Here is a 57,671-nt window from a genome sequence, read left to right as displayed (position 1 = left end):
TGATAGACGCACTGTTGGTGGCAAACGTAATATCACCCGGCATAATGAGGCGCAGGTTATCCCCTTCCCGAACTACCTGTACGCCGGTGTCAGCCAGTTGCTCGCGCATTTCTTCTTCCTGGCGATCCATATAGTTACCAATCGCACCACCGGCAATAGCACCGACCACAGCACCCCAGGCATAACGGCTTTTGTCGTTATCCCCGGTCGCTTTACCCAACAGTGCACCGACGACAGCGCCGATCCCTGCACCTTTTTGCGTATTGTTAGGGCTTGTTGCACAACCACCCGCGATTAAAGAAGCGGTGATGAGTCCGACTGCGAAGACTTTCTTCATGATATCCCTCTTAAGATAATTACAACTGTACCGGTCAGGACAGCAAGACCTGTTCCATCATCCGGTTTAACGCCAAAATACGCGCCGGCAAATGAATACAAGCTGAATGGCCTTATCCGCAGGGGATAAACGGGAAGTTAATTGCGATGATTGCACACACCGGCGGGTAAAATGTTCCCGGTGATGTATGTAATTAAAGACAAATCAGGGAGAGACGTTCTGCGCAAAAAACTGGTTGAAGTTAATTTTGTAGTCACTGGCTTTTACCGCTTTTTCAATTTTTACCCGCTTATCATGGGCAAGGTCGATATCCCGCGGGGTAACATAATGATTACCGGTCAGTGAATAGAATACTTTAACAACCGGTGTCAGCGGAGAGTCATTCTGTGACAACACCATAGCCAGTTTATCGTTAGACAGAAGCACCAGACTGCCTACGGGATAGACGCCCATACATTTGATAAATTGCTGAACAAGTGCCTGGTCAAGCTTATGAGGACATTCCCCGATAAGGATCTGGAAAGCCCGCTGGCTCGGCATACCGGCTTTGTAACAACGGTCAGCAGTAAGCGCATCGTACATATCTGCAACTGCCAGCATACGCCCTGCGGTGCTGATGTTGTCACCTTTTGTTCCTGCCGGATAACCATATCCGTCAAGACGCTCATGATGTTCACTGACGGTTCTGACGAGGTCCGGGTTCAGATTTACCTCATGCAAGGCATCTACGCCATATTCGACATGCTTCTTCATCACGTCCATTTCTTCATCAGTGAGTCTGCCTGGTTTATGCAGGATCTCATCCGGCACACGAATTTTGCCCATATCATGAAGGAATCCGGCAAAAGCCAGTTCCTGTACCTGGTCATCAGACATTCCCATATGACGCGCAAAGTTAGCGAGAATAATAGCTACGTTTAACGAATGCTCCAGCAGGTAATCATCTTTTTCACGGATGCGGGTAAGGCAAAGCAGTGCGTCAGGATTGCGCTCGACTGATGCCACAAGGTTCTGTGAAAACTCACTGGGAATGCGATCGTCGAAAGGTAGACCCTGCTGAACAGCTTTAAGTAAGGTTCTTTGAATTTCCTTACCCTGTTTATATAAATTTTCTGCCCGGACCAGTTCGGACGTCAGGCTCATACGGGGCTTTTTCTTCGCCGGAACCGGCTCCTCTGCCGGCACAGGCACAGCGGCTTCTTCATCAGGTTCGAATTGCTTCGATAAATCGATAACGAGTTTGAGGACGCCACGTTTTCGTAAAGATTCCACCACAGCCTTACGGGCAACGCGCCCCTGGCTTTTGATTTTCACTTTTCCTGACTGCTCAATGATTTCATTGACGTACATGCCGGGCGCTAATTCGTCTATAGTAATCGTTTTAAATACGCTGTCGGTCACTTGCTATCACACCATGGAATAAATGAGTCTGTACACTGAAGTTTAAAGATTAGCGGTAGCTCTGTGGCCACATTCAGTACTTCAGTGTATAGAGTATAGTTACCATATCAGGTTGCCACTGACAATTTCGCAGTTTCACCCGATTATCTTTCACCATGATTCCTTCGGCCATAAGCAATTCTCTTTGCTCCTTCGCTTTTTCAGAGCCGGGCGGAAAGGCTATTTTCCCGTCAGCCCGTAAAATACGATGCCAGGGAACCGGTTCTCCATTGAAATCAGCACGCAATGAACGACCTGCCAGCCGCGCTCTGCCGGGCAGACCGGCAAGATCCGCAATCTGCCCGTAGGTAGCAACCGACCCTTCCGGCACGGCCATAACGGTTTGCAGTATTTGCTTCACTTTGTCGTTGTTGCCAGTATCGGCCATAATGCGCTTTTATTTTCCAATAGAGTGTTCGAATGCGTCCATATTGCTCAGTTTGCCGCTATCCGCAAAAAACCTGTGTATGCAGTGCAGTGACGCAGATTTGTACACCTGTTCAGTTTCTCATCATTCAGCATGATAAAGAAGCCATTCACGCAAAAAATACCGCTAAATTAGTACAGCTGTGTTTACCTGATACACCCATACTTTCCGCAGGCGCTGATGAGGCGGAAATGGCCGTGGCAGATGCTCTTGATAATGCGGGATCTCCGGCGGTGATTTATCCGTCTCCGGAAAGCGCTTCTTTAGAAAAGACACCACAATCAGACACACACGATCTCTTCATTCTGCTGGATGGAAGCTGGCGTCAGGCTTACGGATTATGGCAACGCTTTACACAACTACACCCGCTCCCACAGTATCATTTCAGTCATGCCGGCCCGAGTGATTACCGTATCAGGCACACCCGTGCAGAATCAGGATTATCTACGCTTGAAGCTGTTGCGCATGTGATAAAGGTAACGACAGAGACAGATCCGGTGCCGTTATACCGGTTACAACAGTTTATGCAGGCGCAATGGCAGGGACCTGCGGCACACCTGCGTCGCAAGTAAAGAAGGTTCAGCCGGCTTTCATCGGCGTGTAGCCTTTGTGATCTTCAACCAGTTTCAGCCAGTTATTCACCGCCGGATAGGCTGTCAGATCGAATCCGCCTTCGTGGGCCACATGGGTATAAGCGTATAAACTGATATCAGCCAGTGACAGTTGTGACCCGGTCAGAAAAGGGGTGCGTGAAAGTTGATCTTCCATGACTGCCAGTGCTTTGTGCCCGCCAGCCTGTTTAGCTTCGTATTCAGCTTTACGTTCTTCCGGCAACCCCAGATATAAATTAATGAACCGGGCTACTGCAATATAGGGCTCATGGCTGTATTGCTCAAAGAACTGCCACTGCAGCATCTTAGCCAGATCGAAAGATGAACGGGGAATAAGCGCGGAACCTTCGGCAAGGAAGTTTAAGATAGCATTTGATTCGGACAGCGTGCGGCCATCCTCCATTTCCAATAGCGGGATTTTGCCGTTCGGGTTCTTCTGCAAAAACGCGGGGGTTTGCGTTGCCCCTTTTAAAATATCGACTTCTTCCCAGTCGACTTGTTTACCCAGTATGGAAAGTAATAATTGAATTTTATAGCAGTTTCCGGAACGGCTATCTCCATAAACCAGCATGACCAACTCCTTTTTATCTACAGCACTCCAGCTTACTGACGTTTCTATCAGGTCACAAGATGTTCAATATAAATTAATGTCATCCAGGAAGCAGGGATTAGAAAGACGACGCTCAGCATGCGTTTACACTGTTCAAACGTAACCGGTGTAGCAGTAATGTTTTCCACTTCTTCGATTTCCTGCTGAATCGCGTTGCGCCGTTCGTGATTGATGCGATCACTTTCGTCTTCACAGTAAATGGACGTCAGCCCGCGGGTCAGTTGATCCATTATCTTTTGCTTTTTTGCGCCGATAAGCCGGTACACCTTTACAGCAGGCATGATGAGATACACTGTCAAAGACGATAAAAACAGGGTCACTATGGCAAGATCGATTGCCGGTATATCTTTTTTAAACCAGAAAACGGGAATGATGATCAACGCAGTGATACTGAACAGGGCATTCTCTATCGACAGTAGCGACAGTCTTTTCAATGCTTTCAGTTCGCTGCTGGTGGCAATATTAATATGAATGAAATGCTTCAACATGTAGTGAGTGGAATAGATCATCTGAAACAGGAAAAGCCAGAAAAAGAACCAGAAAGGTACTGCAATCAAATCAAGCACCAGAACCTGCATGTTCATATCGAAGGCAACCAGTTCTTCACTCATGATATAGACAGCCGTCATAGAAATAGCGAGGGTGGCGGAAGTCAGAATGTGATGGCGCAGTTTCACCGCCAGCCGGGCACGATGCTGTGCAAATAAACTCAGGGCGTTTTTATCCAGCAAATAACTCATGATGGCACCAGCCATTTGCTGTTGCTGAATGCGCAGGCTGATCCAGAAAAAGGTCGTCAGCAAGGGCATGCCTAAGGCAGCATTGAAGTCGCGTTGGGCCCGGAAATCATTGATAAGCTGGTAATCCAGCGCACCGGTGAAGTAATTCGCTATACAGCACACTACAAAATAAAGAACCGGCATGTGCCAGAAAGAAGCAGCAGAAGTTGAGGGATAATTAAATTCAGTCGTCATACGGCCTTCACGATAATACTCAGTAAAGTCCTTCCCACTGTTGTTCAAATTTTGTTTTTATTATGCCGCTAGTTTAATCATCCGCAGGCGCAATGCAACCTCTGCAATGCCGCAATTGCGCCTTTGTTTGTATCACTCTTGCTGATAGCAGTCAGACCATGCTGCAAATTCACTTCCGCCCGGTTCGGTAAAATGAAACCGGTGACCGCCTGGAAAAGCAAAAACAGGCTGAGTAATAATTCCACCCGCACCAACAATTTCAGCTTCAAGGCTGGTCAGATCGTCACTGTAAAACACGGTGAGAGCTGCACCTCGGGACGTAGTGCTGATTTCTTCACTGGCATAAAAGCCGCCGTCCACATTATCCAGAGAAAAAGCACAGTAAGCCTCACCGTAATCTGTGAAGGACCAGCCAAACACAGAAGCGAAAAACGCCCTGGTCTTTTCCAGTGATGCTGAAGGGTACTCCAGATAATTTAATGATTTATTTTTCATCATCGCCTCCCTGTTGAAAAGCAGCCATGACTTCAGCGCCGGTCATTTTCCTGCTGGTGGGATGTAGTTCGTAGTAAGGCCCTTTTTCATCGACAAATATTTCAGTTCCCATGGAAAAGTTATCACCATCGAACAAACCGGCAGGCACGAAATACTCACCGCTTTCTTTGTAGAGATAAAATAAATGGGTACCGCAGCGGTGACAAAAGCCTCTGTCAGCCCACGGAGACGACGAGAAGCGGGTGATGGCATCTTCCCCTTTAAAGGTTACCGCAACACCACAGTGAGCACTGTAGAAGGGGCCTCCGCTCCATTTCCGGCACATGTCGCAGTGACATACACCGACTTGTTCTTCTGGCTGCGTTGCATGCACTTCCACTTCGCCACACAAACAACGCCCGGTTAATCCTTTATCTGACATCATTGTTCTCCGGTGAATAAAAACTGGATAAATACACAGTACACCGGTTTACAGCAAAACAGCAAGTAGCAGACACAAAAAACCCGGCATGTAGCCGGGTTTTTCAATTTTTTGCTGATGTATTACTTACGCAGTTTTTGTATCAGACGCAATTGAGCAATAGCTTCTGCTAACTCTTGTGCCGCTTCTGCATAGTTGAAATCAGCGCCCGGGTTGGCGATATGCTCTTCAGCACGACGTTTTGCTTCTTCTGCAGACTGCTCGTCCAGATCTTCTGCACGAACAGCAGTGTCAGCAAGAACAGTGACTATACCGGGTTGTACTTCAAGTACACCGCCGGCAACATAAATCATCTCTTCTTCACCGTGCTGCTTAACCAAACGCACCATACCAGGTTTAATTGCAGTAATAAGTGGCGCGTGACCAGGGTGGATACCCAGTTCACCTTCACTTCCTGTTACCTGTAATGTTTCAACCAGACCAGAGAAAATCTCTTTTTCTGCGCTTACTACATCCAGATGAACGGTCATAGCTGCCATTGTAAACTCCTTAGTAAGGAACGTGAATCAAGCACGGGCAGACGTTAAGGCCTGCCCGGCTTCACTCTTATTTCTTGGCTTTTTCCAACGCTTCGTCGATCGAACCAACCATGTAGAAGGCTTGCTCTGGCAGGTGATCATATTCACCTTCCAGGATGCCTTTAAAGCCACTGATAGTGTCTTTCAGAGAAACGTACTTACCAGGAGAACCGGTGAATACTTCTGCTACGAAGAATGGCTGAGACAGGAAACGCTGAATCTTACGAGCACGGGATACCACTTGCTTATCTTCATCAGACAGCTCGTCCATACCCAGGATCGCGATGATATCTTTCAGCTCTTTATAGCGCTGAAGTACAGTCTGTACGCCACGCGCTGTGTCGTAGTGTTCCTGACCGATTACCAGTGGATCCAGCTGACGTGAAGTTGAGTCCAGAGGGTCTACCGCAGGGTAGATACCTAAAGACGCGATATCACGGGACAGTACTACCGTTGCATCTAAGTGAGCAAAGGTGGTAGCTGGTGAAGGGTCAGTCAAGTCATCGGCTGGTACGTATACCGCCTGGATTGACGTGATTGAACCAGTCTTGGTTGATGCGATACGCTCCTGCAGAACACCCATCTCTTCAGCCAGGGTAGGCTGATAACCTACTGCTGAAGGCATACGACCTAACAGTGCTGATACCTCAGTACCTGCCAGGGTATAACGGTAGATGTTATCTACGAAGAACAGAACGTCACGCCCTTCGTCACGGAATTTCTCTGCCATAGTCAGACCAGTCAGAGCTACACGCAGACGGTTACCCGGTGGCTCGTTCATCTGACCGTATACCAGAGATACTTTGTCCAGTACGTTAGATTCGTTCATTTCGTGGTAGAAGTCGTTACCCTCACGAGTACGCTCACCAACACCTGCGAATACTGAGAAACCGCTGTGCTCGATTGCGATGTTACGGATAAGCTCCATCATGTTTACGGTTTTACCTACACCGGCACCACCGAACAGACCAACTTTACCACCTTTCGCAAACGGACATACCAGGTCGATAACCTTGATGCCGGTTTCCAGCAGTTCTACTGAACTTGACTGATCTTCGTAGCTGGGCGCTGCACGGTGAATAGACATACGCTCTTCTTCACCAATTGGGCCTGCTTCGTCGATTGGGTTACCCAGCACGTCCATGATACGGCCCAGAGTGGCTGTACCAACAGGAACCATGATAGGTGCTTGCGTGTTTTCTACTGCCAGGCCACGACGCAGACCGTCAGTGGTACCCAGAGCGATGGAACGAACTACACCACCGCCTAATTGCTGTTGCACTTCCAGGGTTAGCCCGGATAAGTCACCTTCGGTAACTTTCAGTGCGTCATATACTCTTGGTACCGCATCTTGTGGAAACTCGATGTCCACAACGGCGCCAATGATTTGGACGACCTTACCTTGACTCATAATTAGTCCTCGTTATCTCTTCTAAACCTTTGCCTACACCGCTGCGGCGCCGGATACAATCTCACTGATTTCCTGTGTGATTGCAGCCTGACGGGCCTTGTTGTATACCAGTTGCAGATCATCGATAAGGTTGCCGGCGTTATCTGTTGCCGCTTTCATTGCAACCATACGTGCTGCTTGTTCTGACGCTGCGTTTTCCACAACACCCTGATATACCTGGGATTCGATGTAACGAACCATTAAGGATTCCAGAATTTCTTTTGGATCCGGCTCGTAGATGTAATCCCAACGATGCTTCAGTGTCTCATCTTCTGACTTTGGCAAAGGCAATAATTGATTCATCACAGGCGTTTGCGACATGGTGTTAACGAAGTTGTTGTACACCAGATAAATCTTATCCAGTGTGCCTTCGTCGTAGGCGCGTAACATCACGCGTACCACACCCACTACATCGCTTACCGAAGGTGCATCACCTAAACCTGTTTCTGCGGCAAGTAGCTTACCACCAAAACGGTTAAAGAATGCACAAGCCTTCGAACCTAACGCTGCAAAATCTACTTCAACACCCTGATCGCGATACGCTTTCGCTTTCTGGGTTACCAGCTTGAACTCATTAGTGTTCAGGCCGCCGCATAATCCGCGGTCAGTAGAAATTACGATAAAGCCAACCCGTTTCACGTCACGCTCTTCAAGATAAGGGTGACGGTACTCAAGGTTACCGTTAGCAATGTGACCAATCACTTTTAGCATGCTTTGCGCGTATGGACGGCCATGAGCCATACGTTCCTGCGCCTTTTTCATTTTCGACGCAGCAACCATTTCCATCGCACTGGTAATCTTTTGAGTATTCTTGATACTCCCAATTTTACCTTTAATCTCTTTACCGCTGGCCATGATTATCTCTCCGATTACTCAACGAATTGTGCTGACCACGAAGGCCAGCACCATTGATTACCAAGTTTGAGTTGCTTTGAACTTCGTTAAAGCGTCTTTCAACTGAGAATCAATATCGTCGTTGTAGTTGCCGGTTGCATTGATAGACTTCATCAGCTCAGCGTGTTCGCTGTTCATGTAAGCGTGCAGGGCTGATTCAAAATCAAGGATTTTGCCCAGTTCTACATCTTTTAAGAAGCCTTTCTCAACGGCGTACAGAGACACACCCATATCAGCGATTGACAGAGGCGCATATTGCTTCTGCTTCATCAGTTCGGTTACACGCTCACCGTGTTCAAGCTGTGCACGTGTAGCTTCGTCAAGGTCAGATGCGAACTGAGAGAACGCAGCCAATTCACGATACTGTGCAAGCGCAAGACGGATACCACCACCCAATTTCTTAATGATCTTGGTCTGAGCAGCACCACCAACACGTGATACAGAGATACCGGCGTTAACAGCAGGACGGATACCTGCGTTAAACAGGTCAGTTTCCAGGAAGATCTGACCATCGGTGATTGAGATAACGTTAGTAGGTACGAACGCTGAAACGTCACCGGCCTGAGTTTCAATGATAGGCAGAGCCGTCAGTGAACCCGTTTGGCCTTTAACTTCACCGTTAGTGAAACGCTCTACGTACTTGTCGTTTACACGGGCAGCACGCTCCAGCAGACGGCTGTGGAGGTAGAAAACGTCACCAGGGTATGCTTCACGACCAGGAGGACGCTTCAGAAGCAGAGAGATCTGACGGTAAGCAACAGCTTGCTTAGACAGGTCATCATATACGATCAGTGCATCTTCACCACGGTCACGGAAGTACTCACCCATGGTACAACCAGAGTAAGGTGCCAGGTACTGCAGAGCAGCAGATTCAGAAGCAGAAGCCGCAACAACGATGGTGTGAGCCAGCGCGCCGTGTTCTTCCAGTTTGCGTACTACGTTAGCAATAGTAGAAGCCTTCTGGCCAACTGCTACGTAAACACACTTAATGCCTGAATTTTTCTGTTGAATGATGGCATCAACAGCCATCGCTGTTTTACCACACTGACGGTCACCGATGATAAGCTCACGCTGACCACGACCAACAGGAATCATCGCATCAACTGACTTGTAGCCAGTTTGTACTGGTTGATCAACCGATTGACGGTCGATTACGCCAGGTGCGATTTTTTCTACTGGCTCATAGCCTGCCGCTTCAACAGCGCCTTTACCATCAATAGGCTCACCCAGAGTGTTTACAACACGACCTAACAGGCCCGGGCCTACAGGTACTTCAAGGATACGACCGGTAGATTGTACTTTAGTGCCTTCTTGCAGGTCCGCATAAGGACCCATAACTACTGCACCTACAGAATCTCGTTCAAGGTTCAGTGCAATAGCGTAGCGACTACCAGGAAGCTCAATCATTTCACCTTGCATTACATCGGCCAGGCCGTGAATGCGGATAATACCGTCAGTTACGGCGACGATAGTCCCTTCGGTGCGAGCTTCACTGGTTACATTAAACTGTTCAATTCGCTTTTTGATCAGTTCTGCAATTTCAGTGGAATTAAGTTGCATACTCTTATCCCCGTTATGCTTGCAACGCGTCTGCGAGACGGTTCAATTTCGACTTCACGGAACCATCAATAACTGTATCACCGGCTTTGACTACAAAGCCTGCAACCAGGGCAGGGTCCACGTTACAATTAAGCTTCACTTTACGTGCCAAACGTTTTTCTAACGATGCACTGATTTCAGCAGTTTGCGCATCAGACAATGCAGAAGCAGAAGTCAGCTGGACTTCAATTTCTTTGTCGTAATCCGCTTTCAAAGCATTAAACAGCTCTGAAATTGCTGGCAGGGCAACTAAACGTTTATTCTCAGCCAGAACCTTAATAAAGTTCTGACCATGTTCGTCGATCTGTTCACCGCACACATTGATGAAAATCTCAGCGAGTTGGTCAGCGGCAACAGCACCAGTCATTAACTGATGCATGTCTTCGTTGTCAGCAACTTCGCCGGCAAACACCAGCATGTCCTGCCATTTGGCAACGGCGTTTTGTTCGACAGCAAAATCGAAAGCAGCTTTAGCGTAGGGACGAGCAACGGTTGTCAATTCAGACATGGCTCATCTCCCTCTTATAGCTCAGCGACAAGTTTTTCAACAATGTCGTTTTGTGCGTTTGCGTCGATTTCACGTTGAAGAATTTGTTCTGCACCAGCAACAGCTAAAGCTGCTACCTGAGCGCGTAATTCTTCCTTGGCACGATTGCGTTCAGCTTCAATTTCGGCATAACCAGAAGCAATGATTTTCTCACGCTCTGAGTAAGCTTTTTGCTTTTCACTTTCTTCAAGTTGACTAGCACGCTTTTTGGCTTGCTCGACAATTTCAGCTGCTTGCGCTTTCGCATCTTTCAACTGGTCAGTAGCTTTCTGCTGAGCCAGTTCCAGGTCTTTTTCAGCGCGTTCAGAAGCTTCAAGGCCATCGGCAATTTTCTTCTGACGCTCTTCAATCGCGCCCAGTAATGGTGGCCATACGTACTTCATGCAGAACCACACGAATACGATAAACGCGATTAATTGACCAATTAGAGTGGCGTTAATGTTCACGACCGCTCCTCCTCATATGTTCGCTAAAAAATGGGTTTAAAAAATTAAGCACCAACAGCGAACAGAAGGTATAGCGCGATACCAACACCGATCATTGCGATGGCGTCGATAAGACCCGCTACGATAAACATCTTAACTTGCAGTTGAGGAGCCAGTTCTGGTTGACGAGCAGCAGATTCTAAGAATTTACCACCCAGCAGACCGAAACCAATAGCGGTACCCAGGGCACCAAGACCGATCAGTAGTGCAACAGCGATGTATAACATGTACGTCTCCGATTTAAGTTAAATTTAAAGTTAAAGTGTAAAAGTAAAACAGTTTGAATCGTTTGCTTTCTTTTCCAGGGATTGCAAAAGATCCGGACTACATTAATGGTCTTCGTGAGCCAGGCTCAGATATACAATGGTCAACATCATAAAGATGAAGGCCTGAAGCACGATTACCAGAATATGGAATACCGCCCATGGGAAGTGCAGAGGCAACTGCCATACACCCAGGGTCGCAATAAGAATAAAGATCAATTCACCGGCATACAGGTTACCGAACAGTCGCAGCGCCAGTGAGAACGGACGTGCCAGCAGGGTAACAGATTCCAGAATGAAGTTAACCGGAATGAAAGCCCAGTGATTGAAAGGCTGGAATGTCAGCTCTTTCATGAAACCACCAATGCCTTTCACTTTGATGGAGTAGAAAATAATCAGGAAAAATACGCCCAGTGCCAGTGCCAGCGTCATGTTCAGGTCGGTGGTAGGTACCACTTTCATATACACATGGTGCGGGTCCACACCGGTGGCTGCGTTGGCAATCTGACCTGCAGCTGAAGGCAGGAAGTCTACCGGAATCAAGTCCATCAGGTTCATCAGGAACACCCAGACGAAGATGGTCAGTGACAGTGGCGCAATGAGATTATTTTTACCGTGGAAGGTGTCACGAACGTTGTCGTTTACGAACTCAACAACCAGCTCGATAAACGCCTGGGTTTTGCCCGGTACGCCGGAAGTAGCTGATTTAGCAACTCTACGGAATAACCACAGGAACAAAATACCCAGACCGATAGACCAGCCCATCGTATCGATGTTCCAAACCCAGAAACCCGCTTCAGCACATACTTCAGCGACATTATGCAGTTCTTCACCGTGACTAAATTTCACCCCGTCGTCTGTGACGCACATGGTGGCATTGGTCAAATGGTGGAGAATATACTCTTGTGTTGTAATCTCAGATGCCATGTTTCAACCTAAAAAAATTAAAGTGTAAAAACTTTCCGGCGTTTCGTCTGTAAGACCCTGGTCTTGCTACCAAGGTATCACTCTGTCTTTTTGTTATCGTTTTTGTTGACGAAACATTGCCAGCCAATAGCTGACAGTTGTGACGGCGAATGCTGCAAAAACCGCTTCGGGTATCGCATGCAAAAATTTAAAAGCCACCACAAATAAAATAACTGCTAAAACCAGGCGCAGTTTGGCTCCCTGGCTGAAGCTCCGTACTACCAGTTCATTTTTACTGGCACCGGAGTAACGAAATGCGAATAACGCAAAAATCGCGTTGGGCAGAATGCTGATTAACGCGCCGATAGCAGCTGATTTCGCTACTTCAACGGACATCGCCCAGGCGCTGATGATGACCAGCAGAGTCATGACAATTACCTGAATCAGCAAGGCATGTCTGGCAAGTTTTTTACCGGCCCCTGCCAAATCTCTGTTCACCATTGTTTTATGCTTATTTGAGCCCAAATAAAAAGCGTCAGAAGTATACTGTTTTACCGATAATTTTCAACCATACATCGCGTTTTGAAAGTTATTCTGAAAATTTTCTTATCGAATAACAGGACGAAACGCATTGTACGCGAAAAGTGCGGGAATAACGACCACCGTTAACATTTTGCTAACCATGGCCGTAAAGTGGATTAGTGTATTTTAGAAAGGATACCGTCCAGATGCTCTAAATCATTGAAGTTTATAGTAATTTTACCTTTTCCTTTGGCGTTATGGTCAATCACGACCGACGCACCAAGGTTATCAGACAGGCGGGTCATCAGACTTTGTACATCCGGATCGACGGTTTTTTCCGGTTTCGGCTTCGCCGGCTCCAGACATTTGCGTACTAATTTTTCTGTATCTCTTACCGTTAAACCTTTTCCGGATACGACCTGAGCCACTTCAGATTGCTGGCCGCCGGTGAGTCCGAGCAGTGCCCGGGCATGACCCATTTCAATATCGCCATGCTCAAGCAAGGTTTTGACATCATCATTGAGGTTATTCAGGCGCAGTAAATTTGTTACCGTCGCCCGGGATTTACCCACCGCCTCGGCGGTTTGTGCATGCGTAAGTTCAAACTCGTTCATTAAACGCTCAAGGGCCTGTGCCTCTTCCATGGCGTTTAAATCTTCACGCTGAATATTTTCAATCAATGCAATGGCCACAGCCGCTTCATCCGGCACGTCTTTGATGAGACAAGGCACAACGTCAAGTTGCGCAAGCTGGGCAGCCCGCCAGCGTCGTTCACCGGCAATAATTTCGTACTGGTCTTTGCCCAGTGTACGCACCACAATCGGTTGAATAACGCCCTGGGAACGGATAGAAGACGCCAGTTCTTCAAGCGCTTCGGGAGACATGTCTTTACGGGGCTGATATTTCCCCGGCTTCAAAAATTCGACCGGCAGCTTACTCAATTCACTTTGCGATGCCGCAGAGCTGTCAGTTTCCTGTTCACGACGGGCAACGGAAGACTGACTGGTCGCCAGCAATGCATCCAGGCCCCGACCGAGTCCTCTTTTCTTAGCAGACATATTTTCCTCAATGACTCAAGCGATTAAGACAAACAGATTTTTGGCTAGTTTAACAGATTAACTGGCTTTTGCGGGCTGTAATGTCTTCTCACGGCGGCGAAGAATTTCACCGGCCAGAGACAGGTACGCTTTAGCGCCTGCCGATGACTTATCATAGTACATGGCGGGCATGCTGAAACTGGGCGCTTCGGCCAGTCTCACGTTGCGGGGAATGACCGTGCGGTAAACCTGTTCGCCAAAATGACGTTTCAGTTGTTCAGACACATCATTGGCCAGACGGTTTCGGGGATCGTACATGGTGCGCAGTACACCCTCAATTTTCAATTCAGGGTTTACCACCGAAGCCAGTTTCTGAATAGTATCCATCAGCGCCGTTAAACCTTCAAGGGCATAGTATTCACACTGCATGGGTACCAGTACTGAATCAGCCGCAGCCAGCGCATTAACGGTAAGCTGGTTAAGTGAGGGCGGGCAGTCAATAAAAACGAAATCGTAATAATCCATCACTGGCTTGAGTGAATTACGCAGACGGACTTCACGGGCAAACATTTCCATCAGTTTGATTTCCGCTGCCGTGACATCACCGTTTGCGGCAATAAGATCGTATTTTCCTGACGTATCTTTGATGATGACTTCATCAACAGGCTTTTCTTCAATCAGTAATTCAAAACACGTGCATTCTGCTTCGTATTTATCAACACCGCTGGCCATGGTGGCATTGCCCTGAGGATCCAGATCGATAAGCAGCACTTTACGTTTGGTCGCAGCCATAGACGCCGCAACATTCACTGCTGTGGTTGTTTTGCCCACACCACCTTTTTGATTCGCTATTGCGATTACCTTCGCCACTGTGCACCCGTCAGACTTTTCGAATAGTTACTAAATGACGCTCTCCGGTCAGATCCGGCACGGATAACGCCTCTACGGACCCGATCTGGAAGTGATCACTTACTTCGTCTATCTCACTTAGAGGAAATTGTCCCTTCAGAGCAAAAAAGACTCCTGATGAATCTACCAGATGCTGGCACCAGTGCAACATATCTTTCAACGACGCAAAAGCACGGCTCAACACAATATCGTAAGGTTGTGCAGGTTCATGCTCTTCTACGCGACTGTGCACAGGAGTGACGTTTGTCAGACCAAGTTCGAACGCACATTGTTTCATAAACCGGACACGTTTGCCTAAACTATCCAGTAACGTGAATTCAATATCCGGCAACATAATTGCCAGAGGCATGCCGGGCAGGCCCGGTCCGGTGCCCACATCGATAACCCGCTTACCACTGACAAACCGGGTAACGGCCAGTGAGTCAAGAATATGTTTTACCATCATCTGCTCAGGATCGCGCACCGAGGTAAGGTTGTAGGCTTTATTCCATTTGTCGATACGCTGAACATATCCGGTGAGCTTGTCAGCCTGTTCAGTATTGATGTCCAGCGCTAACTTTTCGCAGCCCTGCAACAAAATTTCATTGAGTTTTACAGTATCGACGTTACTCACGCTGTCTTTAATTCCTGTTTACGTAACATGCCATGCTTTTTCAGATATACCAGTAACAACGAGATAGCCGCCGGCGTGATACCCGAGATCCGCGATGCCTTACCGATGGTTTCCGGTCTGGCTTCGGTAAGCTTGGCAACCACTTCGTTTGAAAGACCGGATATTTTACTGTAATCGAAGTCCATTGGCAGCAATGTATTTTCATGGCGTTGCGCTTTTGCGATCTCATCCAGCTGCCGGGCGATATAACCGGCATATTTGATTTGAATTTCCACTTGCTCAGCAGCAACAGGATCGTCAATACCCGGCCCGATACCGTCAATGTTCATCAGCGCGTTATACGTCATCTCCGGACGCCGGATAAGCTCTTCAAAGGAGTGTTCACGGCTCACGGGATTTTTAAGCAGCGTGTTGAGCTCCGGCACCGCTTTGTGATCAGGATGCACCCACTGGCCGCGCAGACGTTGCAGCTCGAGTTCAACGGCTTCCATCTTCGTGTTAAATGCTGCCCAGCGTGCGTCATCAACCAGTCCGATTTCACGGCCAAGTGCTGTCAGACGACTGTCAGCGTTATCTTCCCGTAACAGCAGACGATATTCAGCACGGCTGGTAAACATACGGTAAGGTTCTTTGGTTCCCATGGTCGCAAGATCGTCAACCAGTACACCCATGTAAGCCTGATCGCGACGTAAAATCATCGGATCTTTCTGTTGAACCTGCAGTGCTGCGTTAGCTCCCGCCATCAGTCCCTGTGCACCGGCTTCTTCGTAACCGGTAGTGCCGTTAATTTGTCCGGCAAAGAAAAGTCCGCCGATAAATTTAGTTTCCAGCGTTTGCTTCAGATCCCGCGGATCAAAAAAATCATATTCGATGGCATAACCGGGACGGATGATATGGGCATTTTCAAATCCACGGATCGAGTGAATAAGCGCCTGTTGAACATCAAAGGGCAGACTGGTTGAAATACCGTTAGGATATACCTCGATACTGTTAAGCCCTTCCGGCTCCACAAAGATCTGGTGCGAGTCCTTATCAGCAAAACGGGTGATCTTATCTTCAATACTCGGACAGTAACGCGGGCCAACACCTTCAATAACCCCGGTAAACATGGGTGAGCGATCCAGACCACCACGAATGATATCATGGGTTTTTTCGTTAGTATGGGTGATGTAGCAGCTGATCTGCTGCGGATGCATTTCACGGTTACCCATAAACGAGAATACCGGTACAGGGGTGTCGCCGGGTTGTGCCTGCATAACGCTGAAATCCAGCGTCCTGGCATCAAGACGGGCAGGGGTACCGGTTTTCAGGCGATCCACTCTGAAGGGTAATGCACGCAGACGTTCTGCCAGAGCCAGTGACGGCGGATCACCTGCACGGCCACCACGATAGTTCTCAAGACCAATGTGAATAGTGCCGCCAAGGAATGTGCCCACTGTCAGAACAACCGTTTTGGCTTTAAATTTAAGACCCATCTGGGTAACCACACCGGCCACGCGATCGTTCTCTACGATCAGGTCATCACAGCTTTGCTGGAAAACCGACAGGTTTGGCTGGTTTTCTACCACGTTACGGATAGCCTGACGGTACAGTGCCCGGTCAGCCTGGGCGCGGGTTGCACGCACAGCAGGGCCTTTACTTGAATTCAGAGTTCTGAACTGGATCCCGCCCTGATCAATTGCCAGTGCCATTGCACCACCTAAGGCATCGATCTCTTTAACCAGATGGCCTTTTCCGATCCCGCCGATAGCAGGATTACAGGACATTTGTCCGATGGTTTCCATGTTATGTGTCAATAACAGGGTTTTTGCACCCATACGGGCAGATGCTAATGCTGCTTCGGTGCCGGCATGACCACCACCCACAACGATGACATCGAATGCTTCCTGATAAAACATGTTGAACCTCACATAACACGGGGAATGTAGTTAATCGTATATTTCTTTGGCTTTACGGGCCGTCAGAAAAAGGGCGCGTATTTTAGCTGACTTATTGCCTGATTAAAATGGTTAAATTTTCTGCAATTCACTTTGGATCCGGAAAAGGCTTCCGGCTTATAGAATATAAGATCTCTTTTAAGATCTTTATTTTTATATTTATTAGGATCGCGAAGATCTGTGAGTAAGTGCTTTTTCGTTCTTTAGATCATGATCTTACAGAAAGAATAAGTTCGGTACAGAGCCGATCATAACCCACCCGGGATCATGTGCATAACCAGGTATATTATCCACAATCCAAATCTTGAGAAAAGTTATTCTTTTCGTGATCAGAGCTTATGCACAGTGGTTTACAGGATCCTATCCACAGGCGTGATCAAGATGTGATCCGATTGGGGATAACTTGTCGGCAACGATCACTTAATGATCGCATAAATCCCTGTTTTACGCGTGTTTGAAGGGTGATCTTCCTGTGATTAGATCTTTTCCACAAGATCACACACACTTTCAGGATCCTGTTTTCTGTATCGATTAGTAACCCGCAGGCAAAAAGAAATAAAAAAAGCGTCATTATGACGCTTTTCCTGCGGTCAGTTCGCCTCAGCGTACCTGATTGGGCTGATAACGCGTCTGCTGCGTCTCAGAAGGCTGTTCATCATTAACCAGACCATCACGGCGGCTGGGGCCGGAAAAACGCACCTTATAGGTGTCATACTCTTTAATTGACTCAAAACAGTACTTACCTAACGCCAGTTCGAGTTCTGTCAGATTGTGGTTGGTGATCAAAATACAGTTTTTCTTATTCACCAGACGTTGTCTGAGCAGATTACCGAGCCAGCTTTGCTGATTTTTCTTGAGCATACTTTCATTCACACAGACTTCATCAAGGATCAGCAAATCCACATCCAGCAATTCCTGGTGGGCTTCGCGGAAGCGCTGGCCTATATTATCCTGTGAACCGAAGTCGAAAGAGAAATGACGCATTTCCATCAGTGTGGACAACTGGCGGTATAACACCGTTATCTCGTACTGCTCAATGAGTTCGTGGGCAATAGCCCCGGCGATGTGTGATTTTCCGCGGCCATAGTCACCGTAAAATAACATCATGTGAGAACCGGCCTGACGCCACTCTCTGTCACTGTGCGCAGCAATAAATGACTGAGCGATACTGACCGCTTCAATCACGTCTTCACTGTCTTCAATCAAGTTTGTAAAGGTCCAGCGGGGATTCAGATCAGAGCGGCCGTGCAGATCTGTGATGCGTTGTTTTTTACTGTCCTGCTGTAACTGGCGGACTTCCTCATTCGCCTTACGCTCATACTCTTTTCTGAGCGTTTCGTATTCTGTAAAACCGTCTTTAACTTCCGGTTTGCCCATGGCGCGGGCTAACTGATTAAGCTTATCTTTTAACGATTGCATGACATTCAGCTCTTCTTTTGTGAGGCGTATTTTTCCACCAGCTTTCTGGCATTATCGTCTGCTTCTATGCCTGCTGCAACGGGTACACTCTGACTTCCCACTTTTTTGGTTGTGGTATGGCCGGTCGTCATCCGTTTTCTCTTGATGGCATAAGCAAATTTCTGTGTCCACTGGAAGTGGCTGAAAACGGCATCCGGCCGGCCCAGCCAGTAGGATACAAATTCACCGATATCTTCATCACCGAATTCACGATCGATAAGCCCGATAAGGTTTGCCATTTCTTCAAACAGCGCAGGATCAGGACGCCAGCGTCCGTGGATTGCTGTGTATTGTCTGTGAAGATGGGTGAAGTCATCCTGTGCGTGACGACACAGTGGCAACAACACGTGCTGGCCGCTCAGAGAAGTCTCAAAGGTTGCCTCTCCCTCAAGGGCGATAAGGCCGGCCTGATCCAGTTCGCTGAGCAGCGTATTGATTTGCTGGCCACGGGTATAGGCATCTTCCTGTTGATCGTTGCCGTTTAACAGGGTGATAAGAAACTTATAATTGAGGACATCTGAACGGGCGGCGTTCATATCGGCTGTCGGCTTCAGACCGAGGCAATATAACACTCTGCTGTCGTTAGAGAGCGGCGAGGTGAGGGCGTGATATTCTGCTTCGGTAAACATAAAACGTTATTGCTTTACTTGTTGTTCAAACCATTCTACCGCTACATCTTCAGGGATAGGATGGTTAAGTACATCAATATGCAAAGGCGGCGCGGTTAATTTTGCACCGGCGTCAGTTAAGCGCTTTTCCATTTCCATGGCACCATAACAGAAGGTGTCATAGCTGCTGTCGCCCAGCCCGACAACCCAGGCGTCAATACCACTCAGATCGGTTTCTTCCAGAGCCTTCGCAAAAGGCTGAATATTCTGTGGAAGCTCGCCGGCTCCATGTGTTGAGGTACAAATTAACCATGACCCCTTTTTTTCCAGTGCATTCAGATCCGGCTCGAACTGCAGTGTAGTAGTGAATCCGGCAGACTGCGCTACCTGCTCCAGGGCTTCAGCAACGTACTCAGATGCACCCAGTACAGATCCGACGATGATTGACAGATGTTTAGACATAATTATTTACCGATACAAAATGAAGAAAAAATACGACCCAGTAAGTCGTCTGAAGTGAATTCACCGGTAATTTCAGTGAGTGCCTGATGAGCAAGACGTAACTCTTCGGCCAGTAATTCTCCGGCCAGATGTGAGAGCAATTGTTGCTGGCCGTTATCCACATGTTCTGCTGCCTGCGCCAGTGCGTCAAGGTGACGGCGGCGGGCAATGAACTGTCCTTCTGTGGTGGTGTCCAGACCCATGGTATCGGCAAGGTGCTGACGCAGTAATTCCACACCCTCACCGGTGCTGGCAGACAGGCCGATCACGCTGACGTTGCCATGTTGTGTGGTGAGCTGCTGAATGCCCACAGTCTCTGCTGATAAATCGGCCTTATTGCGGATTACTGTCGTGGGTATGTTTTCAGGCAGTCGTGCCATGAACTCAGGCCAGATCTCATACGGGTCGATTACAGCGGTGTCTGTACTGTCGACGACAAATAACACGCGGTCTGCTTCCGCAATCGCTTTCCAGGCACGCTCAATACCGATCTGCTCAACTTTATCCGGACTTTCCCGTAAGCCGGCTGTATCGATGATATGCACCGGCATGCCGTTAATGTCGATATGTTCTTTTAAGACATCACGGGTAGTACCGGCGATATCTGTGACGATAGCACTTTCGCGACCCGCCAGCGCATTCAGTAAGCTTGATTTGCCTGCGTTAGGACGACCGGCAATAACCACCTGCATGCCTTCTCTTAAAAGCGAGCCTTGTCTGGCTTTTTGCTGTACCGCTGCAAGGGATTCAACAATATCAGCCAGATCCCCGGCGACTTTACCATCTGACAGAAAATCGATTTCTTCATCAGGGAAGTCGATAGCCGCTTCTACATACATGCGAAGATGAATGATTTGCTCAGATAAAGCGGTTATTGTGCGGGAGAACTCTCCCTGCAATGAGCGCAGAGCACTTTTCGCAGCCTGTTTAGAGCTGGCATCAATCAAGTCTGCTATGGCTTCGGCCTGAGCGAGATCCAGCTTATCATTCAAGAATGCCTGTTCACTAAATTCCCCGGGCCTTGCCAGGCGTACGTTCCCGCAGGCCAGGATAGCATCAATGAGCATATCCATGACGATTTGTCCGCCATGGCCCTGGAGTTCAAGCACATCCTCACCGGTAAAGGAATTCGGCCCTTTAAAATAAAGTGCTATTCCCTGATCGATCACATCGCCCTGTTGATCATGAAAAGGCGTATAAGTCGCTGAGCGCGGAGCCAGTGTGACAGGTACCAGTGCCTGCGCAATCTCCATTGCTGCGGGCCCTGATACACGCACAATGCCCACACCGCCACGGCCAGGGGCTGTAGCTTGTGCGACGATGGTATCTTGTGAGGAGGCAATAGGGTGCATATCAGTCTTTCATATTCTTAAATTGGAACGGCTGGCCTAAATCGGAGCTGCGCACCAGTGCAATAACCTGCTGTAAGTCATCACGCTTCTTACCGGTGACCCGAAGTTGATCACCCTGGATGGCTGTCTGCACTTTGATTTTATTGTCTTTGATAAGCTTTACAATTTTCTTGGCAGTATCCTGCTCGATACCTTCTTTGAACGTAATGACCTGGGTCACCGTTTTGCCGCGGTGATCGTAATCTTTTAAATCCAGAATACTGGTATCCAGATTGCGTTTGGAGCAGGCGTTACGGAACATTGACTCAAGCTGCTGAACCTGAAATTCACCCTCAGCTTTCATGGTCACGGCTTTTTCTTTAAATTCGATGCTGGCTTCTACGCCGCGAAAATCAAAACGGGTAGCCAGTTCCCGCTGGGTGTTTTCCGTTGCATTACGGACTTCTTCGATATTGATTTCAGATACGATGTCGAAAGATGGCATTGTTTGACCTCTCTTAGATGAATCAGCCCGCTATAGCGGGCTGATAATGACGGGATAGTTACTTAGATTTTAGCCCTTTCTTTTCCATTGCGGCATAAATCAGTTTTGCCTGGATGAGGGTGATTATATTACTGACTAACCAGTAAAGTACCAGACCGGCCGGGAACCACAGGAAGAACACACTCATGGCCACAGGCATGAACTGCATGATCTTCTGTTGCATTGGGTCGGTTACGGTTGTGGGTTGCAGCTTTTGCAGTAACCACATACTCGCACCGGTCAGTACCGGCAGCACGAAATACGGGTCTTTCACAGAAAGGTCTGTGATCCACAGGAAGAAATCTGCGTGACGCAATTCAACACTTTCCAGTAATACCCAGTAAAGCGCGAGGAAAATTGGCATCTGCAGGATGATTGGCAGACAACCGCCCATCGGGTTTACTTTCTCTTTGCGATACAGTTCCATCATCGCCTGAGACATTTTCTGACGATCATCACCAAAGCGATCTTTCAGTTGCTGCATCTTAGGTGCGAGATTTCGCATGCGGGCCATGGATTCATACTGTTTCTTCGTCAGCGGATACATAGCACCCTTAACGATAACAGTGATTAGAATAATGGCGACACCCCAGTTACCTACCAGGCTGTGCAGGAATTGAAGCAGTGCGAATAATGGCTGTGATAACCACCATAAAATGCCGTAGTCCACTGTCAGGTCCAGACCATTTGCCAGCTGCGCGAGGTTGTCCTGATCTTTAGGGCCCAGATACAGCTCTGCACCGATTGTCGCAGTTTCACCACTGGCTACATTTACCGGCGTACCGGTGAAACCGATAATGGCGTACTGATTCTGAACCAGTTTGGTGTAAAGGTTATTCACCTGAGAAGCAGGCGGGATCCAGGCTGAAACAAAGTAGTGTTCGAGCATACCGACCCATCCGGCTTCCGTTGACACTTTCAGATTTTTATCTTCAATGTCGTCGAATGTGTACTTTTCATAACGATCTTCCTCGCTACCGTATGCTGCACCACGGTAGGTTGGCATGAACATGTTTCCGCCATCAGGTACCTGTGTGGTTTGTTTAAGTTGTGCATACTGCTGGTAAGTTGTCGTATTACCTGAGTTATTCTCGATGGTATAGGTCAGTGCGATGTCGTGGCTGCCTTTAGTAAAATTAAAGGTTTTGATAATTTTCACGCCATCTGCATTTTGCCAGGTAAGAGGCACAGACAAGGTATCGCCCTGCATGACAAATTCTTGTTGTGAGGCATCATAACGCGGACGCCCTGAACGGTTTCCGTCAGGACCATCACGACCAACCAGACCGCTTTGTGCGATATACAAACCATCCTGAGGGCGCAGCAGGCTGTAGTTTTCTGATGATTCCTGAGTTAACGGAAATTTCACCAGGTTCGCTTTAACTACATCACCGCCGACTAAATCAATTTTCAGATCCAGCGTGTCAGTAAGTACGTGAACTGTACGTGCAGATTCAGGCTTAGCTTCCTGTACCATGCCGGGCACGTCGTCCTGAGAAGCAACCGGCACATCATCGCTGCCTGGCAGAGAGGACGGTACACCGTTACTACCGGCATTCGTGCTAGTTTGTTCAGATGCGGCGGGCTGAACAGGTTGCGGGCCATAATCTTGTTGCCATTGTTGCCATAGTAAGAAGCTCACAAGGGCAAGGCCGATTAACAGAAAACTACGTTGCGATTCCATAGAGGTCTCTTTATTCTGAGTGTTTATTATTCCGTGATTCCGGCACGGGGTCGTTTCCGCCCGGATTGAAAGGGTGGCATTTTAATATGCGTTTAATCGATAACCAACCGCCAATTAGCAATCCATGCGAATTTAATGCTTCAATTGCATAATATGAGCAAGTCGGGTGAAATCTGCACCGTTGTCCCAAAACCGGCGAAATGAACCACTGATAGCATTTAACCAGTAGCAGAGGAAGAGCGATGGTTATTTTGCGCAGCGTTTTGCTAACTTTTTCCATTGCTTATCCAACATAGAAAATATTTCGTCATTGGTGAGTTTATCTGCGCCGGATTTGCCAACCACAATAATGTCGACGGCAGGCAGTGCGTGACGACGGTGACGAAAACTTTCTCTGATGATACGTTTCAGTCTGTTGCGGTCATGGGCTTTTCGCACGCGTTTCTTAGCAATAGTAATCCCGACACGGGCATGTGCTAATTCGTTTTTGCGGGCAAGTAAAGTAAAAGCAGGGGATACAGCAGGAGTTGCGTCATTAAACACATGGGTAAAGTGGGAGGGAGTTAACAGACGTAACTCCCTGGAAAAATTATTTTCACCCACTTTTGGGTAGTACTCTTAAGCAGAAAGGCGAGCGCGACCTTTAGCACGGCGAGCTGCTAGTACTTTACGACCATTTTTAGTCGCCATACGAGCACGAAAACCGTGAGAACGCTTGCGCTTTAAGTTGCTCGGTTGAAATGTTCTTTTCATGACCAAAGTCTCACTTTTCTAGTTAAATATCAGACGTGCAAAATAGCAGTCTTACCAACAAAACATTGTGTCCGTTGATAAGCATGTTACGCCGCTCATCCAAAAAGGACGCTGAATTCTAGAGATCCCGGCACCTGATGTCAATCCAAAACGCCTTTATACTGCATATTTTTTATAAAATAGTGCAGAAATTTTGTTCAGCTTTGCGGAAAGATTTCAAACCATCATAATTTTGCTGTGAATAAATTGTCTGCAAATATAAATTTATCCACAAGTCAATAGATGATCGGTAAAGATCATGGCTTTTTTACCCGGATCGCACAGCCTGATCAAGCGTACAGTGTTTTAGTGATTATCTGTGATAGAGATATAGCGAAATAAAATAAGGGTTAAATTTCAATAGTTTAACCTTTGTATCCAGAAGATCGCACCAGATCGTGATTTACTTTACCCACAGAAGATCAGATAATCCACAGCGATCACAATTAGAATACAACATTCACCGCTGTTACCCAGAATAAATATTGCTTTTCCTTTTTCTCAATCAGGAATACGTATTCTCTTCGCCGTTTTTTGTCTTACTGGCGTCTGCAGCAGCTTTTGGAGCCTACATTATTATGTCTCTGTGGAATATGTGCCTTGAGCGCCTACGCCAGGAATTGCCGACCCAACAATATAGTATGTGGATACGTCCGCTTACTGCTCAGGAAGATGCAGACGTTCTGACGTTATTTGCCCCGAACCGTTTTGTTTTGGACTGGGTAAGAGATAAGTACAGAGATAAAATTACAGAGCTGTTCACCGAGTTTTGTGGGCAGGATTCACCACAACTTCATTTAGATGTTGCTACCCGAACAGGCCGACCTGCCAGCGGCATCCCGTCCGGTAGACCGGCTCCGGTTCAATCAGGTACTTTCAGCCGTTCTCAACCTCCTGCACAATTTTCATCCGCAGAGACAGGGATGAGCCGGCCTGAGGTGAATGCCCCCGCGCATGTTGCACATGAACAGCAAAATGACAACCTGTCTGCTCCGAACATCACCAAAGCCAGTTCCGGTGCCGGTGCATATCGCGAACCTGAACTTGTTCATCAGCAGACGGGGAGGACTAATACACCAGCAGGCCGTGGGCCAGCAGTTATCCCCATTCCTGAAGCGATGAAGCATAAAAGCAATATCAATCCGACCTATCAGTTTGATAATTTTGTTGAGGGTAAATCAAACCAGCTGGCCAGAGCGGCTGCGACTCAGGTTGCCAATAATCCAGGTGGTTCCTACAATCCGTTATTTATATACGGTGGTACCGGTTTGGGTAAAACCCACTTATTGCACGCAGTAGGTAATGGCATTATTGTAAACCGTCCGGGTGCTAAAATTGTGTATATGCATTCAGAGCGCTTTGTACAGGACATGGTAAAAGCACTTCAGAATAATGCTATTGAAGATTTTAAACGGTTTTACCGTTCTGTAGATGCATTGCTCATTGATGATATTCAGTTTTTTGCGAATAAAGAGCGCTCGCAGGAAGAGTTTTTCCACACCTTCAATGCATTGCTTGAAGGAAACCAGCAAATCATACTGACCTCAGACCGTTACCCTAAAGAGATTGACGGGGTAGAGGATCGCTTGAAATCCCGGTTTGGCTGGGGCCTGACCATAGCGATAGAACCCCCTGAACTTGAAACCAGGGTGGCCATTCTTATGCGTAAAGCGGCAGAAAACAAAATTCACCTGCCTGATGAAGTGGCGTTCTTTATTGCCAAGCGATTACGTTCAAATGTGCGTGAGCTGGAAGGCGCACTTAATCGTGTCATCGCTAATGCGAATTTTACCGGTCGGCCTATTACTATTGATTTCGTCCGTGAAGCATTACGTGACCTGTTAGCTCTACAGGAAAAACTCGTTACAGTCGATAACATCCAGAAAACTGTCGCAGATTATTATAAGATTAAGGTTGCTGACATTCTCTCTAAACGTCGTAGCCGCAGTGTGGCAAGACCAAGGCAGGTAGCTATGGCGCTTGCTAAGGAATTGACCAATCACAGTCTACCTGAATTGGGTAACGCTTTCGGTGGCAGAGACCATACTACGGTTCTGCACGCTTGCCGAAAAATAGAGCAGCTTAGAGAGGAAAGTCATGATATAAAAGAGGACTATAAAAACCTGATAAGAACCTTGTCCTCATAAATCTTTGACATTCCAGGCAGGAAAGTAAATCAATGAAATTTACCATCAGTCGAGAAAAGTTTCTTCAACCGTTACAGTTAGTTTCCGGTGCAGTAGAAAGAAGACACACATTACCTATTCTTTCTAACGTACTTATTAAAGTTAGTGAGGATGCACTCTGGCTAACCGGAACGGATCTCGAGGTAGAACTCATCGCCAGTACCCGTCTTGAAGGCGAGTATGAAGAAGGTGAAATTACAGTTCCTGCTAAGAAATTGTTTGATATTTGCCGTGGTATTGCTGACGGTACTGATATCCAGTTCAGCCTCGATGGAAGCAAAGCGCTTATCCGTGCAGGACGTGGTCGCTACACTTTATCCACGCTGTCTGCCAGCGATTATCCAAATCTTGAAGACTGGGAAGGTGAGGTTGAGTTCGAGCTTTCTTCAGTTGACATCAAACGCCTGATCAACAGTACCCATTTCTCCATGGCGCAACAGGATGTGCGTTATTATTTAAACGGTATGTCACTGGAAACCGAAGAACATATTATCCGTACCGTCGCTACTGATGGTCACCGCCTTGCTTTATGCAGGCTGGATTATGAAAGTGCATCCTTACCAGCGCGTCAGGTGATCATACCCCGTAAAGGTGTACTGGAAATTTCCCGCTTAATCGGAGATGACGATAAGTCTATTAAAGTACAAATAGGTGCTAACCATATTCGTCTTTTCTCTTCCGATTTTATTTTCACCAGTAAACTGGTTGACGGGCGGTTCCCTGATTATCGTCGTGTGCTACCGAAAGACGGGGATAAAACTATTCTTGCCAGTAAGGCAGTATTAAAAGATGCGTTTGCCCGTGCTGCAATTTTATCGAACGAGAAATTCCGCGGTGTAAGACTTAACCTTTCCAGTGGCGAGCTTAAAATCACAGCCAACAACCCTGAGCAGGAAGAAGCGGAAGAAATTGTTGATGTGAACTATGAAGGCGACGATTTAGAAATTGGTTTTAACGTCGCTTACTTAATTGACGTTCTTAATGCTCTGACGACAGAAGAAGTGCAACTAACTTTATCTGATTCTAACTCCAGTGCTCTTATCCAAAATGCCGGTGATGATGCTGCGTTATATGTCATCATGCCGATGCGTCTGTAGGCCATCTTTAAGCAGGGGCGAAGGCTTTGCTTTCGTCTCTCTGTTTTATACTTCCCCCGGGCAACGCCTATGAAACTGGACAAAGTCCAGCTGACTGATTTCCGAAATATTCAAAACGCTTCGTTTATCCCGTCCCGTTCTTTAACGCTGATAAGTGGTAAGAATGGCAGTGGTAAGTCATCTCTTATTGAAGCGCTTTACTATCTCGGTTATGGGCGTTCATTTCGCACAAACAAGCATGAGTCTGCTATTCGTCATGATGCAGACCGTTTCAGCATTTTCACCCGCTGTGCGGGGGATGATGGCAACGTAAAAAACATCGGATTACAGCGTAGCAGGCATGAGCAATTTGTTTGTTCAATAAACGGCAACCATTCACACCGTCTCGCTGACTTAGTTAGTCTTATACCGGTTCAATTATTTACACCTCAGAGTACTGACCTCATTATCGGGTCACCCGGAGAACGCCGTCGTTTCATCGATTGGGGATTGTTCCACGTGGAACATAAATTCAATTTGCTGTTTCAAACATTCCAAAAGTTGCTAAAAACACGCAATACATTACTTAAGAGACAAGCAAATCTGAGTGCGCCCGAGAACGCCTATTGGGAGCAACAATTCCAAACCGTAGGGGAACACCTTAGTGAGAAGAGAAAATACTATATAGGGCGGTTACAGCCAATATTTAATGCCATTTGTAGTGAATTTCTACCTGAGTTTTCTCTCGAAATCTCGTATTATAAGGGGTGGGATAAAGATGCTTCTTTGATCGAAAGCCTGACGCGAAAACGTGACTACGATACAAAGGTAGGTTACACAACTTCAGGGCCACACAAATCAGACTTACGATTTAAGGTGGATGGTTCTGCGGCGCAGGAAGTTCTTTCAAGAGGGCAACTTAGAATGGCTGTCGCTGCATTACAGTTGTCACAGACAACATTGTTTCAACAGGAAACATCAAGACGCAGTATTTTCTTACTTGATGATGTTGGAGCAGAACTTGATTTAGATAAGCGAGAGCGGTTTATAGACGGGTTAGTCGCGATGGACACGCAGCTTTTTGTGACTGCTATAGAGCGTGAACAACTTGAGTTTATAAGCAAATATAAAGACAAAAAAATGTTTCACGTGGAACATGGCCACGTGAACGAGGAGTAAAGGTTAGACTATGTCAGAGCAAAACAACTACGACTCGTCGAGTATTAAAGTCCTGAAAGGATTGGATGCCGTACGTAAACGCCCGGGTATGTATATTGGTGATACAGACGATGGAACCGGTTTGCACCACATGGTATTTGAGGTTGTAGATAACTCTATCGACGAGGCGCTGGCAGGCTATTGCTCTGAAATTGTGATTCAAATTCACTCTGACGGTTCAGTATCTGTTTCAGATAATGGTCGTGGTATTCCTACTGCCATGCACCCGGAGGAAGGTGTGTCAGCGGCGGAAGTCATCATGACGGTACTGCACGCCGGCGGTAAATTTGACGACAACTCTTATAAAGTGTCGGGCGGTCTTCACGGCGTAGGTGTTTCGGTTGTAAACGCGTTATCCAGCAAACTGAAATTGAAAATTCGTCGTGAAGGCAAAGTTCATGAGCAGGAATATCACCATGGCGTTCCACAAGAACCACTGGCGATAACCGGCGATACGGACAAAACCGGTACTTCTGTACGTTTCTGGCCAAGTTCCGATACCTTCACCGATACCTTATTCCACTATGAAATTTTGGCTAAACGTTTACGTGAACTGTCATTCCTGAACTCAGGTGTGTCCATTCGACTCAAAGATGAGCGTGACGGAAAAGAAGACCACTTCATGTACGAAGGTGGTATTCAGGCATTCGTACAGTACCTTAATCAAAATAAGACTCCGGTCCACCAGAAGGTCTTCCACTTCAGTACTGAGCGTGAAGACGGAATTTCTGTAGAAGTCGCAATGCAATGGAACGATGGCTTCCAGGAGAGCATATTCTGCTTTACGAATAACATTCCGCAGCGTGACGGTGGTACACACTTAGCCGGTTTCCGTGGTGCGCTTACCCGTACACTGAACAACTACATGGAAAAAGAAGGCCTGAATAAAAAGGCTAAGACTAATGCTAGTGGTGATGATGCCCGTGAAGGTTTGACGGCCGTTATTTCTGTTAAAGTACCTGATCCTAAGTTTTCATCACAGACAAAAGACAAACTGGTTTCTTCAGAAGTGAAGAATGCGGTTGAGTCAACGATGAACGAAAAGCTGGCTGACTTCCTGCTCGAGAACCCCAACGAAAGTAAAATCATTGCTTCGAAAATTATCGATGCAGCACGGGCTCGTGAAGCTGCTCGCAGGGCTCGTGAAATGACGCGTCGTAAAGGTGCATTGGACCTGGCTGGTCTTCCCGGTAAACTTGCTGATTGTCAGGAAAAAGATCCTGCACTATCTGAACTGTATATAGTGGAGGGTGACTCTGCAGGTGGTTCCGCCAAGCAGGGTCGTAACAGAAAAAATCAGGCTATTCTGCCATTGAAGGGTAAAATCCTTAACGTAGAAAAAGCCCGTTTTGACAAAATGTTGTCTTCTCAGGAAGTCGCTACCCTTATTACTGCATTAGGTTGTGGTATCGGTCGAGACGAATACGATCCTGAAAAACTGCGTTACCACAGCATTATTATCATGACCGATGCGGACGTGGATGGCTCGCACATCCGTACGTTGCTGCTCACATTCTTCTATCGTCAGATGCCTGAAATCATCGAACGTGGATACGTCTATATTGCTCAACCACCACTTTATAAAGTGAAAAAGGGTAAGCAGGAACAGTATCTGAAAGACGAAGATGCACTGACTAACTACCTGACAAATATTGCTATTGATGGTTCAGCACTGTTTACCAGTGAAGATGCACCGGGCATTTCCGGTGTTGCTCTTGAGAATCTTGTGAAGCAATACCAGTCTGTTGAGAAGATGATCAAGCGTCTTCACCGTCTAATGCCGCCGGCGATTCTGTACCGTTTAATATATTCTCCAACATTGAGACACGAAGATCTGAAGAGCGAGTCAACGCTTAGCGCCGTAGCAGAAAGTTTCGTAAACAGCCTCAATGAAAAAGAGAATGATGGCGCAACGTATCGTTACGACATCCTGCCAGAAGAAGAAGGTAGCGAATTCTTTATTCAGATCACCATGCGTATGCACGGTATCGACTACTTCTACAAACTGAACCAGGAGTTCATCGATTCTACTGACTACGCAAAAATTCGTGACCTGAATGAATCTATCAACGACATGATGAATGACTCAGCATACATTCAGCGTGGTGAGAAGAAACAGCCGGTAGAGTCATTTAAAGATGCCCTTGAATGGCTGATGGGTGAAGCTAAGCGCGGTCAGTATATTCAACGTTATAAAGGACTGGGTGAAATGAACCCTGATCAGTTGTGGGAAACAACGATGGACCCTGACAGCCGCCGTATGCTTCAGGTTACCGTTGAAGACGCCATCGCTTGTGACCAGTTATTCACTACATTGATGGGAGACCAGGTTGAGCCACGCAGAGCATTCATCGAGCAGAATGCACTGAAGGTAGAAAACCTCGACGTGTAGTTTACTGATAATCAATACAAGGGTGGCATTAGTCACCCTTTTTTATTGTAAATATAAAATGCCGTGTGCATTTAAGAAAGTTAGTGGATGCACACTCAGTTAGACGGCGTCCGGTAAAAATGAGTCATAACCAGAACAGGAAGCGTTGAGATACTGATGGAGCAGAATTTGAAACTACTTGATAGTAGGCAGGCAAAGAGAAAAACCGTCGTCTTTGACTTCGATAAAACCCTGTTCAATGGTGATTCCGGATATTTGTTTTACCGGTATCTGATATGCGCATCCAAAAGGAAGGTTGTTCTGTTTATTCTTTTATTCCCGCTGCTGCTTATTCTATTTGCGTTCAGAAAAACCAGATTGATGTCGTTGCACCTCGTATGCTGGTTGGCTACGTTGGGCGTGACAGGTAAGGATCTCAAATTGAGATTGAGTGAATACTATCAGCAACTATCTGAAAGGCAGGATGTACTGATTTACGAAAGTGCATTGGAGGAGATAGTAATAAGACAAAGGGAAGGCTACCGGATTGTTATCATTACCGGAGCCCCATCCTGGCTGGCAAGATATATCGCACGGCAATGCCGTATTCCTTTTGACAGGATCATCGGCTCGCGTCTCACACATGCATTCTATGGTCTGTTTACTTCAGAATACTGCTTTGGCAAAAATAAACTGACGATGGCTACACAGAAAAAAGAATGTTTTGAACAATGGGTGCACGGTTATACAGACAGCTTGTCTGACATGCCTGTTATGGATAAATGCACGGAAAGCATTACGCTTATCAATCCCTCTGAAAAGTTAAAAGGTCGGGCAGAGCAACTCGCCGGGGAGAAAGTCAGAGTAGCGGAGTGGGTGTAATTAAAGGTAAGAATGAGAGATAAAAAAACGGCTTCGTAATGAAGCCGTTTTTGTTTACGCTTTCGGTGTAACCAACAGCATAACCTCACCGCCACTGGCTGGGGTGAAGGTAAAACGATACACACCGGTTTTCTCGGGTGTGAACTGCAGGTTTTCAGATTCGGTGCCGCAGACCATATAAATGGAAGACTGCACCGTGACAACCTGACCTTTGTAGCGGGCACCACAAGTTTGATCCGGCGTCCAGAAACCGTCAGATAAACGGAAGTCATAGGGTTGACCATCAGCAATCAAATCAACATCCACGTACCAGCCTTGTGAACCTTCATTTAACTGATATTTGGCATTGGCTTCCCACCAGTTAAAAACACCACGCAGGTAAAGGTTCTCAAATTTAATTTCCGGCGGTTCCATGATGCCGGGTAAACTGACTACGCTCCGGCTGCTACACCCGGAAAGGAAGACAAACATTAATAAAAAAGCGAACTTTTTATTCACTGTGACTCCACTAAAAAAATGCCCGACATTGATGTAGCCGGGCATCGTTAATAATGCGATACCAGTTACTGTTTAGTCAGTAACGAAATATCAGCGGTTTCAAGGAACTGCTGTCTTAATACAGACAACAAGGCCAGCCGGTTGTTCCGTACGGATTCATCTTCAGCCATAACCATGACATTATCAAAGAAGTTATCAACGGCTTCCCTGAGAGTCGCCAGAGCGCTCAGCACAGCATTATAGTCCTGAGAAGCAACACCAGCTTTCACTTCAGCCTGAACACCTTCCAGTGCTTCGTACAGTGCCTTTTCAGCATCTTCCTGAAGTAGTGCGGTATCTACAGACCCTGCAACGTTACCTTCCTGCTTGGCGAGAATGTTCGCAACACGTTTATTGCCTGCTGCAAGTGCTTCTGCCTCTTCCCGTTCCTTAAACGCGGCTACCGCCTGAACACGTGCTGCGTAGTCTGCAGGACGGGTAGGACGACGGGCTGCAACGGCCTGAATAACATCAATACTGACACCCTGGTCCTGTAACAGGGCAACAAAGCGTCCTAGTACGAAATCAACGACCTGCGTTACAGTGTCTGCATTGGTAAGCTTATCGCCATACACTTCAACAGATTTAGCCACCAGAGTTTCAAGATCCAGTGCTAAGTCCTTTTCAGTGATGATACGTAGTACGCCAATTGCTGCGCGGCGAAGTGCGAAGGGGTCCTTGTCACCTTTAGGTAACTGACCGATACCAAAAATACCCACCAGCGTATCCAGTTTATCTGCAAGAGATACTGCTGCGCTGACACCGGATACAGGTAATTCATCGCCGGCAAAGCGCGGCATATATTGTTCATACAATGCGTCAGCCACAAGAGGGGCTTCACCATCATTGATAGCGTAGTATTTACCCATGACGCCCTGCACGTCCGGAAACTCCATGACCATCTGCGTCATTAAATCCGTTTTTGCTAGTAAACCGGCACGCGCAGCTGCTTCAGTGTCATCACCTGTCTGCTCAGCGATAAACGCTGACAACGCAGAGATGCGGTCAGATTTATCTTTAAGCGTACCCAGTTGTTTCTGGAATAACACGGTTTCGAGACTGCCAAGACGACTCTCCAGCGAGGACTTCTTGTCGGTGTTGAAGAAAAATTCTGCGTCAGCAAGTCGGGGGCGGATAACCTTTTCGTTACCGGAAATAACCTGAACAGGATCCTGAGACTCAATATTACTGACGAACAGGAAACGGTTATCCAGCGCACCGTCTGCTGATAACAGAGGCACATACTTTTGATCATCTTTCATGGTGTAGATAAGTGCTTCTTTGGGCACTTCCAGGAAAGACGCTTCAAAAGATGCCTGCATGACTACCGGCCATTCAACGAGAGAGGCGATCTCTTCCAGCAGACTTTCATTATAGTCAGCTTTCAGGCCCAGAGAGTCAGCGGCCTTTTCAAGTTCGTTACGGATGTACTCAGCACGCTCGGAAAAATCAGCTATAACGTAGTGAGACTTCATGGCTGCAGCGTAGCTATCAGCATGGTCAAGTTCAAATGTAGCTTCACCATGGAAGCGGTGGCCTTGAACTACGCGACTGCTGGCTTTACCTAATACAGTCAAAGGTAACAGTTCGGCGCCGTACAAAGCAGTAACTGTGTGTACCGGACGAATAAACTGAGTTGTTGAACTTCCCCAGCGCATCGCTTTAGGTATAGGTAGCTTACTGATGGCCTGATTCACCAGACCTTCAATGAGTTCACCAATACCTTGTCCTTCGACACTGGCGCGGTACAACAACCACTCGCCTTTATCTGTGACCATACGCTCTGCATCAGCAACTTCAATGCCGTTGCCCCGTGCCCAGCCCATGGCCGCTTTAGTCGGATTGCCGTCGGCGTCGAATGCTGCTGACAAGGCAGGACCACGCTTTTCTACCACTTTATCTTCCTGCGACCCGGCAAGATCAGATACAGATACTGCCAGACGACGGGGAGCTGCAAACCAGTGAATGCCTGAGTAGGCCAGTTCTGCGTTATCCAGTGCTGCCTGTAGATTAGCAGCAAAGCTCTCACCCAATGATTTAAGGGCTTTCGGTGGCAATTCTTCTGTACCAATTTCTACCAAAAGATTTTCAGTGCGCACGATTACTGCTCCTTATTACACAATGGGAAGCCGAGGGCTTCGCGGGCCTGGTAGTAGCTTTCAGCACAAGCTTTCGCCAGCGTTCGGACACGCAAAATATAACGCTGTCTTTCCGTCACTGAGATGGCGTGACGGGCGTCGAGCAAGTTAAATGCGTGCGACGCCTTCATTACCTGCTCGTAGGCGGGCAATGGCAGATTCTTTTCAATCAGTAACTGGCTGGCTGCTTCACATTCATCGAAAGTCCTGAACAGGAAGCCTACGTTGGCGTATTCGAAGTTATAGGCTGACTGTTCCACTTCGTTCTGGTGGAATACATCGCCGTAAGTTACTTTGCCCATCGGACCGTCAGTCCAGACTAAATCGTAGATACTGTCTACGCCCTGAACGTACATCGCGAGACGTTCCAGACCGTAGGTGATTTCACCGGTAACCGGTTTGCACTCCAGACCACCCACTTGCTGGAAGTAAGTGAACTGAGTCACTTCCATGCCGTTTAACCAGACTTCCCAGCCCAGACCCCATGCACCCAGGGTAGGGGATTCCCAGTTATCTTCTACGAAACGGATATCATGTACCAGCGGATCAAAGCCCAGCTCTTTTAGTGAGCCCAGATATAGCTCCTGAATATTATCAGGAGACGGCTTCAGCATGACCTGAAACTGATAATAGTGCTGCAGACGATTGGGGTTTTCGCCATAACGGCCGTCTGTAGGACGGCGGCAAGGTTGTACATAAGCACTGCTGATAGGCTCCGGACCTAAAGAACGCAGGAATGTCATCGGATGAAATGTACCTGCACCTACTTCCATATCCAGAGGCTGGATAATCACGCAACCCTGGCGTGCCCAGTAATCCTGCAGTGCGAGGATCAAACCCTGAAAGGTTTTAATATCGTATTTCTGCATGTTTGCTGCTTATAACTGACCAATGTAAAGGTGGAGTAGTATACAATTTGTAAGCTGATGAATGTAGGCTGAAACAGCGAAAACTGATTAAAAAGCGCGTAATTAAAAGGAGAAACGCCATGACAGTGCGACCTGATGTTAACCGTTGCGGCTGGGTATCAGATGATGAGGAGTATAAGCTTTATCATGACACGCACTGGGGACGGCCGGAAATGGACGATATTTCACTGTTTGCAAAGCTTTGCCTTGATGGTCAGCAGGCCGGATTGTCCTGGATCACCATTTTGAAAAAGCAAAAAAATTACGAAACACTGTTTCATCAGTTTGATCCGGAAAAAATAGCGCAAATGGGGGAGCAGGATGTTGAACGTCTGATGCAGGAACCCGGTATCATCCGCAACAGACTAAAAATCAAAGGCATCATTGCGAACGCAAAGGCATATCTGGCCATTACAGAGAATATGTCATTCAGAGATTACATTTGGCAGTTCACTGACCATAAAACCATTATTAACAGCTGGCAGAATTATAAAGATGCTCCGGTAAGTTCAGCAGAGTCCGTACTGATGGCAAAGACACTGAAAAAAGCTGGTTTTAAATTTGTCGGAGAAACTATTTGCTATGCCTACATGCAGGCGGTGGGAATGGTAAACGACCATACGGTCACCTGTCATTGTTACCAGGCTTGTTGCGAGGAGGCGAGGCGTTAGCTTTTGCAGGGCTGCGGCCGTGTAAAATACGGCCGCTGAGAGAGCTGTCAGTTATTTCGATGCTGAAGTACGTTGGCTAAGGTTTTCGCTCCAGCTTCTTATCGCATCCAGTTCCCTGAGAACGCGGGATTCGTATTCAGATTCAATCTGCTCCCGTGCATCATCCTGCTTCTTACGCTCTTTTAACGGAAGCTGCTTGCGCTCTTCCAAAATAGCAAAGCCACTGATTTCCACGTACAAAGCATGAATGTGAGGAAACTCAGAGCGGTAATCAGGCGGGGTTTCCAGTGGTAAAGCGTTTAACAGCTTCGTGATCCGGATAGCACCTTCAGATAACTCACATTGTTGTTGCTGCATCGCTTTGCTGATGACAATAATGCTTTCTGTAATGTTTTCTATCCGTCCGTCGCGGGCCGCTTTATGCCGCTCATTTTGTTGTTTAAGCATGAAAAGCAAACGGCCTGCGTAAAAACCGAGGCCGAGAATAATGACTAAACCGGCAATGATAGCAATGGTTAACCACATAAAACCTGACACCTTTAGTCTTTAAATTCGTCCATACTCATGGCATCGAGACTGTCCATCGGATCGTCATCATCTTCATCGTCGCTTTCAGCAATACCCAGCAGATCACACAGGATACGATGTCGTGCCATTTTGTCATCAACGTATTGTTGTTCAGCTTTTGAAATGGCTTGTCCTTCATCCAGTTTATCCAGCAAATCAGATAAACGGTTATCTGCTTCCAGAGCTGCCAGTTCATCAGCCGGTGTTGCATACTTTTTCACTGCCGCACGGGCTACCGGTGCTTTAATCAATTGCACTGGTTTTTTACTGCCATGACGGGGATCTTTGTTCACCCGTACCGCCTTCGTTTGCTCTGGTTTTGACTCAACAACATTACGGCTTCCCGCTGGATTACCTTTATGTTTGTTTGTTTTTGAGGAATTCTCTGAGCCGGCGGGCTTCTTTTTCCGGAAGTCCGGATCTTTACGGACACCAATGCGACCAATTTTTCTGGTCTTCTTCGAACGGGACGACATAGTTGTCTCCTGCTAATAAAAACTAATTACCGGATTATACCAGGTATCTGTGATTGCTTCTTCAACAAAACAACGTCTTTGCTATAAAGAGTGACGTCATACCCATATTGTTTACCAATAAAGGCGAAGGTTTGATCAGAGAAAAATGATACGTGGGTGAGGTCGTTTTTGTAATGCCAGCTGGGAAATTTCAATGCGCTTTCAACACGCTTGGTCATAATGACAAGCACACCGTTAGCGGCTAACAACCGGGTTAACAATGAAATTTCACGGTGCGGCGTATGGAAATGTTCTATGGCTTCCGTACAGGTAATAAAATCATAGTACCCGGATGTTTCAAGGGCAGTGCTGTCATCAGCATAAAAAGGGTCGTATACCGACATATGATAACCGGATTCGCTTAACATACCGGCGAGCACCGGGGCCGGCCCGCAACCGAAGTCCAGTCCCTTTGCAGGCGGGGTAACCGTGGCGGCTACAGGATCCATCGCTCGCTGTAAAAATCGACGGTAGCCCTCATCTGCAGCATTGTTTTCATGGAGATCATACTCCTGCTTTTCTCTTTCTGCGGAGGGCAGAAAGCGTCCGTCAGCAAATACAAGATCACACCGCAAGCACTGATGAAACTGTCTACGTTTATCTTCGTGATAAAACTGAATGTCTGAATGCTGGCAAAGAGGGCAGGTAAGTTTTGGCATCGGATTAAAAAGGATAAATGCTATTCGTGAAGTGTAACAGGCGCCGGAAAGAAAAAAAGGTGATGGCCTAAACCATCACCTCGTTTATCAGTGTCTGATGACACCTCTCCCGTATTTGCACTAAGTGCAAGGGTGTGCTCCCCTTATTCTTATTTTTCACAGAGCTGGAATTATTGTTCAAGGTCTTCCTGACACTTTATCCAAAATCCTATACTGTTGCTTTTTATTATTGTTGTATAGTTGGTGCGCTTTCAGGCAAAGCACCAAACTTGAAGTTGTATACTACAGAACAAATTTCAAAAAACAAGGTAATTTTTACAATTAATTAACAAGCTTTGTATAACAAGTACTTAGTGCAGGCCTGCCAGGTAGTTTGACAGTATTTCGATATCTTCATCTGTAAGTTTCATCGCTATATCCCGCATCATTGCGTTCATATCGTTGGCGCGCTGACCCGCTCTGAAACCTTTCAGCTGTGCGGCTACGTAATCGGTATGTTGACCACTGATATCCGGAAACCCGGCCAGACCCATGCCATTACCATCCGGACCGTGACATGCGCTGCAGGAGGGGATCCCACGTTTCTCATCACCGCCGCGATATAAAGCCTGACCCGCAGCAACATAATTTTCTGGCGTTTCGCCGGCTTTTGCTTCTTGGGAGGCAAAATAGGCGGCTAAGTCAGCCATGTCCTGTTCAGAGAGAGGTGCTGCCATACCATTCATGACTGCGTTATTCCGACCTTCCTGACCACCGGTCTGAGAAGCCAGTTTGAACTCTTTTAGTTGTTTTTCCAGGTACCCTGCATGCTGGCCGGCGATCTTCGGATTCATAGGAATCATAGAGTTACCGTCCATTCCGTGGCAAGCTGCGCACACGGCCGATTTCGCTTTACCGGCTTCAGGGTCGCCTGCCGCCATGGCATTTGTGGTGAAACCTAACGTCATACAAACAACTAAACACAGTTTTTTCATAACTAATCTCTACAAAGGACCAAACGGCTTCGACGATATACGTGATATCATTGTATTTTACACATTTAGCACGCCAGAAAAACCTATTCCATAATAAAACTATGGTTTTATAACCGTTTTCTGACAGGTGTCAAATAAATTAAAATTAAATGCAAAGTATAGACGGATATTCAACATGTCGTATTACACAAAAGCTAAGTTTCTGATGAGCGCGCCTGATATCCGCCATCTAAAGCAGGATGAGGGCATAGAAGTCGCCTTTGCCGGCCGTTCAAACGCCGGAAAATCAAGCGCGTTAAATACACTGACAAGGCAAAAGAACCTGGCGAGGACCAGTAAAACACCGGGCCGGACCCAGCTTATCAATATCTTCGAACTTGATGAAACCCGCAGGCTGGTTGACTTGCCGGGCTATGGCTTTGCGCAGGTTCCTATTGCAATGAAAAAGAAGTGGCAGGCCTCGCTGGGTGAGTATCTGCAAAAGCGGAAAAGCTTGCGGGGACTGGTCGTCATGATGGATATCCGTCACCCGTTTAAAGATCTCGATCAGGATCTTATTTACTGGGCAGTCGATGCAGGGTTACCTGTTCTCGCACTTCTGACCAAAGCGGATAAGTTAAAATCTGGTAAACGAAAAGAAGCATTTATGTTTGCCAGAGATGCGGCACTTGCCTTTAACGGGGATGTTACTGTTCAGGCATTCTCGTCTTTATCAAAGATTGGTGTCAGCGAAGCGGCTGCTGTTCTGGATAAGTGGTTTGAATTGAACGAACAGGAGGACGCTTAGGCGTTTTTGGGTTTTCTTGTAGCTGAAAGAAAAATCCCCGACCAAAGTGGCCGGGGAAAAGGACTGAGAGAAAACACATAAAAACCGAAGATATAGAGTGTCCCTGAAGCCGGTTAGTTCAAATTAATTGAAGAAAAATAGAAGTTTTTTTGAGATTTATTTTATTTTTCAATAAAAACAATAAGTTGATTGATTTCGGAATGACTTTTCTACGGGCATAAAAAAACCCCGGTAAAACTACCGGGGTTAAAGCAAAGGTTTGAAAACAGCTTTCTCACCTCTGTACCCTACATCCATTAGGGTACAACAGAATGCTGAAAAGGCAAGTGAAATTGTAATAAAATTACCAAATATCGGTGATTGTCACGATAAACACGCTAAATGCTGTAATCTACTTACTGTTTTAGTGTGCCTCGTCCCAATTTTCTCCCGTACCGGCTTCAACCTGTAAAGGAACTGACAGGGCGGCAGCCTGTTCCATCAGGGCTACAATGCTGGCAACACGTTCTTCCACCACCTCTTCTTTAATTTCAAAAACCAGTTCATCGTGAACCTGCATCATCATAAATACGTCACTGGCGGCTTCTTTTTGGATCCACTCATCAACACGCAGCATTGCCAGTTTGATGATGTCAGCTGCTGTACCCTGCATAGGAGCATTGATTGCCGCACGTTCTGCACCTTTCCTGCGGGCACCGTTACTTGCTTTAATGTCAGGCAGATACAGTCTGCGCCCGAATACCGTTTCAACATAGCCGGTTTCTTTCGCATGCTCACGGGTTTTATCCATATAGCGCAGTACGCCCGGATAACGTTCAAAATACAAATCCATGTATTTTTGTGCGTCGTTACGGGGAATATTCAGTTGTCTGGACAAACCAAAAGCTGACATGCCGTATATCAGTCCGAAGTTGATAGCTTTCGCGCTGCGGCGCTGATCTGCAGTTACTTCCTCAAGAGGCACTGAAAATACTTCAGACGCTGTGGCCTTATGTATGTCTTTGCCCTGCGAGAATGCATCAAGCAAACCCTGATCTTCAGAAAGATGAGCCATAATACGCAGCTCTATTTGAGAGTAATCCGCGGCGACCATCTTATAACCTTCCCGTGGTACGAACGCTTGCCGTACTCTGCGGCCTTCTTCAGTGCGGATAGGGATGTTCTGCAGGTTAGGATCTGTGGAAGACAACCGTCCCGTTGCGGTGACTGCCTGATGATAAGACGTATGCACACGGCCTGTACGGTGATTGATCATCTTTGGCAGCTTGTCTGTGTAAGTATTTTTAAGCTTTGTCAGACCACGGTATTCCATGATCATTTTAGGAATAGGGTAGTCCAGCGCCAGTTCCTGTAATACTTCTTCCGACGTAGACGGGGCGCCTTTGGGCGTTTTCTTGATCACAGGCAAAGACAATTTCTCAAACAGAATCTGTTGCAGCTGTTTAGTTGAACCTAAGTTAAATGTTTCACCCGCGGCTTCATGCACACTGGCTTCCAGTTCAGTTATACGCTTAGCCAGATCCTGGCTTTGCTGATTCAGCTTTTGTGAATCTATCAGCACGCCCAGCTGTTCCATCCTGGACAGTACGCTGGCCAGTGGCACTTCGACATCCAGTAATAAATTTTTCAGTGGTTCGTGCTGTTCCAGCCGGCGCCAGATTTCTTCATGCAACCTTAAAGTAACGTCTGCATCTTCGGCGGCATAGGGCGAGGCTTCGTTCAAATCAATCTGATTAAAGGTAAGTTGCTTCGCTCCCTTACCGGCAATCTCTTCAAAGTGGATTGTTTTGTGATTCAGGTACGCCATCGCCAGTGAGTCCATGTCATGGCGGGTTGCCGTGCTGTTAAGCACGTAAGACTCAAGCATGGTGTCAAAAGCAATGCCCTGTAAATTGATGTCGTAATTGGCCAGGACGTTTTTGTCGTACTTCAGATGCTGGCCAACCTTTTTAACTGAATCTGATTCCAGCAACGGCTTTAATGCACCAAGCACGTAATCACGGTCAAGTTGCTCCGGTGCATCAGGATAGTCATGTGCTACCGGTACGTAAGCGGCTTCTCCCGGTGCCGTACTGAAAGATACACCAACAATTTCAGCTTCCATATAATCGAGACTGGTGGTCTCAGTATCAAATGCAAAAAGTGGTGCCTGTTCCAGCTTCTTCAGCCAGTTTTCAAAAGCAGCTTTATCTGTAACGGTTTCGTATTTGCTATTGTCGATGTCTGATAGTGCAGGAGAGTCGTCTTCACCGGTACTTTCGTCAGTTTTTGCGCTGGTAGCAGATTCCTCTGCGGCTGATTCGGATGAGACTTCAGAAAACCAGCGCTTAAATTCATATTCGGCAAACAGGGCGGCAAGCTTTGTATTATCAGCTTCCGAAGGCACCAGCGTTTCCGGCTGGAAATCCATCTCAACATCCAGCTTTATTGTCGCCAGATCATAAGATAGCCGCGCCTGCTCTTCATACTCACGCATCTTATCAGCCATGGTTTTGCTGCCACGGAATGAAAGGCCTGCGATAGCGTCCAAATTCTCATAAATGGCTTTAATGCCACCGATCCCATTCAGCAGTGCCTGTGCACTTTTGTCGCCCACTCCCGGCACGCCCGGAATGTTATCGACTTTGTCACCTTTAAGGGCCAGGAAATCAATAACCAGCTCCGGAGGAATACCGAATTTTTCCTTAACACCCTCAGTCGTCATGATCTGGTTGTTCATGGTATTGATCAGCGTGACATGCTCATTGACCAGCTGAGCCATATCTTTGTCACCTGTACTGATGAGTGTGTCGATCCCTTTTTCGGTGGCCTGACGTGAAAGGGTTCCGATCACATCATCGGCTTCTACACCTTCTTCCACGATGATCGGCAAGCCCATTGCCCTGATAATGTCATGCAAAGGTGCAATCTGAGATCGTAATTCTTCCGGCATCGGCGGACGGTTTGCCTTGTATTCTTTATACATGTCGTCGCGGAAGGTTTTTCCCTTGGCGTCGAAGACTACCGCCATGTGAGTGGGGTTGTACTGACGGATAAGGCTTCTCAGCATGTTGATCACACCGTAAATCGCACCGGTATCCTGACCTTTAGAATTTGTCAGTGGAGGTAAACCATGGAAGGCGCGGAACAGGTAAGAAGATCCGTCAACCAGAATAAAGGGAGGAGTTTTGTTTTCAGACATAAGGAAACTTAAATCGCAGGCATTAGTAAAGTGAGCAGAATGCCACAGGCCGCCTGTTAAAGCCATATAACCGTCTGCGGAGCTGTTCGATCCACAAAAGCGGATCGCCTGTGGATAACTTTGTGATCAAAATAAAAAGAAGTTGGATCGGGTACACAGATCTGATACGGCAAAAAAATCCGTAGATCTTTATATATAAGGTCTTGCAGGAATTCGAAGAGATGTCATTACCTTGACGAATTCTTCCCTGATAGTGTGGATAACTTGGTGAATTAAGAATTTGTTGTTTAACCAAGTTGGTCAGTTAATGTAGCATACTGATAACAAACAGTGACAGCAGAGTTTAATAATTTTTGTATAGTTTTTGTTTGTTTTTTAATCGCAAATGGCATAACGCCTGCTGTGGCTGGTTTGCAGAGCAAAGGAGAGTGAAGCGTGAAAAAAGTAGCAGTGATTTTAAGTGGAAGTGGTGTATTTGACGGCACTGAATTACATGAAGCAGTGATTACTTTGTTAGCGATTCGCAGCAATGGCGCTGAATATCAATGTTTCGCACCGGATGTCATGCAAATGCATGTGGTAAATCATCTTACCGGTGAAGTGGCTGAAAACGAACAGCGTAATGTGCTGGTTGAATCTGCCCGTATCGCCAGAGGGGAAATTAAACCTGTTACCGAATGTCAGCCTGACAACTTTGACGCCATCATCTTGCCAGGTGGTTTTGGTGCGGCCAAGAATCTGTGTACATTTGCAGTTGATGGTGCAGACTGCTCTGTGAATGAAGATGTACTCACTGTATGCAGAGCATTTGCAGAGGCGGGCAAACCGGCCGGTTACGCTTGTATTGCTCCGGCACTGGCAGCAGCTGTTTATGGCAGTCAGCGTAAGGTGACCATTGGCAATGATGAAGGTGCTGCCGCAGGTATTAATGCACTGGGTGCTGTTCACGTTGACTGTGCAGTAGATGAGATTGTAATTGATACCGACGCCAAACTGGTAACCACGCCTGCTTATATGCTCGCCGGGGACATCCTTGAAGCAAAGGCGGGGATCGACAAAATGGTCGAAACTGTACTGGCAATGAATTAAAACCTCCCCGCAAGGCGGGGAGTATCGGCGAATGGGACTTTCCCTTTCGCCTTTGTCACCGCATAATGTCAGCTATTGGGGTAGTACACACAACCATGCCTGGCATGGGTAAAAAAACAATAAGGTTCAACGGCACATGCACTATCGTGCAATCGTAAGGATTCTCGGATTACTTGTTGCATTGTTCAGCGTGACAATGATCCCACCGGCACTGATATCGCTGATGTTCGAAGATGGAAGCGGCCTGCCTTTCATCATTGCATTCCTGCTTTGTGTGGGCACGGGCATGATGATGTGGTATCCGAACCGCTATCACCGCAAAGAACTGCGTGCGAAAGAAGGCTTTCTTATCGTAGTCCTGTTCTGGACAGTACTGGCAAGCTTCGGTGCGATTCCGTTTATCTTGCTTGAACAGCCCAGCATGACCGTGACCGACGCATTTTTTGAATCTTTTTCCGGTCTCACTACCACGGGCGCCACCGTGATAGAAGGTATAGAGTTTCTACCCCATTCAATTCAATTCTATCGTCAGCAATTACAGTGGCTGGGCGGTATGGGTATCATTGTACTGGCGGTGGCTATCCTGCCAATTCTGGGGGTCGGGGGCATGCAGTTGTACCGTGCAGAAACGCCGGGCCCTGTGAAAGATTCCAAGATGACACCTCGTATAGCCGATACTGCCAAGCATCTCTGGTATATTTATTTATCCCTAACCATTGCCTGCATGGTGGCTTACTGGCTGGCCGGTATGGACTGGTTTGATGCGATATGTCATTCCTTCGCCACCGTCGCGATAGGTGGTTTCTCGACCCATGATGCCAGCCTGGGCTATTTCGATAGTCCCATGGTGAATGTGATTTGTTCTGTCTTTTTGCTGATTGCGGCACTGAATTTCTCTTTGCATTACGCAGCAGTAAGTTCCCGTTCCCTGAAAGGGTATTTACGGGATCCGGAATTTAAGGCATTTCTGTTTATTCAGTTTACGCTGATCATGATTTGCTTTCTGGTGCTTACATTATCCGGCTATTACACCTCTGCAGAGGAAGCGCTGGATCAGGCTATGATTCAGGCGGTGTCTATCAGTACCACTGCCGGTTTTGCCACCACTGACTTCTCATCCTGGCCGGCGTTCCTGCCTATTTTGCTGATATTCTCCAGTTTTATCGGCGGCTGTGCGTCCTCAACAGGCGGTGGTCTGAAAGTCGTACGGGTACTGTTATTGTTCCTGCAGGGTAAACGTGAAGTTGACCGCCTCATTCATCCTAAAGCTGTCTATTCGGTAAAGCTGGGCGAAAGAGCGATGCCTGACAGGGTGGTAGAGGCTGTGTGGGGATTCTTTTCTGCTTATGCCATTGTGTTTGTGGTGATCATGATTGGTATGATTGCTACGGGTCTGGATAACATTTCTGCTTTTACGGCGACCGCTGCATCATTGAATAACCTTGGCCCCGGACTGGGCAGCGTAGCGGGTACTTATTCAGAGGTGAGTGACGGCGGTAAATGGCTGCTGGTACTGGCTATGGTATTCGGGCGGCTGGAAGTATTCTCACTGCTGGTATTGTTTTCACCTACGTTCTGGCGCAGCTGACGCAAACACTCTGCGCGGAACGTGGTATCAGTAGATCACTTGTTATCAGCCGAAGAAGAATGCGCTTGGCTGGAAAAGCTTCTCTACATCATTGATGTATTTCTTATCTACCAGAAAAAGAATCACGTGATCGTTGGCTTCTATCTTCGTATCACTGTGAGCGATGATTACCGTATCTTCCCTGACGACAGCCCCGATCGTTGTGCCCGGCGGTAATTTGATATTGCCAATTTCTCGGCCCACCACTTTTGAGGTGTTTTCGTCACCGTGGGCAATGGCTTCTATGGCCTCTGCGGCACCACGGCGCAGAGAATATACGTTAACGATATCACCGCGGCGAATATGGGTAAGCAATGCGGAAATCGTTGCCTGTTGGGGAGAGAATGCAATATCAATTTCACCTCCCTGTACCAGATCCACATAAGCACTGCGCTGGATAAGTACCATGGCCTTTTGTGCACCCATACGCTTAGCAAGCATCGCTGACATGATGTTTGCTTCATCATCGTTGGTGACGGCAATGAAGGCATCTACCTGATCGATACTCTCTTCATTCAGCAACTCAGGATCAGAGGCATCACCACAAAATACGATGGTTTTATCCAGATTCGCAGATAAATACTGTGCGCGTTCAGGGCTGAATTCAATCAGCTTCACGTTGTGTTTGTGCTCGAGACGTTTTGCCAGGCCAGCACCGATAAGACCGCCGCCGGCAATCATAATGCGTTTGTAGCTGGATTCCAGTTTCTGCAGTTCACTCATCACCGCACGGATATGTTTGGTGGCAGCAATGAAGAATACTTCATCATCAGCCTCTATCACCGTCGTGCCCAGCGGGCGGATTGGACGGCCGCGACGGTAAATTGCCGCAACACGGGTTTCCACGTTGGGCATATGTTCTTTCAGGGCTGATAAGGCGTGTCCAACCAGTAGACCGCCATAGTAGGCTTTAACCGCAACAAGGCTCGCTTTACCTTCGGCAAATTCCACAACCTGAAGCGCACCGGGATAATCAATAAGACGTTTAATTGCAGTGGTTACCAACTGCTCAGGCGCAATGATGTGATCCACAGGAATGTTATTTTCCTGGTACAACTGTTCCTGATAAATGATGTATTGCTCACTGCGAACGCGGGCAATTTTAGTCGGGGTTTTAAACAGACTGTATGCAACCTGACAGGCAAGCATGTTACTTTCATCACTATTTGTAACAGCGATCAGCATATCGGCGTCTTCAGCGCCGGCTTTTTTGAGAATGTCAGGGTGTGAGCCCACGCCTTCTACTACCTGAAGATCAAGGCGGTCCTGAAGGGCTCGCAGTATAGTGGGATCTGAATCAATCACAGTGATCTCGTTCTTTTCACCAACCAGGTTTTCTGCCAGAGTACCGCCAACCTGTCCCGCGCCAAGAATGATGATTTTCATTGATGTAATTCAGACTCTTACTAGTTTAATGAGAAGACTTTATCAGTCTCGCGTAATAGAAACCATCCATTTGTTCCTCACCGGTTGCTATCTGCCGGCCCGGGAAATCTCTGCTTTCACCCTCACAAAGCTCAGACAATTCCGCATCTGTAGTACGTGCCAGGAATTGCTTTATTTGTTCACGGTTCTCGTCAGGCAGAATGGAACAGGTGGCGTACAGCAAGGTGCCACCCGGCTTCAACAATGACCACATAACATCGAGAATTTCCGACTGCAATGCACCAAGTGCTGCAATATCAGCAGGCTTTCTCAGCCAGCGAATGTCAGGATGACGACGGATAACGCCGGTTGCAGAGCAGGGCGCATCCAGCAGAATGCGATCGAATAATTTCCCGTCCCACCATTGATCGGGACGCAATGCATCACCGGTTTTAATTTCAGGATGATGCTTTAACCGCGTCATATTCTCTTTAACCCGCTCAAGGCGTATTGCATCGCTGTCGATCGCAATACAGCGGGCCAGTTCAGGCTGAACTTCAAACAGATGACCGGTTTTGCCGCCCGGAGCAGCACAACAATCCAGTATGGTTTCACCGGGTTGCGGTTCCAGGTAAGGTGCGGCAAGCTGAGCTGCGCCATCTTGCACAGCAAACCAGCCTTTGTCGTAACCCGGCAGTGCAGTAATGTCGCTGCGGGTGATAAGTCTTACCGCCTGAGGGTGGGAAGCCACTGTTTCAAACGGGATGTTCATTTCAGTTAGGGCATCACAGAAGGTTTCACGTGAAACCTGGCACGTATTCACCCTTAGCCAGATAGGCGCCTGATCATTGGTTTGTTCAATAATGCGGTCGGCCACCTGTGGGTAAGCATCCTGAATGCGTTTAAATAGCCATTTGGGTAATCCGCTTGCAATAATGGGATCGTCTACCGGCTTATCTGCCAGCCCCTGACGTTCGAAGTTACGCAGGATAGCGTTAACGAGTCCTTTTAAAGACATACCACCCAAATAAGAAGCAGCATTCACTGTTTCGCTTACTGCTGCGTGAGATGATACCCGGCTGAAAGCCAGTTGATAGAGACCAAGCAGCATCAGGTGCTCCAGGATCTTCTTATTCCCTTTCAGAGGCTTATCGAGTAATCCCCGCAACCAGAATTGGAGAACTGGTAGTTGACGCATGACACCCAGCGACATTTCCTGAATCCAGGCGTTATCCTTTCCGTGATGCCGGCGTTGTACTTTAGCAAGACATTCTCTGCTGGATTTGCCGTTTTCCAGGATCTGAAAAATTACCCAGGCAGTATCGGCGCGTAAATTCTTTTGTCTTGGAAGGGGAACCGGCTGAACCGAAGCCATTATGCTTCTCCGCCAACCAGTTTACCGGCCACAAACCATTGCTGCCGTGCATTCACAACATCGCCTGCCGGCAACGCTTTTTTGCCGGGGATTTGTAGTTGGGTGATGATTAAATCTTTCGTGGCAGTGGCAATAACGATACCGTGTTTACTGGCACTTACCACTGTGCCCGGTTGTTGTGTTGACGTATTGTCGCTCACATGTGCAGACCATACTTTCACGTTATCCTTGCCGATTTGCATCCACGCCACCGGCCAGGGATTAAACGCACGGATGTTTCTTTCAATTTGCTCTGCGCTGTCCTGCCAGTCGATAAGAGCCTCTTCTTTACTGAGCTTCTTCGCGTAGGAGGCAAGATTATCATCCTGCTTTTCTGCTTTTGCAGTATAGCTTTCCAAATCGTTCAGCACGTTAACCAGAGCCTCAGGCCCCAGCTTCGCAAGCTTATCGTAGAGCGTGGCACTGGTATCTTCCGGTTCAACAGGCAGCCTGGCAATATGCAACATATCGCCGGTATCTAAGCCAACATCCATTTGCATAATGGTCACGCCGGTTTCTTCATCGCCTGCCCACAAAGAGCGTTGAATAGGTGCCGCTCCGCGCCATTTCGGTAAAATAGAGCCATGTACGTTTATGCAGCCTGAGCGGGGCATATCCAGAACAGCCTGCGGCAGTAACAAACCATAAGCCACTACTACCATCACATCAGCGTTCAACTCATTCAGCGTTTCCTGAGCTTCCTGTGCTTTTAAAGAAGCAGGCTGATAAACATCGATGCCATTTTCTTCAGCTAATACTTTTACAGGGCTGGGCGTCAGCTTTTTGCCCCGTCCGGCAGGACGGTCAGGTTGCGTATAAACAGCAATAACCTCATGCTCAGAACCGAGCAGGGCGCGTAAATGGTCGGCAGCAAAATCCGGCGTACCGGCAAAAATGATTCGTAGTGGTGTGGTCACAAATAGTCCTAGGCCTTAGCAGCCAGTCTTGCTTCTTTTTCTAACTTCTTCCGGATACGCTGGCGTTTCAGCGGTGACAGGTAATCTATAAACAATTTACCTTTCAGATGATCCAGTTCGTGCTGAATGCAGATAGCCAGCAGACCGTCAGCTTCAAGCTCAAAAGGATTCCCTTCACCGTCCAGAGCTTTAACAGTCACCCGTTCTGCACGGTCTACTTTGGCGTAATTACCGGGTACCGATAAACAGCCTTCCTCACTGATGGTGGAACCGTCTTTCGCTGTGATTTCAGGGTTCACGAATACTCTGGGCGTATCCTGATTCTCAGATACATCCATCACTACAACCTGCACATGTCTGTCTACCTGCGTGGCGGCAAGGCCGATGCCTTTCTCATCGCGCATGGTTTCGAACATGTCCGAGATCAGTTGCTTAATTTCTTCATCTACTGACTCAACGGGTTTCGCTACGGTGCGTAGGCGTTCGTCAGGAAAACTTAATACGTCTAAAATTGCCATCTGTCGTTCTGCTTCGCTTGCGTGTATGAATTAATATACGATCCAATAGCCAGCGCTATTTACACATTGGTTTCTGATACTATTCTATCGTATAACGGTAACTGCCGTGCAGTTTTTTGCTGGAAATAGCGGATACATGGCCGATATAGAGTCAATGTCGAAAATTTCAACAGGAGTGGTTGGATCAAACATGACAACCGGATCGATAAAAAAGCGCTTTACCGCTGCCCTGACCGCAGTGACAGTGATCTTAAGCTGCCTTACAGGGTTAGCTCAGGCAGTCACGTTAAAAGAAGATGCCCCGCAAACCTATACAGTGAAACGCAATGATACGTTATGGGATATTGCCAGCCTGTTTCTGGACAAGCCCTGGCTATGGCCGGAGCTGTGGCGTAACAATACTCAAATTATCAATCCTCATTTGATTTACCCCGGCGACGTGCTGGTAATACGTATTGTCGACGGTCAGCCGGTACTGGTAGTTCAGCGGGATAAAAAACACATCACCCTCGGACCGTCCCTGCGTAAACAAAATAAGCCTGACCCCATCAGTATGTTGCCCTGGTCCGTTATTGCTCCTTACATCAATCAAAATGAATTACTGGATGAAGAGGTCTATGAAAAGCTGCCCCATATTCTCGGTAATCAAACCGGCGATATCCGTTTTGTCACCGATGATTTAGTGATCAGCCGGAGTTACGGCCGATCTTCAGATCAGTATCGTGTAGTCCGCAGACAATCTACTATTGAAAACCTGGACGGAGAGATTCTCGGGATTCAGGTTCATCATGTTGCTGATGCCAATATGATTGACGATACCGTGCCGTTCCAGTGGCTGGTCAAAGTCACCAAATCAAACTTTGAAGCAGCCCGTGGCGACCGGCTGTATGACGGAGATTTCACAGACCGGCAGGATCTCGTGCTGCAGGCTGCAACGCCTGAACAGCGGGGTTTTGTGGTAGGGAACCTTCATCAGCATCAGTTGCTGGGTAAAGACGATGTGGTCATTGTGGATTTAGGTTCTGAGCAAGTGTCTCCCGGTACTGTGATGGGACTTTATTCTCAGGGGCCAGATATTATTGACGGTGAATTACCCAAATACGCTGGCGAAAATAATGCCATGTACAGCGTGTTTAACGATGGCAGCACGGTGCATCAGCCGGCCATTAAAATCGGCGAAATAGTCATTTTCAAAACATTTGATAAAGCCAGCTACGGCATCATTACCCGTGCCAGAGAACTGGTGAAGACGGGCGCTATTGTCGCTAATCCTTAAACGGGATAAACCATACCGTAGCTGAGGAGCTGCGGTATGCGGAAAAATCATCAAAATACTTCAATGAATTCATGGCTGACATTGGCATCAGTGCCGGCCATGACTACAGTGAAATGGAATGCGCTACTCAATAAATACAGCATTTCAGCCCGGGCCTTTCTCCATTCCGATGAGTGGATGACAAATCCTGACCATCCTCTCACTTCTGAACAGCTGGCGCAGATTCGCCAGTTACGGACATCTGCAAATGACAGGCTTCTTGATCAGGCTTATCGCTGGCTGGACAGAGACCCGGCGAATCAGATCATTACCCGGGACATGCCGGACTGGCCATCAGGGTTCAGTAGTCTAACATCACCACCATTACTCTTGTTTGCCAGAGGGAATACTTCACGTCTTGGCGATCCGCAGATTGCGGTTGTCGGCAGCAGAATGGCTACCCGGGCAGGTCTTTCAAATGCTGCATTATTTGCCTCACAGCTGGCCGCTGCCGGCATCACTGTGACCAGCGGACTCGCCAGCGGAATTGATGCCGCAGCCCATAAGGCTGCCAATGCCATAGAGGGCAGAACGGTAGCCTTTCTGGGAAGCGGGCCGGATGTTATCTATCCCCGCCGGAACATTAATCTGGCAGAGGAAATCGTCAGTCATAATGGATTGCTCGTGTCTGAGTTTTCACCCGGCACACCACCGAAGCGTCATCACTTTCCTGGCAGAAACCGCTTAATCGCTGCCATTTCAGCCGGTACGCTGGTGGTCGAAGCAACAATAAAGAGTGGTACCTTGATAACTGCCAATCTGGCCGCAGATCTGGGACGCGAAGTGTTCGCTGTGCCGGGCAATATCGCAAATGTGCAGACAGAAGGTTGTCATGCACTTATTCAGCAAGGTGCTAAACTTGTGGTAACTGCAGACCACATCCTGGAGGAATTTAACCATCTTGCCAGATCGCCCGTTGCTGCCGCAGCTGAGCAACAACAAAAAAGTGAAGATCAAAACTTGGCAACCGATAAATTATTAGATAGTGTGGACTTTGATGTAACTGGCGTTGACATCATTGCCGAACGCAGCGCACTGCCTGTATCAGCGGTTATGGCGGCATTATTAGAATATGAACTGCGTGGTCTCGTAACCCCCGTTCCCGGTGGTTACGTCAAATTGAGGGGGAAATAAACCATGTTCGACATCCTCATGTATCTGTTTGAGAACTTCATTCATAGCGAAACGGAAATCCGCGTCGATCAGGACGAACTGACGGATGAGTTAATACGCGCTGGCTTTCATCATGATGAAATCTATAAGGCGTTAGCATGGCTGGAGAAACTGGCTGCGCTCCAGGAAACGGATAATAAGCCGTATTTCTGTCAGCGTATATCATCTGGCGTCAGCCGCATTTATACCCAGGAAGAGCAAATGCGTCTGGATGTGGAGTGCCAGGGATTCCTGCTGTTTTTAGAGCAGGTTGGTGTACTCGACGCTTCTACACGTGAAATGGTTATCGACAGAGTGATGGAAATAGACTCTCCTGAGTTCTGTCTTGAAGATTTAAAATGGGTCGTGTTGATGGTGTTATTCAACGTGCCCGGTAAAGAGAATGCGTATGCACAGATGGAAGATCTTCTGTTTGAAGAATCTGATGGTACGCTGCATTAATCAGGAGTAGTACCGGCATGGTCCCCGGGATGCCTCCTGAATTTGTGCTCTAAGGTATCAGGGGTTCATGTCAAAAATAGATCATTCCTTATTCAGTGCTCATGAGCATGCGCTTGAGCACGCATTCGGTGACTGCCCGGAATGCGGCAGTCATCTTCAAATCCGAAATAGCAAGAGTGGCCCTTTCCTTGGGTGTACGGCTTATCCCGAATGTCATTTCAGTAAGCCGTTACACGATCAACAAACCACAACGTTAAAAGAAATCGCCGGCACGGTGTGTCCCGACTGCGGTAGTACGATGGCCATTAAAAAAGGTCGCTACGGTATGTTTATTGGCTGTACAAATTTTCCTGAATGTCATCATATTGAGCCGGTAAAACAGCAGGAGGACACGCAGATCACTTGTCCCCAATGTAATACCGGACACATCATTGAGCGCACAAATAAATACGGAAAGCGCTTTTATGCGTGCAATCATTATCCTCAATGCAAGTATGTGGTAAATTTCCCGCCCGTTCCGGGTAGCTGTCCAGATTGTGGCTGGGGCCTTTTGATCAATAAAAAAGGCAAAGTGTGCTGCCCGCAAGTTAAATGCGATTATCAGGCAGAGCCCGAAAATGAGTAATGAACAACAGATTGACCCTGTAAAAGAAGCGTTTGAACAGGGAGCGTTAATTGTTTATCCCACCGAAGCGGTAATGGGGATAGGGTGCGACCCTGATAATGAGCTGGCGGTTCACAAACTATTACAACTGAAGCAACGTCCTGTTGAAAAAGGCATGATCCTTATTGCTGATACCTATTCCCGTTTGCTGCCTTACGTTAATGACAATGCTGTTCCGCCTGATCGCAGAGCGCAAATTTTCTCATCATGGCCCGGGCCGAATACCTGGCTTCTGCCGAAGTCCAAAACAGCGCCAGTTTGGATCACAGGTTCTCACGAAAAAATAGCAGTTCGGGTGACAACACATCCGGTAGTGAAAGCATTGTGTGAAAAGCTGGGCAAGCCTCTGGTTTCTACCAGCGCCAATCCTTCCGGTGAAGAACCTGCAAGAACACAGGGTGAAGCAAGAGCATACTTTGCAGACAGTGTTATCTACATTGACGGCGATGTGGGCGGACTGGACAGGCCCAGTACAATCCGGGATTGCGATTCCGGCCGGGTGATCAGAGATTAAAAAAATGCAAACAATGAATATTGAAGACACAAACAAGGCAATAGAAAAAGTTAAAGCTTTCCTGCTGGCCTTGCAGGATAACATCTGTCAGACACTGGAGCTGGTTGATGGCAAAGGTCAGTTTGTAGAAGACAGCTGGGAAAGAGAACTGGGGGGCGGTGGCCGCTCAAGAGTGCTTAAAAACGGCGCGGTGATAGAGCAGGGCGGTGTCAATTTCAGTCACGTGTTCGGCGGAGCCATGCCGGCTTCAGCAACTGCATCACGTCCTGAGCTGGCCGGCAGAAGTTTTCAGGCAATGGGGGTGTCTCTGGTTATTCATCCCCACAACCCCTATGTACCCACCTCTCATGCCAATGTGCGTTTTTTTATTGCTGAAAAGCCGGGAGAGACACCCTTCTGGTGGTTTGGTGGTGGCTTTGACCTCACGCCGTTCTATCCCTTTAAAGAAGATGTTCAGCACTGGCACGACACCGCTAAAAAGTGCTGTGCTCCTTTTGGTGATGATATTTATGCCAGATATAAGAAATGGTGTGATGACTATTTTTATCTGAAACATCGTGACGAAACCCGTGGCGTTGGCGGTCTCTTTTTTGATGACCTGAATGAATGGGGATTTGATAAAAGCTTCGAATTTATGCAGTCAGTAGGTAATGGCTATCTGGACGCATATGTTCCGGTCGTTGAACGCCGTAAAGGCATGTCTTACTCAGAACGTGAACGCCAATTTCAGCTTTATCGTCGCGGACGTTATGTCGAGTTCAATCTGGTGTATGACCGCGGCACGTTGTTCGGGTTACAAACCGGTGGCCGTACAGAGTCCATTCTGATGTCCATGCCGCCCCTTGCCCGCTGGGAATATGGCTTCGAAGCGCCCGCAGGCAGCGCTGAAGCGAAGCTGACAAACTGGCTGAAACCCACAGACTGGTAAGCTCTGCCTATCCTGACTATTGATTCAGATCAATGGTCAGGAAGCTGATTTTAAAACCATTTTTTTCTGTTGTTCCAGATCAACATTTTGATTCTCCTGAGGCGTACAGTACGCACATCAACGTTAAACACACGAGAGAATCGAAATGAAAACAACCACTCTGGCTACTGTTATCCTTGCAGCCATCATTGCTGCTCCTGCCGCTCAAGCATATGAAAAAGGCGACTGGGTTGTACGTGGCGGTCTTACAACGGTTGCACCTGACGACGAAACATCCACAATTATTGCCGGTGGTGCAGATTTAGGCGTAGATTTGTCGGTTGATAACGATACCCAACTGGGTCTGAATGTTGCGTATTTTATAACCGACAATATCAATATCGAATTACTCGCAGCGACACCATTCACCCATGACGTCAGTTTTGGTGTGTCTGATCCGCTGGGCACAGGTGATAAGCTGGGAGAAGTGACACACTTACCCCCTACGTTAACCGTTAATTACTACTTCAATGATCCCGCGGCAGTGTTCCAGCCTTATATCGGTGCGGGTCTGAACTATACATTCATTTTTGACGAGGAATTTACTTCAGCTAACGGGGATGCAGGACTGACAGATTTAGATCTGGATAACTCCTTTGGTGTTTCTGCACAAATCGGTGCGGATTACATGCTGAATAACGACTGGCACATTAATGCGTCAGTAAGGTGGATTGATATTGATACCGAAGCCACCTTCAATGTGGGTGAAGCTCAGGGAAGCGTAAACGATATTCAGATTGATCCCTGGGTTTACACTATTTCTGTAGGTTACACATTCTGAGCATCTGACATTTAGTTTCCATGCGTTTTTCGCACTTGCCTTTTGCCCTCCTTATCCGGAGGGCTTTTTTATTGTTCCGTATTAATCATATGTTCTGCGAGTTGATCCAGCGCTTCCAGTAACTTCTCTGCAAGAGCAATGTCGTGAACCGATTGCAACATTGCCTTTCGCATGCAATACATCCATTGACGCTTCAGTGCAGGTGTCACAGCAAAACCAAGGTGTCTGGCACGCAAGCGGGGATGACCAAATTGCTTTTCAAACTCATTGGGACCGCCAAGCCACATGGTTAAATAAAGAAAAAAGACATGTCTTATTCTGTCCATTGGTTGCGGATGTATTGCTAGTAACTCTTCAGCCATAGGATCTTGTTCCATGATGTCATAGAATCGGTTGGCAATAAGTTTTACCATTTCTTCTCCCCCGATTGCTTCATAGGGTGTGGAGGGGGTTGTGTCTGAAAACGTTTTCTTTGATTTGTTTAATAAGCTAAAGAGACCCATGAAAAAATTCGCTGTATTTGGAAACCCGATTTCTCAGAGTTTATCACCTGCAATTCATCATATGTTTGCTGATTTAACCGGGGAGACCATTCAATATGAAAAGATTGAAGCGCCCATTGAAGGTTTCGAAGATACAGTTACGAATTTTTTTGCTGATGAGCGGGCTGTGGGATGTAATGTTACAGTCCCATTCAAGGAAAGAGCGTTCAAATTAAGTGAAGCAAATTGTAATGAAGAGGCGGCAACCGCAAAAGCCGTTAATACCCTGCATAAAGTAGACGGCTGCCTGAATGGTTATACGACTGATGGCATGGGACTGGTTGCGGACTTACTCAGTACAACAGGAACTTTAAGCGGAAAGCGTATTTTACTTATTGGTGCCGGTGGCGCTACCCGCGGTGTAGCAGGGCCATTACTGAGAGAAAATCCGGAATCATTATTTATTGCTAACCGTACTTTTGCCAAAGCACAGGCGATTGTGTCAGATATAGCAAACCCTAAGTTTGAAGCGATAACGGCTGACGAGCTCGTCAGCGTTGAAGCCCATATTATTATTAATTGCACGTCAGCGAGTTTGACGGGCGATCTGCCAGTTGTGTCTGACAGTATGTTCGGTAAATGCGAGTTGGCTTACGACATGGTATACAGTAGTCAGCCAACACGCTTTATGCAGTATGCTGCTGAGAAAGGGGCTGCAGGAACCAAAGACGGATTTGGTATGCTGGTGGAACAGGCAGCTGCAGCATTCACCATCTGGACAGGTAAAAGGCCGGAGACTGCCGGTGTTATTCAGAAACTTCGTCCTTAAACGGTAGTTCAGATTCAGCCTTGTGTAAGGTATTCATCTTTCAGCCGGACATAGTTGTCTGCCGAAATCTTAAGAAAGGCCTGTTCACTCTCTTTGAGCGGGCGCTTTTTCACCATTGGATTGCCTACATATAAGTAGCCACTCTCAAGGCGCTTGTTTGGCGGGACTAATGTACCTGCTCCGATAAACACATCATCTTCTACAACAGCACCGTCCATAACAATGGCACCCATACCAACAAGAATACGGTTGCCCAGTGTGCATCCGTGAAGCATGCATTTATGTCCTATCGTTACATCATCACCAATAATTAGTGGGTTACCTTCAGGATTACCGGCAGATTTCCTGGTGACGTGAAGCACTGAACCGTCCTGAACATTTGTGCGGTCGCCTATCTTTATATAATTAACATCGCCTCTGGCTGCAACCAGTGGCCATATACTTGAATCTGATCCTATAGCGATATCTCCGACAAGCACGCTTGAATCATCGATATAACAGTTATCAGCAATAGAAGGGGAAACAGAATTGTACTTTCTGACAGGCATAGTAAAGCTCTCATAATCAATAATAACGGTACTATACCCGTGTGATCGCTCGCTTTATAGGCGTGAAAGTATAAGAAATAAGCGTTCGGATGAATTGTTTCAGTTTTTTGAAAATAACCGTTGACGTGCGAACTGAACTCCCTATAATGCGCACCACTTCGACGGGGAACGTCACTGACAGACACCGCGAAGTGCTTATAAAATAAAGCTTAGAGCTGAATTCGATAAGCAGTTTTTACTGAAAACACTTGAGAAATTAAATTTCAAAAAGATGTTGACACTGAAAACGAAACGCGTAGAATGCGCGTCCCGCTTCAGGGAGAAACGCTGAAGCAGCTAGCCGAGGTTAGCAATTGTTCTTTAAAAATTTATAACAAGACAATC

The 57,671-nt window shown here is 47.3% G+C and carries 61 protein-coding genes (1 of these 61 running past the window's edge); 18 read left to right on the top strand and 43 right to left on the bottom strand.

Translation table 11 applies throughout. The features are described from left to right. The 3 genes from ACXAG2_RS19700 to ACXAG2_RS19690 form a co-directional block, all read right to left on the bottom strand. Positions 1 to 337, bottom strand: partial view of a YiaD family glycine zipper/OmpA-like lipoprotein gene (locus tag ACXAG2_RS19700; protein WP_474848726.1) — the 5' portion only. It extends 296 nt beyond the left edge of the window; the window shows 337 of its 633 coding nt (coding positions 1-337); it begins with the start codon at positions 335 to 337; the stop codon falls past the left edge of the window. A gap of 204 nt (positions 338 to 541) precedes the next feature. Next, on the bottom strand, positions 542 to 1,738 hold the full coding sequence (locus tag ACXAG2_RS19695; protein WP_474869831.1) for an HD-GYP domain-containing protein: 1,197 nt from the start codon (positions 1,736 to 1,738) through the stop codon (positions 542 to 544). A gap of 73 nt (positions 1,739 to 1,811) precedes the next feature. Next, a complete protein-coding gene (locus ACXAG2_RS19690) occupies positions 1,812 to 2,165 on the bottom strand; it encodes an MGMT family protein (protein ID WP_474869828.1) in 354 nt (117 codons plus the stop codon). Positions 2,166 to 2,197: 32 nt separating this feature from the next. Between ACXAG2_RS19690 and ACXAG2_RS19685 the strand changes: the two genes are divergently transcribed. After that, a complete protein-coding gene (locus ACXAG2_RS19685) occupies positions 2,198 to 2,776 on the top strand; it encodes a tRNA-uridine aminocarboxypropyltransferase (RefSeq protein ID WP_474869826.1) in 579 nt (192 codons plus the stop codon). Positions 2,777 to 2,783: 7 nt separating this feature from the next. Here ACXAG2_RS19685 and ACXAG2_RS19680 read toward each other — a convergent pair whose 3' ends face one another. The 26 genes from ACXAG2_RS19680 to rpmH form a co-directional block, all read right to left on the bottom strand. Next, on the bottom strand, positions 2,784 to 3,386 hold the full coding sequence (locus ACXAG2_RS19680; protein ID WP_474869824.1) for a glutathione S-transferase family protein: 603 nt from the start codon (positions 3,384 to 3,386) through the stop codon (positions 2,784 to 2,786). 47 nt (positions 3,387 to 3,433) lie between these two features. Then, positions 3,434 to 4,399 (bottom strand): hypothetical protein, encoded by a 966-nt coding sequence (locus tag ACXAG2_RS19675; protein ID WP_474869822.1) that lies wholly within the window; start codon positions 4,397 to 4,399, stop codon positions 3,434 to 3,436. Between the two features lie 132 nt (positions 4,400 to 4,531). Next, complete coding sequence (locus ACXAG2_RS19670) at positions 4,532 to 4,897, bottom strand: VOC family protein (protein ID WP_349590960.1); 366 nt, start codon at positions 4,895 to 4,897, stop codon at positions 4,532 to 4,534. Next, positions 4,884 to 5,318, bottom strand: coding sequence for a GFA family protein (locus ACXAG2_RS19665; protein ID WP_474869819.1), 435 nt, complete (start codon positions 5,316 to 5,318; stop codon positions 4,884 to 4,886). The genes ACXAG2_RS19670 and ACXAG2_RS19665 overlap by 14 nt, the downstream gene beginning before the upstream one ends. A gap of 119 nt (positions 5,319 to 5,437) precedes the next feature. Then, positions 5,438 to 5,854, bottom strand: coding sequence for a F0F1 ATP synthase subunit epsilon (locus tag ACXAG2_RS19660; RefSeq protein ID WP_303572536.1), 417 nt, complete (start codon positions 5,852 to 5,854; stop codon positions 5,438 to 5,440). Between the two features lie 67 nt (positions 5,855 to 5,921). Then, positions 5,922 to 7,304, bottom strand: a complete 1,383-nt coding sequence (gene atpD / locus ACXAG2_RS19655) for a F0F1 ATP synthase subunit beta (protein WP_303572537.1) — start codon at positions 7,302 to 7,304, stop codon at positions 5,922 to 5,924. 33 nt (positions 7,305 to 7,337) lie between these two features. Then, a complete protein-coding gene (gene atpG / locus ACXAG2_RS19650; protein WP_119503209.1) occupies positions 7,338 to 8,198 on the bottom strand; it encodes a F0F1 ATP synthase subunit gamma in 861 nt (286 codons plus the stop codon). 57 nt (positions 8,199 to 8,255) lie between these two features. Then, positions 8,256 to 9,797 carry a F0F1 ATP synthase subunit alpha gene (gene atpA / locus ACXAG2_RS19645; protein WP_474869817.1) on the bottom strand — a complete coding sequence of 514 codons (1,542 nt, stop codon included), beginning with the start codon at positions 9,795 to 9,797 and terminating at the stop codon, positions 8,256 to 8,258. 13 nt (positions 9,798 to 9,810) lie between these two features. Further along, positions 9,811 to 10,344, bottom strand: coding sequence for a F0F1 ATP synthase subunit delta (atpH, locus tag ACXAG2_RS19640; protein WP_119503211.1), 534 nt, complete (start codon positions 10,342 to 10,344; stop codon positions 9,811 to 9,813). A gap of 14 nt (positions 10,345 to 10,358) precedes the next feature. Beyond that, positions 10,359 to 10,829, bottom strand: a complete 471-nt coding sequence (gene atpF / locus ACXAG2_RS19635) for a F0F1 ATP synthase subunit B (protein WP_119503212.1) — start codon at positions 10,827 to 10,829, stop codon at positions 10,359 to 10,361. Positions 10,830 to 10,873: 44 nt separating this feature from the next. After that, a complete protein-coding gene (atpE, locus tag ACXAG2_RS19630) occupies positions 10,874 to 11,095 on the bottom strand; it encodes a F0F1 ATP synthase subunit C (protein WP_012520222.1) in 222 nt (73 codons plus the stop codon). 102 nt (positions 11,096 to 11,197) lie between these two features. Further along, positions 11,198 to 12,058, bottom strand: coding sequence for a F0F1 ATP synthase subunit A (gene atpB, locus ACXAG2_RS19625; RefSeq protein ID WP_474869814.1), 861 nt, complete (start codon positions 12,056 to 12,058; stop codon positions 11,198 to 11,200). 93 nt (positions 12,059 to 12,151) lie between these two features. Next, a complete protein-coding gene (locus ACXAG2_RS19620) occupies positions 12,152 to 12,538 on the bottom strand; it encodes an ATP synthase subunit I (protein WP_474869811.1) in 387 nt (128 codons plus the stop codon). A 197-nt stretch (positions 12,539 to 12,735) separates the two neighbouring features. Further along, entirely contained in the window at positions 12,736 to 13,617 is an 882-nt protein-coding gene (locus tag ACXAG2_RS19615) for a ParB/RepB/Spo0J family partition protein (protein ID WP_474869809.1), read from the bottom strand. A 57-nt stretch (positions 13,618 to 13,674) separates the two neighbouring features. Then, positions 13,675 to 14,466 carry a ParA family protein gene (locus tag ACXAG2_RS19610; RefSeq protein ID WP_474842305.1) on the bottom strand — a complete coding sequence of 264 codons (792 nt, stop codon included), beginning with the start codon at positions 14,464 to 14,466 and terminating at the stop codon, positions 13,675 to 13,677. A 10-nt stretch (positions 14,467 to 14,476) separates the two neighbouring features. Beyond that, positions 14,477 to 15,118: a 16S rRNA (guanine(527)-N(7))-methyltransferase RsmG gene (gene rsmG / locus ACXAG2_RS19605; protein ID WP_474869806.1), complete on the bottom strand. Its 642-nt coding sequence runs from the start codon at positions 15,116 to 15,118 to the stop codon at positions 14,477 to 14,479. Beyond that, positions 15,115 to 17,016: a tRNA uridine-5-carboxymethylaminomethyl(34) synthesis enzyme MnmG gene (gene mnmG / locus ACXAG2_RS19600; RefSeq protein ID WP_474848744.1), complete on the bottom strand. Its 1,902-nt coding sequence runs from the start codon at positions 17,014 to 17,016 to the stop codon at positions 15,115 to 15,117. Before mnmG ends, rsmG begins: the two co-directional genes overlap by 4 nt. 639 nt (positions 17,017 to 17,655) lie before the next feature. Next, positions 17,656 to 18,474 carry an ATP-binding protein gene (locus tag ACXAG2_RS19595; protein ID WP_474869803.1) on the bottom strand — a complete coding sequence of 273 codons (819 nt, stop codon included), beginning with the start codon at positions 18,472 to 18,474 and terminating at the stop codon, positions 17,656 to 17,658. Positions 18,475 to 18,479: 5 nt separating this feature from the next. Beyond that, positions 18,480 to 19,142, bottom strand: coding sequence for a DnaT-like ssDNA-binding domain-containing protein (locus ACXAG2_RS19590; protein WP_474869800.1), 663 nt, complete (start codon positions 19,140 to 19,142; stop codon positions 18,480 to 18,482). Between the two features lie 6 nt (positions 19,143 to 19,148). Further along, positions 19,149 to 19,583, bottom strand: a complete 435-nt coding sequence (mioC, locus tag ACXAG2_RS19585; protein WP_474869798.1) for an FMN-binding protein MioC — start codon at positions 19,581 to 19,583, stop codon at positions 19,149 to 19,151. 2 nt (positions 19,584 to 19,585) lie between these two features. Next, positions 19,586 to 20,974 (bottom strand): tRNA uridine-5-carboxymethylaminomethyl(34) synthesis GTPase MnmE, encoded by a 1,389-nt coding sequence (gene mnmE, locus ACXAG2_RS19580; protein ID WP_474869796.1) that lies wholly within the window; start codon positions 20,972 to 20,974, stop codon positions 19,586 to 19,588. Between the two features lies 1 nt (position 20,975). Next, positions 20,976 to 21,458, bottom strand: a complete 483-nt coding sequence (locus tag ACXAG2_RS19575; protein WP_303572547.1) for a YajQ family cyclic di-GMP-binding protein — start codon at positions 21,456 to 21,458, stop codon at positions 20,976 to 20,978. 58 nt (positions 21,459 to 21,516) lie between these two features. Continuing rightward, positions 21,517 to 23,181, bottom strand: coding sequence for a membrane protein insertase YidC (gene yidC / locus ACXAG2_RS19570; RefSeq protein WP_474869794.1), 1,665 nt, complete (start codon positions 23,179 to 23,181; stop codon positions 21,517 to 21,519). Positions 23,182 to 23,191: 10 nt separating this feature from the next. Beyond that, a complete protein-coding gene (gene yidD / locus ACXAG2_RS19565; RefSeq protein ID WP_119503569.1) occupies positions 23,192 to 23,440 on the bottom strand; it encodes a membrane protein insertion efficiency factor YidD in 249 nt (82 codons plus the stop codon). Beyond that, a complete protein-coding gene (gene rnpA / locus ACXAG2_RS19560) occupies positions 23,428 to 23,784 on the bottom strand; it encodes a ribonuclease P protein component (RefSeq protein ID WP_119503225.1) in 357 nt (118 codons plus the stop codon). The genes yidD and rnpA overlap by 13 nt, the downstream gene beginning before the upstream one ends. Before the next feature lie 15 nt (positions 23,785 to 23,799). Beyond that, a complete protein-coding gene (gene rpmH, locus ACXAG2_RS19555; RefSeq protein WP_014290886.1) occupies positions 23,800 to 23,934 on the bottom strand; it encodes a 50S ribosomal protein L34 in 135 nt (44 codons plus the stop codon). A gap of 617 nt (positions 23,935 to 24,551) precedes the next feature. Here rpmH and dnaA point away from each other — a divergent pair. The 5 genes from dnaA to ACXAG2_RS19530 all read left to right on the top strand — a co-directional run bounded on the left by dnaA (position 24,552) and on the right by ACXAG2_RS19530 (position 31,706). Continuing rightward, positions 24,552 to 26,120 (top strand): chromosomal replication initiator protein DnaA, encoded by a 1,569-nt coding sequence (gene dnaA / locus ACXAG2_RS19550; RefSeq protein ID WP_474869791.1) that lies wholly within the window; start codon positions 24,552 to 24,554, stop codon positions 26,118 to 26,120. A 32-nt stretch (positions 26,121 to 26,152) separates the two neighbouring features. Beyond that, on the top strand, positions 26,153 to 27,256 hold the full coding sequence (gene dnaN / locus ACXAG2_RS19545) for a DNA polymerase III subunit beta (RefSeq protein ID WP_474842322.1): 1,104 nt from the start codon (positions 26,153 to 26,155) through the stop codon (positions 27,254 to 27,256). Positions 27,257 to 27,325: 69 nt separating this feature from the next. Next, a complete protein-coding gene (gene recF / locus ACXAG2_RS19540; protein WP_474869788.1) occupies positions 27,326 to 28,414 on the top strand; it encodes a DNA replication/repair protein RecF in 1,089 nt (362 codons plus the stop codon). A gap of 10 nt (positions 28,415 to 28,424) precedes the next feature. Next, the gene (gene gyrB, locus ACXAG2_RS19535; RefSeq protein ID WP_474869786.1) at positions 28,425 to 30,845 is read left to right on the top strand and encodes a DNA topoisomerase (ATP-hydrolyzing) subunit B; all 2,421 of its coding nucleotides are present in this window, start codon (positions 28,425 to 28,427) and stop codon (positions 30,843 to 30,845) included. Positions 30,846 to 31,013: 168 nt separating this feature from the next. After that, a complete protein-coding gene (locus ACXAG2_RS19530) occupies positions 31,014 to 31,706 on the top strand; it encodes an HAD family hydrolase (RefSeq protein ID WP_474869783.1) in 693 nt (230 codons plus the stop codon). Between the two features lie 54 nt (positions 31,707 to 31,760). On the opposite strand, the gene ACXAG2_RS19525 is transcribed toward ACXAG2_RS19530, so the two are convergent. From ACXAG2_RS19525 to glyQ, 3 genes are all read right to left on the bottom strand, one after another. Continuing rightward, complete coding sequence (locus tag ACXAG2_RS19525) at positions 31,761 to 32,204, bottom strand: hypothetical protein (protein ID WP_474869780.1); 444 nt, start codon at positions 32,202 to 32,204, stop codon at positions 31,761 to 31,763. A 65-nt stretch (positions 32,205 to 32,269) separates the two neighbouring features. Further along, on the bottom strand, positions 32,270 to 34,342 hold the full coding sequence (gene glyS, locus ACXAG2_RS19520) for a glycine--tRNA ligase subunit beta (protein ID WP_474869778.1): 2,073 nt from the start codon (positions 34,340 to 34,342) through the stop codon (positions 32,270 to 32,272). A 2-nt stretch (positions 34,343 to 34,344) separates the two neighbouring features. Then, entirely contained in the window at positions 34,345 to 35,250 is a 906-nt protein-coding gene (glyQ, locus tag ACXAG2_RS19515) for a glycine--tRNA ligase subunit alpha (RefSeq protein ID WP_474869776.1), read from the bottom strand. 119 nt (positions 35,251 to 35,369) lie between these two features. Here glyQ and ACXAG2_RS19510 point away from each other — a divergent pair, with 119 nt between their 5' ends. Next, positions 35,370 to 35,960: a DNA-3-methyladenine glycosylase I gene (locus ACXAG2_RS19510; RefSeq protein WP_474869773.1), complete on the top strand. Its 591-nt coding sequence runs from the start codon at positions 35,370 to 35,372 to the stop codon at positions 35,958 to 35,960. Between the two features lie 51 nt (positions 35,961 to 36,011). Here ACXAG2_RS19510 and ACXAG2_RS19505 read toward each other — a convergent pair whose 3' ends face one another. The 4 genes from ACXAG2_RS19505 to ACXAG2_RS19490 form a co-directional block, all read right to left on the bottom strand. Beyond that, positions 36,012 to 36,485 carry a DUF2489 domain-containing protein gene (locus ACXAG2_RS19505; RefSeq protein ID WP_474869770.1) on the bottom strand — a complete coding sequence of 158 codons (474 nt, stop codon included), beginning with the start codon at positions 36,483 to 36,485 and terminating at the stop codon, positions 36,012 to 36,014. Between the two features lie 14 nt (positions 36,486 to 36,499). Next, positions 36,500 to 37,003: a Der GTPase-activating protein YihI gene (gene yihI / locus ACXAG2_RS19500; protein WP_303572558.1), complete on the bottom strand. Its 504-nt coding sequence runs from the start codon at positions 37,001 to 37,003 to the stop codon at positions 36,500 to 36,502. Between the two features lie 26 nt (positions 37,004 to 37,029). Then, positions 37,030 to 37,617, bottom strand: a complete 588-nt coding sequence (locus tag ACXAG2_RS19495; RefSeq protein ID WP_474869768.1) for a class I SAM-dependent methyltransferase — start codon at positions 37,615 to 37,617, stop codon at positions 37,030 to 37,032. Between the two features lie 434 nt (positions 37,618 to 38,051). After that, complete coding sequence (locus tag ACXAG2_RS19490) at positions 38,052 to 38,675, bottom strand: c-type cytochrome (protein WP_119499435.1); 624 nt, start codon at positions 38,673 to 38,675, stop codon at positions 38,052 to 38,054. Positions 38,676 to 38,850: 175 nt separating this feature from the next. On the opposite strand from ACXAG2_RS19490, the gene yihA reads away from it, so the two are divergent. Then, positions 38,851 to 39,462 carry a ribosome biogenesis GTP-binding protein YihA/YsxC gene (gene yihA, locus ACXAG2_RS19485; protein ID WP_474869765.1) on the top strand — a complete coding sequence of 204 codons (612 nt, stop codon included), beginning with the start codon at positions 38,851 to 38,853 and terminating at the stop codon, positions 39,460 to 39,462. 403 nt (positions 39,463 to 39,865) lie between these two features. Here the strand turns inward: yihA and polA are convergent, their stop codons facing one another. Continuing rightward, the gene (gene polA / locus ACXAG2_RS19480; protein WP_474869864.1) at positions 39,866 to 42,643 is read right to left on the bottom strand and encodes a DNA polymerase I; all 2,778 of its coding nucleotides are present in this window, start codon (positions 42,641 to 42,643) and stop codon (positions 39,866 to 39,868) included. 435 nt (positions 42,644 to 43,078) lie between these two features. Here polA and elbB point away from each other — a divergent pair, with 435 nt between their 5' ends. Together elbB and ACXAG2_RS19470 are read left to right on the top strand one after the other, a co-directional pair. Then, complete coding sequence (gene elbB / locus ACXAG2_RS19475) at positions 43,079 to 43,732, top strand: isoprenoid biosynthesis glyoxalase ElbB (protein WP_349591021.1); 654 nt, start codon at positions 43,079 to 43,081, stop codon at positions 43,730 to 43,732. Positions 43,733 to 43,868: 136 nt separating this feature from the next. Further along, the gene (locus tag ACXAG2_RS19470) at positions 43,869 to 45,320 is read left to right on the top strand and encodes a TrkH family potassium uptake protein (RefSeq protein ID WP_119499438.1); all 1,452 of its coding nucleotides are present in this window, start codon (positions 43,869 to 43,871) and stop codon (positions 45,318 to 45,320) included. A 45-nt stretch (positions 45,321 to 45,365) separates the two neighbouring features. On the opposite strand, the gene trkA is transcribed toward ACXAG2_RS19470, so the two are convergent. From trkA to def, 4 genes are read right to left on the bottom strand one after another with little or no spacing between them, the layout of a single operon-like run. Next, positions 45,366 to 46,745 (bottom strand): Trk system potassium transporter TrkA, encoded by a 1,380-nt coding sequence (trkA, locus tag ACXAG2_RS19465; protein WP_119499439.1) that lies wholly within the window; start codon positions 46,743 to 46,745, stop codon positions 45,366 to 45,368. A 25-nt stretch (positions 46,746 to 46,770) separates the two neighbouring features. After that, entirely contained in the window at positions 46,771 to 48,099 is a 1,329-nt protein-coding gene (rsmB, locus tag ACXAG2_RS19460; RefSeq protein WP_474869762.1) for a 16S rRNA (cytosine(967)-C(5))-methyltransferase RsmB, read from the bottom strand. Continuing rightward, positions 48,099 to 49,055 carry a methionyl-tRNA formyltransferase gene (fmt, locus tag ACXAG2_RS19455; RefSeq protein ID WP_474869759.1) on the bottom strand — a complete coding sequence of 319 codons (957 nt, stop codon included), beginning with the start codon at positions 49,053 to 49,055 and terminating at the stop codon, positions 48,099 to 48,101. Before fmt ends, rsmB begins: the two co-directional genes overlap by 1 nt. An 8-nt stretch (positions 49,056 to 49,063) precedes the next feature. Continuing rightward, positions 49,064 to 49,573, bottom strand: coding sequence for a peptide deformylase (gene def, locus ACXAG2_RS19450; protein WP_119499442.1), 510 nt, complete (start codon positions 49,571 to 49,573; stop codon positions 49,064 to 49,066). 190 nt (positions 49,574 to 49,763) lie between these two features. Here def and ACXAG2_RS19445 point away from each other — a divergent pair, with 190 nt between their 5' ends. From ACXAG2_RS19445 to ACXAG2_RS19415, 7 genes are all read left to right on the top strand, one after another. Further along, positions 49,764 to 50,849, top strand: coding sequence for a LysM peptidoglycan-binding domain-containing protein (locus ACXAG2_RS19445; protein ID WP_232373446.1), 1,086 nt, complete (start codon positions 49,764 to 49,766; stop codon positions 50,847 to 50,849). A gap of 36 nt (positions 50,850 to 50,885) precedes the next feature. Next, the gene (gene dprA / locus ACXAG2_RS19440) at positions 50,886 to 52,022 is read left to right on the top strand and encodes a DNA-processing protein DprA (RefSeq protein ID WP_474869756.1); all 1,137 of its coding nucleotides are present in this window, start codon (positions 50,886 to 50,888) and stop codon (positions 52,020 to 52,022) included. 3 nt (positions 52,023 to 52,025) lie between these two features. After that, positions 52,026 to 52,502 (top strand): DUF494 family protein, encoded by a 477-nt coding sequence (locus ACXAG2_RS19435; protein ID WP_119499443.1) that lies wholly within the window; start codon positions 52,026 to 52,028, stop codon positions 52,500 to 52,502. A 67-nt stretch (positions 52,503 to 52,569) separates the two neighbouring features. Beyond that, a complete protein-coding gene (locus tag ACXAG2_RS19430; protein WP_119499444.1) occupies positions 52,570 to 53,127 on the top strand; it encodes a DNA topoisomerase family protein in 558 nt (185 codons plus the stop codon). After that, positions 53,120 to 53,680, top strand: a complete 561-nt coding sequence (gene tsaC, locus ACXAG2_RS19425; protein WP_474869754.1) for an L-threonylcarbamoyladenylate synthase type 1 TsaC — start codon at positions 53,120 to 53,122, stop codon at positions 53,678 to 53,680. Before ACXAG2_RS19430 ends, tsaC begins: the two co-directional genes overlap by 8 nt. 4 nt (positions 53,681 to 53,684) lie before the next feature. Further along, positions 53,685 to 54,608 carry an oxygen-dependent coproporphyrinogen oxidase gene (gene hemF / locus ACXAG2_RS19420; RefSeq protein WP_474869751.1) on the top strand — a complete coding sequence of 308 codons (924 nt, stop codon included), beginning with the start codon at positions 53,685 to 53,687 and terminating at the stop codon, positions 54,606 to 54,608. A gap of 145 nt (positions 54,609 to 54,753) precedes the next feature. After that, positions 54,754 to 55,428, top strand: a complete 675-nt coding sequence (locus ACXAG2_RS19415; RefSeq protein ID WP_474869749.1) for an OmpW/AlkL family protein — start codon at positions 54,754 to 54,756, stop codon at positions 55,426 to 55,428. 68 nt (positions 55,429 to 55,496) lie between these two features. Here ACXAG2_RS19415 and ACXAG2_RS19410 read toward each other — a convergent pair whose 3' ends face one another. Beyond that, positions 55,497 to 55,931, bottom strand: coding sequence for a group II truncated hemoglobin (locus tag ACXAG2_RS19410; protein ID WP_474869746.1), 435 nt, complete (start codon positions 55,929 to 55,931; stop codon positions 55,497 to 55,499). Between ACXAG2_RS19410 and aroE the strand changes: the two genes are divergently transcribed. Beyond that, on the top strand, positions 55,930 to 56,739 hold the full coding sequence (gene aroE / locus ACXAG2_RS19405) for a shikimate dehydrogenase (protein ID WP_474869744.1): 810 nt from the start codon (positions 55,930 to 55,932) through the stop codon (positions 56,737 to 56,739). The two genes, ACXAG2_RS19410 and aroE, sit on opposite strands and share 2 nt — an antisense overlap. A 14-nt stretch (positions 56,740 to 56,753) precedes the next feature. Here the strand turns inward: aroE and ACXAG2_RS19400 are convergent, their stop codons facing one another. Next, positions 56,754 to 57,287: a gamma carbonic anhydrase family protein gene (locus tag ACXAG2_RS19400; protein ID WP_474848798.1), complete on the bottom strand. Its 534-nt coding sequence runs from the start codon at positions 57,285 to 57,287 to the stop codon at positions 56,754 to 56,756. Positions 57,288 to 57,671 lie beyond the last annotated feature (384 nt).

This window comes from Alteromonas sp. ABH4_456 (genome assembly GCF_056160645.1).
The sequence above is the reverse complement of the archived record's forward strand: the minus strand, read 5'-3'. Positions and strand labels throughout refer to the sequence as shown.

Coding starts and splice junctions, on each gene's coding strand:
- ACXAG2_RS19690 (WP_474869828.1), bottom strand. CDS start 2,165: ATGGCCGATACTGGCAACAACGACAAAGTGAAGCAAATACTGCAAACC.
- ACXAG2_RS19685 (WP_474869826.1), top strand. CDS start 2,198: ATGCGTCCATATTGCTCAGTTTGCCGCTATCCGCAAAAAACCTGTGTA.
- ACXAG2_RS19680 (WP_474869824.1), bottom strand. CDS start 3,386: ATGCTGGTTTATGGAGATAGCCGTTCCGGAAACTGCTATAAAATTCAA.
- ACXAG2_RS19675 (WP_474869822.1), bottom strand. CDS start 4,399: ATGACGACTGAATTTAATTATCCCTCAACTTCTGCTGCTTCTTTCTGG.
- ACXAG2_RS19670 (WP_349590960.1), bottom strand. CDS start 4,897: ATGATGAAAAATAAATCATTAAATTATCTGGAGTACCCTTCAGCATCA.
- ACXAG2_RS19665 (WP_474869819.1), bottom strand. CDS start 5,318: ATGATGTCAGATAAAGGATTAACCGGGCGTTGTTTGTGTGGCGAAGTG.
- ACXAG2_RS19660 (WP_303572536.1), bottom strand. CDS start 5,854: ATGGCAGCTATGACCGTTCATCTGGATGTAGTAAGCGCAGAAAAAGAG.
- atpD (WP_303572537.1), bottom strand. CDS start 7,304: ATGAGTCAAGGTAAGGTCGTCCAAATCATTGGCGCCGTTGTGGACATC.
- atpG (WP_119503209.1), bottom strand. CDS start 8,198: ATGGCCAGCGGTAAAGAGATTAAAGGTAAAATTGGGAGTATCAAGAAT.
- atpA (WP_474869817.1), bottom strand. CDS start 9,797: ATGCAACTTAATTCCACTGAAATTGCAGAACTGATCAAAAAGCGAATT.
- atpH (WP_119503211.1), bottom strand. CDS start 10,344: ATGTCTGAATTGACAACCGTTGCTCGTCCCTACGCTAAAGCTGCTTTC.
- atpE (WP_012520222.1), bottom strand. CDS start 11,095: ATGTTATACATCGCTGTTGCACTACTGATCGGTCTTGGTGCCCTGGGT.
- atpB (WP_474869814.1), bottom strand. CDS start 12,058: ATGGCATCTGAGATTACAACACAAGAGTATATTCTCCACCATTTGACC.
- ACXAG2_RS19620 (WP_474869811.1), bottom strand. CDS start 12,538: ATGGTGAACAGAGATTTGGCAGGGGCCGGTAAAAAACTTGCCAGACAT.
- ACXAG2_RS19615 (WP_474869809.1), bottom strand. CDS start 13,617: ATGTCTGCTAAGAAAAGAGGACTCGGTCGGGGCCTGGATGCATTGCTG.
- mnmG (WP_474848744.1), bottom strand. CDS start 17,016: ATGTTTTATCAGGAAGCATTCGATGTCATCGTTGTGGGTGGTGGTCAT.
- ACXAG2_RS19595 (WP_474869803.1), bottom strand. CDS start 18,474: ATGCAATCGTTAAAAGATAAGCTTAATCAGTTAGCCCGCGCCATGGGC.
- ACXAG2_RS19590 (WP_474869800.1), bottom strand. CDS start 19,142: ATGTTTACCGAAGCAGAATATCACGCCCTCACCTCGCCGCTCTCTAAC.
- mioC (WP_474869798.1), bottom strand. CDS start 19,583: ATGTCTAAACATCTGTCAATCATCGTCGGATCTGTACTGGGTGCATCT.
- mnmE (WP_474869796.1), bottom strand. CDS start 20,974: ATGCACCCTATTGCCTCCTCACAAGATACCATCGTCGCACAAGCTACA.
- ACXAG2_RS19575 (WP_303572547.1), bottom strand. CDS start 21,458: ATGCCATCTTTCGACATCGTATCTGAAATCAATATCGAAGAAGTCCGT.
- yidC (WP_474869794.1), bottom strand. CDS start 23,181: ATGGAATCGCAACGTAGTTTTCTGTTAATCGGCCTTGCCCTTGTGAGC.
- rpmH (WP_014290886.1), bottom strand. CDS start 23,934: ATGAAAAGAACATTTCAACCGAGCAACTTAAAGCGCAAGCGTTCTCAC.
- dnaA (WP_474869791.1), top strand. CDS start 24,552: ATGTCTCTGTGGAATATGTGCCTTGAGCGCCTACGCCAGGAATTGCCG.
- dnaN (WP_474842322.1), top strand. CDS start 26,153: ATGAAATTTACCATCAGTCGAGAAAAGTTTCTTCAACCGTTACAGTTA.
- recF (WP_474869788.1), top strand. CDS start 27,326: ATGAAACTGGACAAAGTCCAGCTGACTGATTTCCGAAATATTCAAAAC.
- gyrB (WP_474869786.1), top strand. CDS start 28,425: ATGTCAGAGCAAAACAACTACGACTCGTCGAGTATTAAAGTCCTGAAA.
- glyQ (WP_474869776.1), bottom strand. CDS start 35,250: ATGCAGAAATACGATATTAAAACCTTTCAGGGTTTGATCCTCGCACTG.
- ACXAG2_RS19510 (WP_474869773.1), top strand. CDS start 35,370: ATGACAGTGCGACCTGATGTTAACCGTTGCGGCTGGGTATCAGATGAT.
- ACXAG2_RS19505 (WP_474869770.1), bottom strand. CDS start 36,485: ATGTGGTTAACCATTGCTATCATTGCCGGTTTAGTCATTATTCTCGGC.
- yihI (WP_303572558.1), bottom strand. CDS start 37,003: ATGTCGTCCCGTTCGAAGAAGACCAGAAAAATTGGTCGCATTGGTGTC.
- ACXAG2_RS19490 (WP_119499435.1), bottom strand. CDS start 38,675: ATGAAAAAACTGTGTTTAGTTGTTTGTATGACGTTAGGTTTCACCACA.
- yihA (WP_474869765.1), top strand. CDS start 38,851: ATGTCGTATTACACAAAAGCTAAGTTTCTGATGAGCGCGCCTGATATC.
- polA (WP_474869864.1), bottom strand. CDS start 42,643: ATGTCTGAAAACAAAACTCCTCCCTTTATTCTGGTTGACGGATCTTCT.
- ACXAG2_RS19470 (WP_119499438.1), top strand. CDS start 43,869: ATGCACTATCGTGCAATCGTAAGGATTCTCGGATTACTTGTTGCATTG.
- trkA (WP_119499439.1), bottom strand. CDS start 46,745: ATGAAAATCATCATTCTTGGCGCGGGACAGGTTGGCGGTACTCTGGCA.
- rsmB (WP_474869762.1), bottom strand. CDS start 48,099: ATGGCTTCGGTTCAGCCGGTTCCCCTTCCAAGACAAAAGAATTTACGC.
- def (WP_119499442.1), bottom strand. CDS start 49,573: ATGGCAATTTTAGACGTATTAAGTTTTCCTGACGAACGCCTACGCACC.
- ACXAG2_RS19445 (WP_232373446.1), top strand. CDS start 49,764: ATGACAACCGGATCGATAAAAAAGCGCTTTACCGCTGCCCTGACCGCA.
- dprA (WP_474869756.1), top strand. CDS start 50,886: ATGCGGAAAAATCATCAAAATACTTCAATGAATTCATGGCTGACATTG.
- ACXAG2_RS19435 (WP_119499443.1), top strand. CDS start 52,026: ATGTTCGACATCCTCATGTATCTGTTTGAGAACTTCATTCATAGCGAA.
- ACXAG2_RS19430 (WP_119499444.1), top strand. CDS start 52,570: ATGTCAAAAATAGATCATTCCTTATTCAGTGCTCATGAGCATGCGCTT.
- tsaC (WP_474869754.1), top strand. CDS start 53,120: ATGAGTAATGAACAACAGATTGACCCTGTAAAAGAAGCGTTTGAACAG.
- hemF (WP_474869751.1), top strand. CDS start 53,685: ATGCAAACAATGAATATTGAAGACACAAACAAGGCAATAGAAAAAGTT.
- ACXAG2_RS19415 (WP_474869749.1), top strand. CDS start 54,754: ATGAAAACAACCACTCTGGCTACTGTTATCCTTGCAGCCATCATTGCT.
- aroE (WP_474869744.1), top strand. CDS start 55,930: ATGAAAAAATTCGCTGTATTTGGAAACCCGATTTCTCAGAGTTTATCA.
- ACXAG2_RS19410 (WP_474869746.1), bottom strand. CDS start 55,931: ATGGGTCTCTTTAGCTTATTAAACAAATCAAAGAAAACGTTTTCAGAC.
- ACXAG2_RS19400 (WP_474848798.1), bottom strand. CDS start 57,287: ATGCCTGTCAGAAAGTACAATTCTGTTTCCCCTTCTATTGCTGATAAC.